General features: G+C 41.1%; 44 protein-coding genes and 1 tRNA gene (1 of these 45 only partly in view). 37 read left to right on the top strand and 8 right to left on the bottom strand.

The features are described 5' to 3' along the window. The 19 genes from QVC79_RS12150 to QVC79_RS12060 all read left to right on the top strand — a co-directional run. Positions 1-492, top strand: the end of a protein-coding gene (locus QVC79_RS12150; protein ID WP_270595033.1) for an alpha/beta hydrolase family protein. It extends 720 nt beyond the left edge of the window; 492 of the gene's 1,212 nt are visible here — the last part of the coding sequence; its start codon lies beyond the left edge, outside the window; it ends in the stop codon at positions 490-492. A gap of 8 nt (positions 493-500) precedes the next feature. Next, complete coding sequence (locus tag QVC79_RS12145) at positions 501-1,124, top strand: radical SAM protein (protein WP_270595031.1); 624 nt, start codon at positions 501-503, stop codon at positions 1,122-1,124. A 4-nt stretch (positions 1,125-1,128) separates the two neighbouring features. Beyond that, a complete protein-coding gene (locus tag QVC79_RS12140; protein ID WP_270595029.1) occupies positions 1,129-2,055 on the top strand; it encodes a carboxypeptidase-like regulatory domain-containing protein in 927 nt (308 codons plus the stop codon). A 517-nt stretch (positions 2,056-2,572) separates the two neighbouring features. Further along, positions 2,573-3,112 (top strand): RNA polymerase sigma factor, encoded by a 540-nt coding sequence (locus QVC79_RS12135; protein WP_270595028.1) that lies wholly within the window; start codon positions 2,573-2,575, stop codon positions 3,110-3,112. Between the two features lie 65 nt (positions 3,113-3,177). Beyond that, positions 3,178-4,380 (top strand): FecR family protein, encoded by a 1,203-nt coding sequence (locus QVC79_RS12130; protein WP_270595027.1) that lies wholly within the window; start codon positions 3,178-3,180, stop codon positions 4,378-4,380. Positions 4,381-4,453: 73 nt separating this feature from the next. Next, entirely contained in the window at positions 4,454-8,029 is a 3,576-nt protein-coding gene (locus QVC79_RS12125; RefSeq protein ID WP_270595026.1) for a SusC/RagA family TonB-linked outer membrane protein, read from the top strand. 19 nt (positions 8,030-8,048) lie between these two features. Further along, positions 8,049-9,503, top strand: a complete 1,455-nt coding sequence (locus tag QVC79_RS12120) for a RagB/SusD family nutrient uptake outer membrane protein (protein ID WP_270595025.1) — start codon at positions 8,049-8,051, stop codon at positions 9,501-9,503. Positions 9,504-9,528: 25 nt separating this feature from the next. Further along, positions 9,529-10,548 carry a hypothetical protein gene (locus QVC79_RS12115; RefSeq protein WP_270595024.1) on the top strand — a complete coding sequence of 340 codons (1,020 nt, stop codon included), beginning with the start codon at positions 9,529-9,531 and terminating at the stop codon, positions 10,546-10,548. Positions 10,549-10,656: 108 nt separating this feature from the next. Then, complete coding sequence (locus QVC79_RS12110) at positions 10,657-11,583, top strand: ABC transporter ATP-binding protein (protein ID WP_270595023.1); 927 nt, start codon at positions 10,657-10,659, stop codon at positions 11,581-11,583. 31 nt (positions 11,584-11,614) lie between these two features. Beyond that, on the top strand, positions 11,615-13,912 hold the full coding sequence (locus tag QVC79_RS12105; protein WP_270595022.1) for a Gldg family protein: 2,298 nt from the start codon (positions 11,615-11,617) through the stop codon (positions 13,910-13,912). A 43-nt stretch (positions 13,913-13,955) separates the two neighbouring features. Next, the gene (locus QVC79_RS12100) at positions 13,956-14,885 is read left to right on the top strand and encodes an ABC transporter ATP-binding protein (RefSeq protein WP_270595021.1); all 930 of its coding nucleotides are present in this window, start codon (positions 13,956-13,958) and stop codon (positions 14,883-14,885) included. A 24-nt stretch (positions 14,886-14,909) separates the two neighbouring features. Next, positions 14,910-17,246 carry a Gldg family protein gene (locus QVC79_RS12095; protein WP_270595020.1) on the top strand — a complete coding sequence of 779 codons (2,337 nt, stop codon included), beginning with the start codon at positions 14,910-14,912 and terminating at the stop codon, positions 17,244-17,246. Between the two features lie 76 nt (positions 17,247-17,322). Further along, on the top strand, positions 17,323-18,660 hold the full coding sequence (locus QVC79_RS12090) for a MutS-related protein (RefSeq protein ID WP_270595019.1): 1,338 nt from the start codon (positions 17,323-17,325) through the stop codon (positions 18,658-18,660). Then, positions 18,657-19,988 carry a MutS-related protein gene (locus QVC79_RS12085; RefSeq protein WP_270595018.1) on the top strand — a complete coding sequence of 444 codons (1,332 nt, stop codon included), beginning with the start codon at positions 18,657-18,659 and terminating at the stop codon, positions 19,986-19,988. Before QVC79_RS12090 ends, QVC79_RS12085 begins: the two co-directional genes overlap by 4 nt. 17 nt (positions 19,989-20,005) lie before the next feature. Beyond that, positions 20,006-21,379: a TolC family protein gene (locus QVC79_RS12080; protein WP_270595017.1), complete on the top strand. Its 1,374-nt coding sequence runs from the start codon at positions 20,006-20,008 to the stop codon at positions 21,377-21,379. A gap of 16 nt (positions 21,380-21,395) precedes the next feature. Next, positions 21,396-22,574, top strand: coding sequence for an efflux RND transporter periplasmic adaptor subunit (locus tag QVC79_RS12075; protein WP_416336085.1), 1,179 nt, complete (start codon positions 21,396-21,398; stop codon positions 22,572-22,574). A gap of 224 nt (positions 22,575-22,798) precedes the next feature. Further along, a complete protein-coding gene (locus QVC79_RS12070) occupies positions 22,799-23,539 on the top strand; it encodes an ABC transporter ATP-binding protein (protein WP_270542844.1) in 741 nt (246 codons plus the stop codon). Between the two features lie 29 nt (positions 23,540-23,568). Continuing rightward, positions 23,569-24,789 (top strand): ABC transporter permease, encoded by a 1,221-nt coding sequence (locus tag QVC79_RS12065; RefSeq protein WP_270595015.1) that lies wholly within the window; start codon positions 23,569-23,571, stop codon positions 24,787-24,789. A gap of 20 nt (positions 24,790-24,809) precedes the next feature. Then, positions 24,810-25,187: an HsmA family protein gene (locus tag QVC79_RS12060; protein ID WP_270595013.1), complete on the top strand. Its 378-nt coding sequence runs from the start codon at positions 24,810-24,812 to the stop codon at positions 25,185-25,187. A 152-nt stretch (positions 25,188-25,339) separates the two neighbouring features. On the opposite strand, the gene QVC79_RS12055 is transcribed toward QVC79_RS12060, so the two are convergent. Then, the gene (locus QVC79_RS12055; RefSeq protein WP_118304889.1) at positions 25,340-26,590 is read right to left on the bottom strand and encodes an aminotransferase class I/II-fold pyridoxal phosphate-dependent enzyme; all 1,251 of its coding nucleotides are present in this window, start codon (positions 26,588-26,590) and stop codon (positions 25,340-25,342) included. 323 nt (positions 26,591-26,913) lie between these two features. Then, the gene (locus QVC79_RS12050) at positions 26,914-29,085 is read right to left on the bottom strand and encodes an alpha-galactosidase (RefSeq protein WP_270595012.1); all 2,172 of its coding nucleotides are present in this window, start codon (positions 29,083-29,085) and stop codon (positions 26,914-26,916) included. Positions 29,086-29,327: 242 nt separating this feature from the next. On the opposite strand from QVC79_RS12050, the gene QVC79_RS12045 reads away from it, so the two are divergent. The 5 genes from QVC79_RS12045 (at position 29,328) to pyrI (ending at position 33,566) form a co-directional block, all read left to right on the top strand. Beyond that, positions 29,328-30,137: an outer membrane protein assembly factor BamD gene (locus tag QVC79_RS12045; protein ID WP_087421734.1), complete on the top strand. Its 810-nt coding sequence runs from the start codon at positions 29,328-29,330 to the stop codon at positions 30,135-30,137. A gap of 30 nt (positions 30,138-30,167) precedes the next feature. Next, a complete protein-coding gene (locus tag QVC79_RS12040) occupies positions 30,168-30,521 on the top strand; it encodes a DNA-directed RNA polymerase subunit omega (protein WP_027203087.1) in 354 nt (117 codons plus the stop codon). A gap of 132 nt (positions 30,522-30,653) precedes the next feature. Further along, entirely contained in the window at positions 30,654-31,853 is a 1,200-nt protein-coding gene (coaBC, locus tag QVC79_RS12035) for a bifunctional phosphopantothenoylcysteine decarboxylase/phosphopantothenate--cysteine ligase CoaBC (RefSeq protein WP_270595011.1), read from the top strand. 325 nt (positions 31,854-32,178) lie between these two features. Next, positions 32,179-33,090 carry an aspartate carbamoyltransferase gene (gene pyrB / locus QVC79_RS12030; RefSeq protein WP_124317226.1) on the top strand — a complete coding sequence of 304 codons (912 nt, stop codon included), beginning with the start codon at positions 32,179-32,181 and terminating at the stop codon, positions 33,088-33,090. Between the two features lie 17 nt (positions 33,091-33,107). After that, on the top strand, positions 33,108-33,566 hold the full coding sequence (pyrI, locus tag QVC79_RS12025; protein ID WP_124317225.1) for an aspartate carbamoyltransferase regulatory subunit: 459 nt from the start codon (positions 33,108-33,110) through the stop codon (positions 33,564-33,566). Between the two features lie 45 nt (positions 33,567-33,611). Here the strand turns inward: pyrI and QVC79_RS12020 are convergent, their stop codons facing one another. Beyond that, the gene (locus tag QVC79_RS12020; protein WP_124317224.1) at positions 33,612-33,908 is read right to left on the bottom strand and encodes an HU family DNA-binding protein; all 297 of its coding nucleotides are present in this window, start codon (positions 33,906-33,908) and stop codon (positions 33,612-33,614) included. A gap of 350 nt (positions 33,909-34,258) precedes the next feature. On the opposite strand from QVC79_RS12020, the gene QVC79_RS12015 reads away from it, so the two are divergent. Beyond that, entirely contained in the window at positions 34,259-34,855 is a 597-nt protein-coding gene (locus QVC79_RS12015; RefSeq protein WP_124317223.1) for a recombinase family protein, read from the top strand. Between the two features lie 53 nt (positions 34,856-34,908). On the opposite strand, the gene pruA is transcribed toward QVC79_RS12015, so the two are convergent. Beyond that, positions 34,909-36,540, bottom strand: coding sequence for an L-glutamate gamma-semialdehyde dehydrogenase (gene pruA / locus QVC79_RS12010; RefSeq protein ID WP_124317222.1), 1,632 nt, complete (start codon positions 36,538-36,540; stop codon positions 34,909-34,911). Between the two features lie 254 nt (positions 36,541-36,794). Here pruA and QVC79_RS12005 point away from each other — a divergent pair, with 254 nt between their 5' ends. Together QVC79_RS12005 and rlmB are read left to right on the top strand one after the other, a co-directional pair. Then, positions 36,795-38,735, top strand: a complete 1,941-nt coding sequence (locus QVC79_RS12005; protein WP_124317221.1) for an ABC-F family ATP-binding cassette domain-containing protein — start codon at positions 36,795-36,797, stop codon at positions 38,733-38,735. Between the two features lie 14 nt (positions 38,736-38,749). Continuing rightward, a complete protein-coding gene (rlmB, locus tag QVC79_RS12000) occupies positions 38,750-39,490 on the top strand; it encodes a 23S rRNA (guanosine(2251)-2'-O)-methyltransferase RlmB (protein ID WP_124317220.1) in 741 nt (246 codons plus the stop codon). 66 nt (positions 39,491-39,556) lie between these two features. Here the strand turns inward: rlmB and QVC79_RS11995 are convergent, their stop codons facing one another. Continuing rightward, positions 39,557-42,127: a putative LPS assembly protein LptD gene (locus tag QVC79_RS11995; protein WP_124317219.1), complete on the bottom strand. Its 2,571-nt coding sequence runs from the start codon at positions 42,125-42,127 to the stop codon at positions 39,557-39,559. Between the two features lie 239 nt (positions 42,128-42,366). Here QVC79_RS11995 and QVC79_RS11990 point away from each other — a divergent pair, with 239 nt between their 5' ends. From QVC79_RS11990 to QVC79_RS11975, 4 genes are all read left to right on the top strand, one after another. Continuing rightward, complete coding sequence (locus tag QVC79_RS11990) at positions 42,367-43,482, top strand: N-acetylmuramoyl-L-alanine amidase family protein (RefSeq protein WP_287642493.1); 1,116 nt, start codon at positions 42,367-42,369, stop codon at positions 43,480-43,482. Positions 43,483-43,504: 22 nt separating this feature from the next. Next, positions 43,505-44,692, top strand: a complete 1,188-nt coding sequence (locus tag QVC79_RS11985; protein WP_270595002.1) for an MlaD family protein — start codon at positions 43,505-43,507, stop codon at positions 44,690-44,692. Between the two features lie 373 nt (positions 44,693-45,065). Beyond that, positions 45,066-46,493, top strand: a complete 1,428-nt coding sequence (gene dnaA, locus QVC79_RS11980; RefSeq protein WP_087421746.1) for a chromosomal replication initiator protein DnaA — start codon at positions 45,066-45,068, stop codon at positions 46,491-46,493. A 15-nt stretch (positions 46,494-46,508) separates the two neighbouring features. Then, positions 46,509-47,108, top strand: coding sequence for an IMPACT family protein (locus tag QVC79_RS11975; protein WP_124317948.1), 600 nt, complete (start codon positions 46,509-46,511; stop codon positions 47,106-47,108). A 96-nt stretch (positions 47,109-47,204) separates the two neighbouring features. Here the strand turns inward: QVC79_RS11975 and QVC79_RS11970 are convergent. Both QVC79_RS11970 and QVC79_RS11965 read right to left on the bottom strand, forming a co-directional pair. Beyond that, positions 47,205-47,277, bottom strand: a tRNA-Lys gene (locus tag QVC79_RS11970). A 490-nt stretch (positions 47,278-47,767) separates the two neighbouring features. Next, a complete protein-coding gene (locus tag QVC79_RS11965) occupies positions 47,768-48,688 on the bottom strand; it encodes an arginase family protein (RefSeq protein WP_373289761.1) in 921 nt (306 codons plus the stop codon). A gap of 262 nt (positions 48,689-48,950) precedes the next feature. Here QVC79_RS11965 and QVC79_RS11960 point away from each other — a divergent pair, with 262 nt between their 5' ends. Continuing rightward, the gene (locus QVC79_RS11960) at positions 48,951-49,241 is read left to right on the top strand and encodes an HU family DNA-binding protein (protein ID WP_124318065.1); all 291 of its coding nucleotides are present in this window, start codon (positions 48,951-48,953) and stop codon (positions 49,239-49,241) included. A gap of 93 nt (positions 49,242-49,334) precedes the next feature. Here the strand turns inward: QVC79_RS11960 and QVC79_RS11955 are convergent, their stop codons facing one another. Continuing rightward, on the bottom strand, positions 49,335-52,151 hold the full coding sequence (locus QVC79_RS11955) for a M16 family metallopeptidase (RefSeq protein WP_287642492.1): 2,817 nt from the start codon (positions 52,149-52,151) through the stop codon (positions 49,335-49,337). Positions 52,152-52,369: 218 nt separating this feature from the next. Between QVC79_RS11955 and QVC79_RS11950 the strand changes: the two genes are divergently transcribed. The 5 genes from QVC79_RS11950 (at position 52,370) to QVC79_RS11930 (ending at position 57,600) form a co-directional block, all read left to right on the top strand. Beyond that, positions 52,370-53,608 (top strand): mechanosensitive ion channel family protein, encoded by a 1,239-nt coding sequence (locus tag QVC79_RS11950; RefSeq protein WP_287642491.1) that lies wholly within the window; start codon positions 52,370-52,372, stop codon positions 53,606-53,608. A gap of 212 nt (positions 53,609-53,820) precedes the next feature. Further along, positions 53,821-54,687, top strand: coding sequence for a M23 family metallopeptidase (locus tag QVC79_RS11945; RefSeq protein WP_087421751.1), 867 nt, complete (start codon positions 53,821-53,823; stop codon positions 54,685-54,687). A 33-nt stretch (positions 54,688-54,720) separates the two neighbouring features. Next, positions 54,721-55,887, top strand: a complete 1,167-nt coding sequence (locus QVC79_RS11940; RefSeq protein ID WP_287642490.1) for a 1-deoxy-D-xylulose-5-phosphate reductoisomerase — start codon at positions 54,721-54,723, stop codon at positions 55,885-55,887. 16 nt (positions 55,888-55,903) lie between these two features. Continuing rightward, positions 55,904-57,238, top strand: coding sequence for an RIP metalloprotease RseP (rseP, locus tag QVC79_RS11935; protein WP_124317925.1), 1,335 nt, complete (start codon positions 55,904-55,906; stop codon positions 57,236-57,238). Positions 57,239-57,255: 17 nt separating this feature from the next. Continuing rightward, positions 57,256-57,600 carry a carboxymuconolactone decarboxylase family protein gene (locus QVC79_RS11930; RefSeq protein ID WP_124317926.1) on the top strand — a complete coding sequence of 115 codons (345 nt, stop codon included), beginning with the start codon at positions 57,256-57,258 and terminating at the stop codon, positions 57,598-57,600. The last annotated feature ends 71 nt before the right edge of the window (positions 57,601-57,671 follow it).

Raw genomic sequence — 57,671 nt, 5'->3', positions numbered from 1 at the left:
AAGTTGGCGGTAGCGAAAGGGAACGTGTTGGATTCTTTACAGCAAGTGGAGCCGGAAGGGTATATACACAAAACGCATATTGTGAAAGGCAAGGGTCATTGGATGGATCGGGCAGATACGGTAGCGATCGCGTGGATGGCTAAATATAAAAGAAATGCTTTGCCGAAAGAGATTGTCTGGCGTCAGGAAGAGGTGGTTCGTCCGTCCATGTACTGGTTGGGAGTAAATCCGGCAGATGCTCGTCCGGGAATGACCGTGGTGGCAGAACTTGCCGGGAATGAAGTGAAAATCGTGAAGAGTGATTATCCGAAATTAAGAGTTTATCTGAATGATAAGATGGTGGATATGGATAAGCCGGTAAAGGTTACTTATCAAGGAAGGACGTTGTTTGAGGGGAAGGTGGAGAGAACGATGGGATGCTTGGCAAAAACTTTGCAGGAAAGGGGAGACCGGGAATTGATGTTTAGCGGGTACGTGGATGTGAAAATATAACCTTGAAGATGAGGTGCGTGGAAGTTTCTCCAAAAGTTATAGGAATAGCTCGTCATCGCTTACAAACAGACGGGCAAGGGGTTTCTACGTTGGTGGCGTTTCATGGTTGTCCGTTGTATTGTAGGTATTGCTTGAATCCACAATCGTTGAACAATGGGAGGTACTGGAAACGATATGATTGCAGGACATTGTACGAGGAGGTTAAGGTGGACGAGCTTTATTTTTTGGCTACCGGAGGTGGGGTGACTTTCGGGGGAGGGGAACCGTGTTTGCAGAGTGAATTTATTGGGAAATTCCGGGAACTTTGTGGGAAAGAATGGTTGCTGACAGTGGAGACATCTTTGAACGTGGGGCAGGAGTATGTTGAGCGATTACTCCCGGTTGTCGATCGTTTTATTATTGATATCAAGGATATGAACCCGGATATTTATAAGCAATATACGGGTAGAGATAACGAGGCCGTTGTTTGCAATCTTCGTTTGTTGGTGGAACGAGGCCGAGGGGAGGATATGCTTGTGCGTGTACCTCTTATTCCCGGTTATAATACCGATAAAGACCGGGGGAAAAGTTGCAGGCAATTGGAGATGATGGGGATAAAGTATTTTGATCTTTTCACGTATAAGATGAATTAGTGTTATGATGCAAGGGAAACAAACTTGTAAAATACTGAAAGAGATTTGCAAGCAAGTTGCCCGGGCGAATGATATCGAGTATGTTGTTTCAGAGTGCCAGTATAAAGGCGATTGTTTGGGAACTTGTCCCAAGTGTGAGGCAGAAGTTCGTTATCTGACACAGGCTTTGGAACACAGGCGTTTGGCAGGAAAGGTTGTTTCGTTGATGGGAATATCGATAGGCTTGATGGGAGTTCCTACTGCGGCATATACTATGGGGGAGGAAGTGGCTGTTGAACAGGATACGGTCTGTTTAGGTGTGGGAGAGATTCTTGTACGAGGAAGAGTGGTGGATAGTGTGGGAAATCCATTGGCGAATGCACATATCGTGGAAAAGGGAATGACAATGGGAACGTGTAGTAATCAAGACGGGCATTTCTCTTTGGGAGTATCTGGTGTGTTACCGTTACGGGTCTCGTTTATCGGGTATGAAAGCAAAGAAGTCTGGGTTCCAAGGGGGGGAGCGTCCAACCTAAGGGTTGTGTTGAGTCAGGGGATTTTTGCACTGGATGAGGTGGGGGTAAATGGTTATTTTAATAGTACGAAACATTCATTCATAGCAGGAATGATGACAACTTTCGCTAAAGGGGATAATATTTTGGTACCCCAAGGTTGGTTTCGAGTTGAAGGTTGTGTCGAGGATGAGAATGGAGAACCTTTATCGGGAGTTGTGATTTATCGTAAACGAAAAGGGAAAAATTTTCCAGAGTGTACTACAATAGATGGAGGAACATTCGAGTTCTGTTTGAAGAGACGTCGGTGGCTTTGGTTCTTCAAGGAGGGGTATCAAGTACAGAAGATGAGAATTAAAAAAAAGAATGCTTTAGGTCTTCGGGTCGTGCTAAAACAAGAAGTGTGTGATACGGGGAATGGTGATGCACTTCTTCAATGAATCCGCCTCAATAGTCACGCATTGAATTTCCGGAGCTGTTAGATATTGAGGCTGTCTAACGAGGTTAAATATTTTAAATACGTACATTTAGCCCGGAATTCATGATGTTTCAAACACGAATAACTAGATCTGTCAAGATGCAATTTCCAGTGAAGTTCCGGAGAAGACCCGTAGAAGATAGGGATCACCTTCGGTTCTCCTTCGCTACACCCTCGCTCACGAGCGTCCAAAGACCGAAAATGAACCGAAAGTGAACCGAGAGTATCCCGGAAGTACTCTCTTCCATCCTTGGGAAAAACTAAAAGATAAAAGGTAAAAGTAGGAAATCAAGAAGCGTTGGCCCCGTGCGGCTGGAATCTAAAATCCCTAAATCTAAAATTAGTAAGGGGGGTAGTTTGTAGATACGAGATAAAGCTTGTTAGACAGCCTCATTATTTTGTAGTACATGAAATTGTTAATAAAGGTGTGAAATTCAGTAATAAATCATATATTTGTTTCCATAAAAGATTTATTATACATGGAAGTAGGTGGTGGACATGATTTTGACTCTTTTTTTAAATCCTTTTTAAATCCGATCTGTTTGTTTATAGAACGGGTTATGAAGGATCGAGAGGACGTGACCGATTTGGCTCAAGATGTTTTCTTGAAGGTGTTCGAGCGGTGGAAGGAGTTTGAGACGGAGGAAAATGCGAAAGCTTTTTTGTATATATCTGCCCGTAATCTTTGTTTTGATCGTCTGAGGCGTAAACAAGCCGAAGATAATTATCAGTCTCAATATTCCCGGGAGGAAGAATCGAATTCTTCTACCTTTTTGCAGGAAGTGATGCGTCAAGAGACCTCCCGTATCCTTTATTCTGCCATAGATCGGTTGCCGGAACAGACGCGGCAGGTGATTATATTGGGGATGGAGGGAAATTCTAATGTGGAAGTGGGAGAGTTGTTAGGTGTGTCGATAAATACCGTTAAAACGTTGAAAAAGAATGGATATTCAGCTCTTCGAGAGATGTTGTCTAAGGAGTATTTGATCTTGTTGTTGATTTTATTAGAAGAATTCTGATATTTTTTAGTGTCCCATTCACCCGTTTTTTGAGGGGTTGCGTCTTTACTAGTAAAATGTATTACATGAAAAAGGTAGAACAAGATAAAGCGCAAAAGTTTGAGTCGTCTGAACAAGAGGCTTTATTCAACACATTCAAGATTTCTCGTCGTGTGGCGGAAGATATTGCCGGGTGTATGGATGAAACCGGGAGACAGGAACTGGAAGCTTGGCTACAGGAATCGGACGAACATAAGACTATATTCAAGGATATAAAAGACGAATTAATAACCCAGCCGAGAACATGGCCCTATTCCGGGGAACAGGTGGAGCGTCAATTGATGATGTTCCATCAACGTAGAGCAAAAGTATCCCGGCGCTCCATAAGTTGGTGGCGTTATGTTGCCGTATTTATTTTATTACTCGGTATTGCGGGGGTCATTCATTGGCAGGTTGCCAAACAAGATGTGATGAACACGCCGATCCAGATGGCCCAAGGCTATGCCGTGTTGGTTTTGTCGAACGGGGAGAAGGTGATGTTGCAGGATTCATTGGGTTCTGTTTCAGAGGAACCTTCCGTGGATATTCAAGTTTCTGATCAAATGATTTCGTATAAAAACGAACGGGAACGTGTTCGGGAACAAACGTATAACCGTCTTGTTGTTCCCCGTGGGGGAGAGTTTAAGGTGGAGCTGGCAGATGGTACGCGTGTCTGGTTAAATGCTCAAAGCGAGTTACGCTATCCGGTTCAGTTTATAGGGAATCAACGAGTGGTCTATTTAAAGGGCGAAGGATATTTTGAGGTGACCTCGAATGAAGAAAAACCTTTTATTGTGAGAACTCTTTCGGACGTAGAGGTGAAGGTACTGGGTACGAGATTTAACGTGTCAGCATACGAGGACGATGCAGATGTGACAACGACGCTGGCCGAGGGGAGTGTGGAGGTGACCGTGGGGGGAGAATCGATTCGGATAGTACCGAATGAACAATTGGTGTTTGACAAAAAAAGACATACCTCCCTTCTTCGGGAAGTGAATGCCTCTGTTTATTCGGCTTGGAAAGACGGTAATTTTTGTTTTGAAAATCAACGATTGGAGCAGATCATGGAGCAGTTGAAACGGTGGTACGAGATCGAGGTCTTTTATGCAAGGGAAGAGGTGAAAAATTGCCGATTCACGGGTGATTTGAAAAAGTATGATAATTTTGAGAAAATCGTGAAGATGATTGAAGAAGTCGCAGGTGTGAAAATAAATATAAATGGTAACAGCATAATTATTGGGGCTAAATAAAAACGGAAAGGCTCCTACCCCTTTCCGTTTCATATGAACATGGTCCATATTATAAATTTAATTCTACAAATCTATGAAAAAAAAGCGAATGTATGCATTCCTTTGGGGAAAGCATGTGTTAAAATTTTTGAAGGTTATGAGATTGGGGATCTATTTATTACTATTGACGACATTTGGTGTGAATGCCAATGTTTTTTCTCAACAAACAAGGGTAACGTTGGATATAAAACAGCGTTCGGTATCAGAGATTATCTCAGAGTTACGTCAAGTTTTTGATTATCGTTTCTTGTTTAAAGGTGAAGATCTGGAGAAATGTGGAAAGAAGGATTTGAAAGTGAAAAATGCCGGGGTTGAAGAGGTGATGAATCAATTACTTCAGGGAACTGGACTGACTTGGCGGTTAGAAGATGATGTAATCTTGATCAAGGCAGCTCCTCAGCAGGAAATGGTAAAAGTAAAAGACGAAGACAAGGTTAAGGTTATCAAAGGATGGGTGCATGATACCAAAAAACAGGCCTTGCCGGGTGTAACGGTTAAAGTGGTAGGGACTTCTGTGGGAACAGCTACAAACGTTAACGGTTGGTTTACTATGCCGATGACCTTAAAAAAGGGTACCTTGGAGTTTTCTTTCGTGGGCTTTAAGAATAAACAGGTTCATTTCTCTGAAAGTTCGGATACGTTACGTGTTGTACTGGAAGAGGATGTTGAGGCTTTGGAAGAGGTTGTGGTGACCGGTTATCAAGTGTTAAAAGAAAAATCGATGGCTGGAGCTTACAGTAAGGTGGATATGGATGACTTGGAGTTTGGTGGTGGTGCAACCTTGGAACAGGCATTACAGGGAAAGGTCCCGGGAATGATGGTGTTAAATACGAGTGGTTTGACTGGAAAGCGTCAACGGGTGCGTGTTCGGGGTACCTCTACTCTGTTAGGAAATGCCGAGCCAGTATGGGTGGTTGACGGTATCATCCAAGAAGATCCGTTACCTTTCTCAACGAATGATTTCAACAATTTGAATCAAGATAATATGGATATGATTCGGGATTTCGTTGGTGGGGCGATTTCTTGGTTGAACCCGAATGACATTGAATCAATCACCGTGTTGAAAGATGCCGTTTCGACTGCAATCTACGGTGTAAAGGCTGCCAATGGTGTGATTGTGATCACGACGAAAAAAGGTAAAACGGGACGTATGGCGGTAAGTTATTCGGGTAATATTTCTTACTCTCCCCGGTTGAATTATAATAAGATGGAGTTGATGAATTCTAAGCAACGTGTGGAGGTTTCTCGTGAAGCGTATGAAACTAACATTCCGTTGTTGGGAACTCAAAATATCGGTTATGCAGCCTTGGCAAAAGCGTATCGTAACCGGGAAATCAGTTTGGAAACTTTTACTGCAGAAGCAAAACAGTTGGAGAAAAACAATACAGACTGGTTTAAAATTCTGTTTAGAGATGCAATCAGCCACAACCATAATGTTAGTATTTCCGGTGGAAATGAATCAGCGACCTATCATGCCAGTTTGGGGGTAAACCAAACGAATAATACGGCAAAAGGAAATGATCAGACGCAATATACGGGTAATATCAGTGTGGGTACGCATTTGTGGGAAAATATTACTTTAGGAATCTCTTTGGCCGGTAGCATATCCGAGACTAATGCTTTTTTGGGAGCTGACCCATTCACGTATGCTTCAACAATGAACAGGGCAATTCCTAATACGACAGAGGATGGTGAGTTGTTCTTTTATCAGCATGCTGATAACGGTTACTTGTTTAACGTGGTAAACGAATTACAGAATAGTAGTAACAAGAATACTTTGTCGAATATTAATGCTAGTATGAATTTACGTTGGCAGATTATAGATCATTTGTCATTCACAACTACTATGGGGTATGCTTTTTCTTCATCAGAAGGAGAAAGTTATTATACAGAGCAATCCAATTATATTGCCAACATAAGGAAATTTAATTTTGAAGAATTTGTTCCCGGAGATATTGAATATCAAAGATCGGTCTTGCCTCATGGTGGTGAGTTGAATGTCTCTAATAGTAAATCAACCAGTTTCACTTGGAGGAATCAATTGGATTTTGTTAAAGTATTTAATGGGTTACATGCCGTTTCTTTAGCCATCGGACAGGAAATGCGTTCGGCTAGATCTACCGGGTATTCTAATAAGGCTTACGGGTATATGCCGGATCGAGGGAAAGTGGTGGTAAATGTTCCTCCATTTTGGTTAGATGACGAGGGGGATATAAAAAGTGTGAGTGATTTGTACCGTGTCGCCCCTTCGATTAGGGACGCTCAAGATAATAATTTGTCTTACTATGTGGCTACTTCATATATGTTTGACAATCGTTATGCATTCAATATGAGTGTTCGCGGGGATGCTTCCAACCGTTTTGGTCAGGACAGACGTGCGCGTTTTAAACCGGTTTGGGCGTTGGGATTCCGTTGGAACATGGCCGAAGAACATTGGCTGGCCGACCAGAATATAGTGAATGACATGAACTTTACTTTCTCTTATGGATTCCAAGGAAATGTGGTAACCAATGTGAGTCCTGAATTGATCGCTGTCATTGGTGTAGATGATAAAAATTATGACTATACGTTGACATTGAAGGATTTGCCTGCACCTCGACTGAAATGGGAAAAGGTACAAAACATGGACTATGGTATTAGCGGAATGTTGTTCAATCGGAAAATATCATTCTCTTTTAATGGGTATTATAAAAAGACAAAAGACATGGTCATAAATAATGAAGTGCCTTATGAAAATGGTGTTTCTTCTCGTCCGATTAATGGTGGGCAGATGTCGAACTCCGGATGGGATTGTAGTTTTGGTTTTACTCCGGTAAGAGGGAAGGATTTTATCCTCTCTATGGGAGTAAACATGGGTAAAGTGTATAATGAGATTGAAACGGAATTGGAACCGAAAGGAAATTGGCAGGAAGCGGTAAGTGGTAATGCGAATAAGGAGGGGTATGCCGTATCTAGTTTCTGGGCATTCCGTTTTGACGGATTGAATCCGGAAAATGGGGGGCCGATGTTTGATTTGAATGGTTCGGAGCTGGAAGCGGCTAAAAGTGATGCAACGCTTTATATGGATTATGCCGGTAAATTGGAACCGGATTTTACTTGCGGACTTTCTTTCTCTATTCGTTACAAAACGCTTTCTTTCTCCAGTGGATTTTATTTGAGTGTGGGTAACCAACAATTCTTAGCTCCTTTGGATCGTATTATCACGAACTCAGTACCGAGTGAGTACCAAAATATGTCCACGGAATGGGTGGATCGTTGGAGAAAACCGGGAGACGAAAAATTTACGAACGTACCTTCGTTACCGAATAAAATCACGAGTGCAAGAGAAATTGAATTGCTGGGAGAGAGTGTTAATCCGTATAAGTTGTATGCCAATTCAACTATTCGTGTAGTGGATGCTTGGTATTTACGTTGTGGTACTCTCAGCTTATCTTATACGTTACCGGAAAAGAATTTGCCTCATTTCATTAAAAATATGGGTTTCTCTTTCTTTATGTCAAATCCATTCCAGATTCGAAGTAAGGATTTTAAGGGACGTGACCCGGAGGTCGCTCTAGGAGGTCAACCGATGACGAGAAACATGGGGGTTGGTATAAATGTTAGTTTTTAATTCATAAGGAGATAATAATATGAAATCAAGATTATTTATACTCTTTTTGGCGTTGAGTTTTGTACGTTGTAATGATTTTTTGGAAGAGAAAAGTCAAGATGAAATTCGCCCTTCTACGGTGACGGATATGTCAAAAATAATGGAGAGTGAAGCCTATTTTTCGATAGGCGAGGGGGCTTTGTTTAATCGTAAAACCGATATTTTCACGGATGATATCACTTGTGCTGTAGTAGAGGATGTTAGTTATCAAATCCAGAAAGAGCAGGATCATTGGCGTTATAGATGGGATGCAAAGATGTTTGATGAAGGCGGTGGTGGAGAGGATCTTTCTTTCTGGAAAATTCCCTATGAACGTATCAAAGGATGTAATGTCGTGTTGGAATATGTTGATGGTATGCAAGGGGATGAGATGAGAAGAGAGCATTTGAAGGGGGAAGCTTACGCTTTGCGAGGATTTTATTACTATATGTTGGTCAATTTCTTTGGGTTACCTTATAACTATGGGGATCCGACTCAGAATTTAGGAGTTCCTTTGAAATTGGTGAGTGGGGTTACCGCTGAGCTATTTGTGCGAAATACGGTGGCTGAATGTTATGCTCAAATTGTGAAGGACCTTGAATTAGGAGCGGAGTTGATGGAGAAGAACAAAGAGGTTCACCAAACGAAATTGCATCTCACTTATTTGGCTGCCCATGCGTTACTGTCGAGAGTGTATTTGCACATGGAGGATTGGAATAAGGTGATCGAATCGGCAGATGCAGTGTTGAATGAGTATCCGGAATTATTGGATATGAAAACCACGCCTTCAAGTAGTGGCGTGTACGACGAGAGAAGTAATGTTGAAGTGTTGTGGGCAGGACCGGAAAAAGCATTGGATCAACCGGATCAATTAGCAGCTTATCCGAATTCAATGGATTTGTCTTCTGTTTATGACATAGATAATGACGGTTCGACGGATAAAAGAAGAGAGTCAGGTAAAACATCTTCTTTCTTGCATAATTCTTGGATGGCACCCGAGTTAGGATACTTCTATGTGTATAAAGGTTGGGGAAATTTGTATTATACTAATGGAGGTGTTCGGACTGCAGAAGCATATATAAACCGGGCAGAAGCGTATATTCGGAAATACATAGAGTCTAAAAATAGAGAGGAAGCACAGAGGGGATTGGATGATTTGAATACTTTGCGTAATCATCGTATTGTGGGTAATGTAGATAAAGTTTTGGAAGATTTTGCCACTCCGGAAGAATTGTTGAATTTCTGTTTGCGGGAAAGACGTCGTGAGTTATGTGGAGAGGCCAACCATCGTTGGTTTGATTTACGTCGTTTGGGTATGCCGGAAATCAAACACATTTATGTAGATGATCAGAATGGACATCAAACAGTGCATACTTTACAGAAAGAGGATCCTCGCTACGTGTTACCGATACCGGAACGTGTGATTGAAAAAAATCCCAATTTGCGGGAAAAATAAAGAAAATAATTTAATCGTATAGATGATGAAATTTGTATATTTATTATTTGCGATAGCAATGCTTTGTAGTTGCTATAATGAGAAGGACATTGTTCCTACGGAAGGGGCGGAAAAAATGTATACTTTGCCGCAAGGGGGAAATGCTGACTATGATCCGGATATTGTCGGATGGTTTGAAAAATATGGTTTTTATGTGGTGTATGATTTTGACCCGGAGGATGTATATTGGGCAGATAGAAACTGGGAAGGTTTCACGGGAGTCCCAGGGCTGAGTGATGGTTCTTTGGAGGTGACGAAAGGCGATCCGAAGTACATCGGTCCTTTATTGGAGATGTTTAAAACGTTTTTCTTGAAATATTATACGGAGGATCAGTTGGCTTGTATGCCTTTGAAGGTGTTCTTGTGTTCGAAATTGGATAGTCGGGGATGGGATGGTAATGTACCTGCCGAAGAGACTACTCGTTTATGGTTTTATCAAGGGTATGATTATTTTGCATTGAATGGAGCAAGCAAAGAGGAATCCGAAAATTTTGATGATGGAGACAAAACGGAATTTATGCGGAATATTAATCGGGCATTCATCCGTATTTTGTTAGGGCAGGAAAAATTGGTTGTGCCGGAAGAGTTTAGTAAGGTGTCTAATTATACAGTTTATACCGGTAATGGTATATTTCCTTGTTATCCAGATGAGTATCCAAAACCTTGGTATAATAGTGACTGTTTTACTCAAGGCTATTTAAATATTCAAACGGCTAAAGCAGGATTGACAAAAGAGCAAATGCAATATTACGATTTCATATATTATGTGGATCTTGTAATGAGTTATTCTTTGGCAGAGTTAGAAGAAGGTGAGGGCCAATGGGCTGAAAATTGGGGAGAAAAATTTAATCAGCCTTACATGAATTACCTGGGATTGTTGAATCCGGTTTACGAGCTTACGAAGATTCGGCAAAAATATGACATTGTGGTGGATTACATCCGGGATATCTTGGGTGACGATTATGATCGTATCCAGTATCCGGAGCGTTTCGTAGAAGTAGAATAAATCGTAGTTAGTTATAATTTTCGTGATTGATTTATGAGGTATCGCCCTGTCTCCTTGAGAGACAGAGCGGTACTTAAGGGAGTATTGTTTGTAAATATGTAAGAAATTATGGAAGAATCTATTGTAAGAGTAGAGCATTTGTCACATCGTTACAGCGTTCAGTGGGCTGTTCGGGATGTTAGTTTTGAGATTCCCAGACGAGGAATTTATGGATTATTGGGATCGAACGGGGCGGGGAAATCGACCGTGATGAATATCATGTGCGGGGTGTTGAAACAGACCGAAGGAGATGTGATTATTGCGGATATAAATACGAAGCAAGATACGATTGCAGCGAAACGGCATATTGGTTTCTTGCCTCAAAAACCACCATTGTATGGCGATTTGACGGTAGAGGAGTATTTGACTCATGCGGCAGATTTACGTTGGGTCGCACCCCGAGAAGTGAAGAAAGCCGTGGATGAGGTATTGGAACGTTGTGCGATCTCTCATTTCCGTAAACGTTTATTGAAAAACCTGTCCGGGGGATACCAGCAACGGGTGGGGATAGCTCAGGCTATTGTACACAAGCCGGATTTGGTGGTGTTTGACGAACCGACAAACGGGTTGGACCCGAATCAAATCGTGGAAATTCGGCATTTAATCAAGAGTATTGCCGAGGAACGCACGGTTATTCTTTCGACACATATTCTTCCGGAGGTACAGGCTACCTGTGACCATATCTTGATGATGGATCATGGGAAGTTAGTTTTTGCCGGAACAGTAGATGAATTTGATAATTATATTGTGCCTAATACGATATTTGTCCATTTGGCAAATGCACCTTCAACGGATGTCCTTGCACGGATAGAGGGTGTTTGTGGAATTGAAGAGCTGGGTGGACAACAGTTCCGTGTACGTTTCACGGATGCCCAAGAGGTGATCGAGCGAATCGTGGATCAAAGTATCGAAAATCATTGGAGATTACTGGAGATTCGACAGGAAAAGAATTCCTTGGATACGATATTCGCTAAATTGACGGAAAAGGGTCAGTAATGTATTACAAATTAAAAGTTAGATATTTATTATGAGAGCAATATATAAAATAGCGAAAACCGAATTGCAGATGCTTTTTTATTCGCCTATCGCTTGGTTATTGTTATTGTGTTTTGTTATCCAGACGGCCGTTTTCTTCACGGGGATGTATGGGGATTTCGTGCTTAATATGGAAAAATACGGTCGGGCGTTTGATTGTTCAAACCGTCTTTTCGTGCTTGGATATGGGGGAGGTAATCCGGGATTGTGGTACCAAGTAACCAATTTTTTGTATATGTATATCCCGTTGTTGACGATGGGAGTTATCACGAAGGAGTTAAGTAGTGGTTCCATTAAGTTATTGTACTCTTCACCGATTAGTAATGTACATATTATTTTGGGTAAGTTCTGTGCGATGGCAACTTACGCTTTTATTTTATGTGCGGTGTTGTTCCTTTACGTGTTGCTTGCCGGGTGTACGATTGAAGGTTTTGAGTGGGCATGGATTTTGACCGGATTGTTTGGGCTGTTCTTGCTGACTTGTACCTATATGGCTGTCGGTATTTTTGTTTCCAGTTTGACTTCTTATCAAGTGATTTCAGCTGTCGGTACATTTATCGTTTTGATGTTATTGAGTATGGTGAGTGGCTGGGGACAACAATATGATCTAGTACGTGAGATTACGTTTTGGTTGGGGATCAGCGGAAGAGCGGCAACCTTTATTCAAGGTATGATTTGTAGTGAGGATTTAATTTATTTCCCTGTGGTAACAGGAATGTTTCTTGCCTTGACAATTATTCGTTTACATGCAATCCGCCAAAAACAGAAATTTTCTATTACGCTGTATAAAAATACAATCGTGATTGCTATCGTATGTGTGATTGCATTTGTCTCTTCCCGTCCTTCATTATTGGCTTATGTAGACACGACTTCCACGAAACAAAACACACTGACAGAAGTCAGTCAGGATATTGTTTCTCAATTGGATGGAGGTTTGACGATCACTTCTTACGTGAACTTGCTTGACCCAAGATATAACAATTACGCTTATCCTTATTTTATCATCAATAACCGGAATGAATTCAGACAATATACTCGTTTCAAACCGGAAATTGACTTGAAAGTGGTTTATTATTATGCAGATCCTGCCGGAAGAGATTTGGGAGATTATGCTTGGCAGCAGGCCCGGAGAGTGTGTGAGATGTATGATTTGGATAGTATGATGTTTTTGAGTAAGGCAGAGGTAGATCAGTTGGTTGATTTGTCGGAAGAGGGATACACGTTTATTCGTCAGGCAGTGCGGGAGAATGGACAGAAAGAGTGGTTACGGGATTTTACCAGAGGTAAGGTGAAAGAAGCAGAAACGTCTGTGGCTTTGAAACGGATGGTGGTGGCCCAGGTGCCGAAGATCGGATTTTTGACCGGACATCGTGAAAGAAATTTGTATGGAGATTTCCCGACAGCGATGGGGTTCATCATGTCCCACAAAGGTTTCTCGACATCTATGTTCAATTCAGGATTTGATATTGAAGAAATAACGTTAGAAAAAAGGATTCCTGCGGAGATCAATATATTATGGATTGCAGATTTACGTATCCAGTTGACGCCGGAGGAGGAAGCCGTATTAGCTGAATATATCGAACGGGGAGGTAATTTGGTATTCATGGGAGAACCGCGTCATCGTGAAGTACAAAATGCCTTATTGGCTAAATATTTCGGTTTGGAATTGACTCCGTTGGTAGTAGGACCGGATGTGCGTTTCAAAGGTACGTTACCCACGGCGAATATTTTGGCCGCTCGTCCGACGAAGGAGGGAATTGCTCAAGGGTATCAGTTGGGAAATACGTTTACCGTGGTGCATGAGAATTGTTCGGGAATTGAGCAGATCGAAGATAAAGGTTGGAATGTGACAGAGTGGGTGAAATGTGATACGGTGGGACAATTCTGGACGGAGTTGGAGACCTCTGATTTCTTGGATGATACGGTAAAATTTAACCCATCAGTTGGAGAGGTGATGAAAGAATTTACGACCGTGGTCGGATTGAACCGAACTGTGGGAGATAAAGAGCAACGCGTGATCGTAACCGGGGATGTCGATTGTTTGGCAAACAGTGAGTTTACGATTGTTCGCGGGGTGTCCAGCAGCAATGCTTTCCTTGGACAGGCGATTGCTAATTGGCTGACTTATGGTGAAATTCCGTTGGATACCCGTCGTCCGCAAAGGGATGATAAGTATGTTTCGTTACGGACTGCCGGATTCGGAATTGTGAAGAACGGATTCTTGTTCGGACTACCAATCTTGTTGTTAGGTTGTGGCCTGTATATTTGGATCAGGAGAAGAGGAAGATAAGGTTGAGATTAAATAGATTAAGTGATTATTTTAAGATATTTATATGAAAGAAGCTATTGTAAAAGTATGCCATCTATCTCATAGATATAGTGTACAATGGGCTGTCAAAGATATTAGTTTCGACATCCCGGCACAGGGTATATACGGATTATTGGGTTCCAATGGTGCGGGGAAATCCACCGTGATGAATATCATGTGCGGGGTGCTGAAACAAACTGAAGGAGAAGTTTTTATTGATAGAGCGGATACCCGCAAAGATCCGTTGGTAGCAAAACGGTGTATCGGATTTTTACCGCAACAACCTCCCTTGTATGGAGATTTAACGGTAGAGGAGTATTTGACTCATGCCGCTTATTTGCGCCGCATGCCGGATAAAGAGGTCAAGGCTGCGGTGGATGAGGTGCTGGAACGTTGTTCTATCGCACATTTCCGTTCTCGTTTGATTAAGAATCTTTCCGGGGGCTACCAGCAACGGGTGGGCATTGCCCAGGCCATTGTTCACAAGCCGGCATTGGTGGTGTTTGATGAGCCTACAAACGGATTGGATCCGAATCAAATTTTAGAGATTCGTCATTTGATCCAAAGCATTGCAAAGGAACGTACCGTGATTCTTTCCACGCATATCTTGACAGAGGTTCATGCCATGTGCGATCATATATTCATGATCGAACAAGGACAATTGGTGTTTAATGGCAAGGTGGAAGAGTTTGATAATTGCTTGACTTCGAATTCTATTTTATTGCAATTGGCTGATGCTCCGGCAACAGAAGAATTGATGAGAATCAAGGGGGTAACGGATGTAGAGGAGTTAGGGGGACAACGTTATCGTATTCGTTTCTTAGAAGCAGAAGGTGTAGTGGAACGTTTGGTGGAAGCCAGCTCGCGTAATCGTTGGCGATTGATGGAAATCCAACAGGAGAAAAGTTCGTTAGACGATATTTTTGCCGCCTTGTCTAAAAAAGCAAAGAAGTAAAATGCTAATTTTAAAATAGATCGTATGAAATTAATATATAGAATTGCGAAGGCTGAATTGCAGATGTTGTTTTATTCACCGGTTGCGTGGTTTTTGCTCGTGATATTTGCCGTGCAGACGGGTATGTTCTTCACAGCACAGTACGAGTGGTTCATGAAAGGTAACGAGCTGGGCAACGGGAATACGTTTATGGTTTCCATGAGACTTTTCCCGCAAGGAATTTGGGGAATTGTACAGAATTACCTCTATTATTATATCCCGTTATTGACGATGGGATTGATCAGTAAGGAGTTGAGTAGCGGGTCAATCAAGTTGTTATATTCTTCTCCGGTTCGAAACTCACAGATCATTTTGGGTAAGTTCTTTTCTATGGTGTTATATGCAGCCGTAATGTGCGGAATCTTGTTATTGTACGTTATTTATGCGGAGTGTACGGTGAAGGACTTCGAATTGCCGGTGGTGTTGGTCGGTTTGTTGGGATTGTTCCTGATGACGTGTACGTATGTGGCCGTGGGGATTTTCATGTCCAGTTTGACTTCTTACCAGTTCGTTGCGGCCATTGGAACCTTTATTATTTTGATGTTGCTGAGTATGGTCGGAAGATGGTGGCAAGAGTATGATATTATTCGCGATATTACTTATTGGTTCAGTATCAATGGGCGAGCCTCCACGTTTATCATGGGTATGATTTGCTCTGAGGACTTGTTGTATTTCCCGATCGTGACGGCTTTGTTCTTGTTCTTGACGGTGATTCGTTTGAATGCAGTGCGTCAGAAAGTAAGATGGCAGGTTTCTTTCGGTAGATATATGGCGGTGATTTTGATTGCTTGTACATTAGGATATTTTTCTTCTCGTCCGAAATTGATGGCTTATTATGATGCGTCTTCTACAAAATGGAACACTTTGACCCCGCAAAGTCAGGAGATTGTATCGAAATTGGATGGGGATATGTCGATCACGGCTTATGTGAATGTATTGTCACCCAATTATTCATTGTTCTCATTCCCGCACTTCATTCAATCTAACCGGGAGTTGTTTAAACAGTACGAACGCTTTAAGCCGGAAACGAAATTGAAAGTGGTTTATTACTATGATACAATTACGGAAGGAGATTCACCTGCCTATGCCGAGACTTTTGCCAATAAGTTGAAGAAAGATGGAATGACGTTGTGGGAAGCGGCTAAAAAAGGGTGTGAAATCTATCGTATTGATAGTAATCGTCTGAAAACACCGGAAGAGGTGCGTAAGATGACGGATTTGACCGGAGAGCGTACTTTTGCATGGGAATTGGTGCGGGAAAACGGACGTAGAGCTTGGTTGCGTACATACGATGATCCGATGAATCCTTTCCCTACCGAGGCAGAGATCTCTGCCGCGATGAAACGGATGGTGATGGAATTACCGAAAATCGGTTTTGTGGAAGGATATGGTATGCGTTCTATCCATGATAACAGGAGCCGTGGCTATGGTTTTTTTGCTTATAAGAAAGACTTCCGTCAAGCTTTGATCAATCAGGGATTTGATGTCGTGGAGATTGATTTGGAAAAGGGTATTCCTGAAGATGTAAATATTTTGACCTTAGCGGATATGCGTGAACCGCTTTCCGAGAAAGAGGAACAGGTTTTGGAAGAATATATAGCTAACGGAGGAAACATGTACTTGTTGGGAGAACCGAGAAGACGGGACGTGATGAATCCATTGATGAATAAATTGTTCGGGGTGGAATTAATGAAAGGTACGTTGGTGCAATACCGCTTGGAGTGGTTGCAACCGGACATCTTGTGTAGTTTGATCACTCCCGAAGCGAGAAATTTGAGTTTCTACTATGGATTGGCTTATAGTGTATTATTGCCAACGGCTGCCGGTTTGGAGGTTGTTGCTGATCGTGGGTTTCAGACGGTTCCCGTGTTGAGAAGTGACACCTTGAGTATTGCTAACAAGAAAAATCGTTCCTATGCTGTTTGGAATGAAATAGAATCTTTGGACTATACAGAAGATGAGATGATTCCAAACCCGGAGAAAGGTGAAGTTGTGGGGGATTACTGTACGGCATTGGCTTTGATGCGTAAAGTCGGAGATCGGGAGCAACGGATCATGATCATGGGAGATGCAGACTGTATTTCAAATGGAGAAATTACTGAATCTCGTTCTCAGACCAATTTCGTGATGGACTTGGGAACTTACCATTGGTTATCCAATAATGAAATGCCCGTGGATATAAGGAGAGCGCAACCAACGGATAATCGGGTAGATATCAGGAGAACCGGATTCAACATGATGAACTGGGGTTTCATGGGTGTATTACCTCTGTTGCTGGCTGGTGCCGGGGTGATTTTATGGATTCGTAGAAGATCAAAATAATTTGATGGTTTATGATTGACGTTCCCTATTGGCATAGGGACGTCAGTCGTGGATCTGACTTGTAAATGGTAAAGAGATGAGTTTTAAGATAGATAAACAGACACTGAATGATTTAGCCGTGTTTGGTACGGGTAGAAACCAGTCGGTGTATGAGATTTTCAATCGGATGCATACGCGGGGAGGTGCCCGGCAGTTGGAGGAGATGTTTCAGTTCCCTCTTTCTGAAATGGAGGCGATTGAAAACCGGAGTAAGATTATTGCTTACTATATGAATAGCCGGGTGGCTTTTCCATTCCGAGGTGCGATATTTGATGCAATGGAGTTTTACCTGAATAACACGGACCGTCGAACGCAATTGATGGTACAGGATAACACGCTGGGTAGGAAGATGAAGAATATGATGGGCTCCGATACAGACTATACCTGGATTCATAACGGGATAATGGGATGTTTGGAGATGTTGAACGTGTTGGATGATTTTCTGAGTTCCGGGGCAGAGGCGACAGATCCGAACGTGAAGAAGTCTAATGAAGAGTTGAAGGCATTACTTGCCAATGAAAATTGGAACTGGTTCCGGCAGGAAAAAGGGAAGAAAAAGGTGACTTACGAGCAGGCGGTGACATATGATCGGGTATTCCGATTTGAAGAGCGGGATAAGTTGTTCAAGATGATGTATAATATATATTTGATGGACGTGTATATCACCGTGGGACAGGTTGCCGTAGAACGAGGATTCGTGTTTGCAAAAGTGTTACCTGCAGAAGAAAATGTATTGAAAATGAGAGGTGTTTTCCACCCGTTTTTAAAAAATCCCGTGGGAAACTCGATAGATGTGGATAAGGATAGTAATCTTATATTTCTTACTGGGGCGAACATGGCGGGAAAGTCAACATTTATGAAGTCTTTCACGATTGCTTTGTTCTTGGCTCACGTGGGGTTTCCGGTTCCGGCGAAAGAGATGGAATTTTCTGTGCGCAACGGAATGTTTACAACGATTAATCTACCGGATAATCTGAGTATGGGTTATAGTCATTTTTATGCTGAAGTGTTGAGAGTAAAGAAAGTAGCTCAACAATTGTGTCAGACAAAGAATCTGGTCATCGTGTTTGATGAACTTTTCAGGGGGACGAACGTGAAAGATGCGTATGATGCAACGTTGGCCGTGGCAGAGGCGTTTGCTGAAATTCAGGATTGTTTGTTCATGGTTTCGACACATATCATAGAGGTGGGGCAGGCTTTGAAAGAGCGTTGTAAAAATATCCGTTTTGTCTATTTACCTACAAAGATGGAGGGCAGCACTCCTGTTTATACTTATCAGTTGACGGAAGGTATCACGAATGATAGACATGGAATGATTATTATTAATAACGAGAGAATTATAGAAATTATCAATGGAGAAGGAGGTACACGATGAGTTTCGAGACAGATAAACAGACCTTGGAGGACTTGAATATTCTTGGTAAGTTTAAGAATAATTCAATTTACAGTATCTTTTCCGGAATGGTGACTCGTGGAGGAGAACGTTTATTGGAAAAAATGTTCTTGAATCCATTGACGAATGCCGAAGAAATCAATCAACGCACACGGGTTTTTCGGTACTTTAAAGAACATGATGTTGCATTCCCCGGAGACACGAAAGAGTGCGACGTGGTGGAACAGTATTTGGCGGGAGCAAGCGGAAAACATTGGGTGTTCAATTTGGCTCTTTTGTTCAGAGCAAAGATGTTGGAATTGATTGGTAATAATACAGTTATCAATCAATGGCATGAACAAGTTATTACCACGGTGTTTTTCTTGCAAAAGGCCAAACGTTATTTAGATGAAGTCGGTAAGACGATTGCCGGGAATCCGATGGAAGAGGGCATCAAGAAAGGAGAGGCTTTGTTACAGAATAAAACATTAGCTTGTGTGCTGAATTTCCAAGGTAAAAACTTAAGCTTGACAGAGATGTTCAAGTTTGACAAGCTTTTGCGTTGTGACATGAATAAACAATTTGCCGAATTGGTAAAATTGTTTCATGAAATAGATGTGAATACTGTGGTGGGACGGGTGGCCCGGGAACGAGATTTCAGTTTTCCTGTGGCCTTGACGGATGATGAAATGTCAATAGGAATTAAAGGACTATTTCATCCGGCTCTTCCCGGTGCAGTTTCGAATGATTTGGAAATCACGAAGAGTAAAAATATCTTTTTCTTGACAGGGGCGAATATGGCAGGAAAGTCCACGCTGATGAAATCTTTCGGTATTGCCGTTTACATGGCACACATGGGATTCCCTGTGGCTGCGAAAAGTATGACGTTTTCCATTCAAGACGGGTTATATACCTCAATCAACGTACCTGATAATATTAACATGGGATACAGTCACTTTTACGCTGAAGTGCTTCGGGTGAAGAAAGTGGCGGAAGAGGTCAGTTTGTCAAAACGCTTGGTGGTGATCTTTGACGAGTTATTTAAAGGAACAAACGTGAAGGATGCTTTTGATGCTACTTTGGCGGTAACAAAAGCGTTGGCAAATAGAAAAGCTTGTTCATTTATGATTTCGACACATATTATTGAAGTGGGGCAGGAATTGGGAAAAGCATATGATAATGTGACATTTGCGTACCTTCCTACCGTGATGAGAGATAAGGTGCCGACTTACACGTATAAATTGGAAAATGGAATCACGAGTGATAAGCACGGTATGATCATTATTAATAATGAACATATTGTAGATATTATTCGCTCAAGGACAATATAGACTTCAAAGATTGAATTATGAGATGTTTAGGTGATATTAGTTCACGTTTTAGAAGCGTGAATAAGGGATTTATAGTGTTTTTCGGAAGTGTATGTATCTTTTTTTCCGGAGTTCATGACGGGGTTGCTCAAGAGAAAAAAGAAGGTTGGTCTCTGCGTGCTTGTATCGAACATGCCCGGGAGCATAACCTTCAGGTGGGATACGCCCGAGTGGCATTGGAAAATACGTCTGTTGAATTATCCCGGGGGAAGGCACAACGTTTACCCTCGTTGAGTTTTTCCAGTACTCAAGGGTGGGCACATCAGAAAAAGACAGGAACAAACGGGGATTTGAAATCATCGAGTGCTTACACGGGTAGCTATTCTTTAAATGGTAATCTTTCGATTTACGAGGGAAGAAAGCTTTCCCGTTCCATTCTGCAACAAGAGTTAACGGAGAAGGCCATGAAACTGAACGTGCTTGTGGCGCAGAATGATATAGAGATAGCTGTAACAGAGGCGTACTTGCAAATTTTGTATGCCAATGAAACGTTAAAGACGGATCGACAGACATTAGAGAGCTCGGAAGTACAATTAGCCCGTTCTAGGGAGTTGTGCCAAGCGGGTTCTATCAGTCAAAGTGATTTGGCTCAGATGGAATCTCAGTATAGTAGCGATCAGTACCGGGTGATACAATCCGAAAATAATTTGGCTTTTTCTAAATTGCAATTGAAACAACTTTTGGAGTTGGAACCGGAAGAAGATTTTGAAGTGATGTTTCCGGAGCTGGATGAAAAGAGCGTGTTGGTTACTATTCCTAGATTGGAAGATGTTTATCGGGAAGCATTGTTGGTAATGCCGGAGATGAAAAGTAGACAAATAAGCGTGGAAGCATCTGTCTTAGGAGAGAAGATTGCCAAGGCTGGATATTTACCGATGGTTGCGCTCTCGGCTTCCGTTTCTACAAATCACGATTCCAAGAGTTCCGGTTCTTATTTTTCCCAGATGGATGATCGGTTGGTGGAAAACGTAGGGGTTAATATCAGTATCCCGATCTGGAACCGGAAACAAGCCCGTTTGAATGTGTCAAAAGCAAAATTGCAAACGGAGCAAGTCCGGTTAGATGAACAAAATACCCGAAAAGATTTGTTGCAGACGGTTGAATCTTTGCATCAGGATGTTGTTGCCGCTCAAAGTCGGTATTCTGCAGCCATACAGCGAGTGAAATCTGCTTACGAGAGTTATCGACAAGTACAAGAAAAATTTGATGCCGGAATGAAGAATGCTGTGGAGCTACTGGTCGAAAAGAATAATTATCTATCGGCTTTACAAGAACGGATTCAAGCTAAGTATCAGGCAGTGCTTACATATAAGCTGTTGAATTTTTATAGAAATGAATCGATTAATATCTAATGTTTGATAAAAGAGATTGAAAATGAAAAAGATTGCTATTTTAATAATCGTTGTCGTGGGAGCTATTTTCTTGTTTTTTTCTTTTCGCACGGAAGAAAAAGCGAAGATAGATTACGAGGTGTTTAAAGTGAGGAGAGGTAATATCCGTAACACGATAACAGCTACCGGTACGATAGAGCCTATTACGCAGGTGGAAGTGGGAACGCAGGTATCCGGTACGATAGCTCGCATTCTCGTGGACTATAATTCAGAGGTGAAGAAGGGACAACTTATTGCAGAATTGGATAAGACCGTGTTGGAGTCAGAATATGAAGCGCAACAGTCAACGCTTTATGCCAATCAAAACGAGTTTGACTATCAGAAAAAGAATTACGAACGTGTGTCTGGTTTGTATGCTAAAAAATTAGTGAGTGATTCTGAGTTTGAGACTGCCGAATATCAATATGAGAATGCTCGTAGGGCTTTGGACAGATCACGTTCTGATTTGATCAAAGCGAAAACAAATTTGAATTATTGTATGATTTATTCTCCGATTGACGGGGTGGTTATTTCTCGGGCAGTAGATGAGGGTCAGACGGTTGCCGCAATGTTTAATACTCCGAAGTTATTCGTGATTGCAAATGATTTGCGGAAGATGAGAGTGATTGCAGACGTGGACGAGGCCGATATAGGTCAGGTACAGGAAGGACAAAAAGTGATATTTACCGTGGATGCTTTCCCGGATGAGCATTTTGAAGGATCGGTGACTCAAGTGCGTTTAGAACCTATCGTGACTTCAAACGTGGTTACTTACGAGGTGGTTATCGATGCTCCGAATCCGGATTTAAAACTGAAACCCGGATTAACGGCTAGTATTACCGTATTGATACATGAGAAGAAGAATGTGTTGGTAATGCCTTTACGTGCCCTACGTTTCCAACCGGAGAATGAAGATGGAATGCCCATGATGGCCGAAGAGGTAAAAACGCAAACAGGTAAATTAGTTTGGTTACAAACGCTTGAAGGATTGAAGTCTAAAGAGGTGCGTACTGGAATTTCTGATGGTATTTATACGGAAGTGTTGGAGGGAGTTCAAGAAGGAGAAAGCGTGGTGACCGGAATACGTTTACCAGAAAAGGCTGCCAACGTGAAGAAAACGAAACCGGGGGGAAATCCTTTGATGCCTAATATGACCGGGGCACGGCCACAGCATTAAAGTAATGACTAATTGGAGAGGAACTGTTCCAAAAGTCATTTTATTTCCAAAATTCCTCCATCACTTCGTGTCATCTCCTTTATAAATAGAGGAGGAACTGGTGACTCTTCCTGAAGGCATGGAGTATTTCAATTTTCCCTCTGTTTATAGAGGAAGTACCCCGAAGGGGGGAGGGAGTTTGAAGAATGACTTTTTGGACAGCTCTACCTAAATGAAACGGATAAATGAAAGATATTATAAAAATAGAAAATCTCTGTCGGGATTTTGTGGTAGGTTCGGAAACGGTACATGCTTTAAGAGATGTCTCTTTTGCCATTCAGCCGGGAGAGTTCGTGACGATTATGGGAACGAGTGGTTCCGGTAAGTCGACCTTGTTGAATGTGTTAGGGTGTTTGGACATACCGACATCCGGGGAGTATTATTTGGATGGGATGTCGGTTCGAAATATGGGAAAGAATGAACGGGCTTCTTTTCGAAATTTAAAGATAGGCTTTATTTTTCAGTCCTATAATCTGTTACCCAAAACAACGGCATTGGAAAACGTGGAATTACCTTTATTGTATAATCCTTCTTATTCGAAACGAGCGAGAAGGGAGAGGGCTTTGGATGCGTTGAAGGCGGTTGGGTTGGAAAACAGGATTCACCATCGTTCCAATCAAATGTCAGGAGGTCAACAACAACGGGTGGCCATTGCTCGTGCCATGGTGAATGATCCCGTTATTTTGCTGGCTGATGAGGCGACCGGTAATTTGGATACCCGTACTTCATACGAGATTTTGGCCTTATTTCAACGTTTACATGCAGAGGGAAGGACAATTATTTTTGTTACTCACAACCCGGAGATCGCAGAATTTAGTAGCCGTAATATATTACTGCGGGACGGGCAGATTATCGAAGATAAGGTAAATCTACAGATCGGTTCGGCACAACAGGCATTGGAGGCGTTACCGAAAGAGAACGATTAGACAATTGAAAATCAATTAATTTTTGATTTATGAATTACGGAAATTTGATAATTATAGCCCTTCGGGCATTAAGTAATAATAAATTACGCGGATTCCTGACGATGTTGGGAATTATCATCGGAGTGAGTTCGGTGATCTCGATGCTGGCCATCGGTGAAGGCTCCAAGCGTAGTATTGAGAAACAGATAGAGGAGCTTGGGGCTAATATGATCGTGGTCAACCCGACCAACGCGATGGTGGGAGGTATCCGGCAAAATGGAGTGATCGTGCAGACTTTAGAGTTGAAAGATTATCAAGCCATCATGTCGGAAGTTCCCTACTTGGAAAGTTGCTCCCCTTACGTGACCAAATCGGGACAGGCTATTTATGGACCTAATAATACTCCTACTTCTATTTATGGGATTAACGAAGATTATATGGAAATTCGTCGTTTATCTGTTGCCAAAGGAGAAATGTTTAGTGATCAGGATATGAAAATGGCGGCCAAGGTGTGTGTGGTAGGGCAGACTATCGTGGATAATTTGTTCAAGAATGGGGAGGATCCTCTTGGGCAGGTTATTCGTTTTGATAAAGTGCCGTTCCGTATTGTCGGGGTATTGGCTCCTAAAGGGTACAACTCTATGGGACGAGATCAAGATGATATTATAGTGGCTCCTTTCACGACGATACAAAAAAGATTGTTAGCAATTCCTTACATGCACGGGATATATGTTTCCGTTGCGGATAAAAAGTACACGAATAAAGTGATCCGGGAGATAACCGGAGTATTGAGACAAACGCATGGTATATCCGGAACGCAGGAGGAGGACTTTACGGTTCGTTCTTTGGAAGAAATGAGTTCGGTGTTGACGATGGCAACGAAAGTTTTGACTATACTTTTGGCTTGTATCGGGGGGATTTCTCTATTGGTTGGGGGTATCGGGATCATGAATATCATGTATGTTTCCGTGACGGAACGTACGCGGGAGATCGGTTTGCGAATGTCCATCGGGGCCAAGGGGAGACATATATTGTTCCAATTTTTGATCGAATCAATCATCATCAGTGTTTCCGGTGGAATTATAGGTGTGGCCTTGGGAGTCGGGGCGGCATTAGCACTGCGTTCGCTTTTGGGATGGCCGGTATCTGTTTTATTGTATTCCGTCATCATTTCATTCTTGGTTTGTACGTTTACCGGGATATTCTTCGGTTGGTATCCAGCCCGCAAAGCTTCCCGGTTAAACCCGATAGATGCTATTCGTTACGAGTAATAATTTAAGATTTTGAAGATATGTTTTTTTTAGGAGCAGCAATAACAAGTATCACGTTAGCCCTTGTTTTTTACACGATAGGGACTTGGGCTGAGAAGGTACAGGGCAGGCTGAAATTGTGGCACATCGTGTTTTTTCTTTTGGGTTTGGTTGCCGATTCTTTGGGGACGGCGATTATGTCCGATATTGCAGGACAAAAAGGAGATGTAGATCCTTTACATGGGATAACCGGAATACTTGCGATTGTTTTGATGGCAATTCATGCGGTTTGGGCCATAGTAACTTACCGGAAAGGGAATGAGAAGGCGATGCGTAATTTTAGCAAATTCAGTGTGATTGTCTGGGCCTTTTGGCTCATTCCATACGGATTGGGTCTTGTTTTAGGTATGTCTCATTAGATTAGCTTTTCCATAAATCATCTTGATTGAACACAAGCAAGATGGACCTATCTGTTTCGGCAGGTAGGTTTTTTATTTGTTATTAGGGCTTTAGGGTACTAAAAAAGAGGGAAATTTCCCTCTTTTTTACTTGTATTTATGTAACGCTTCAATTATAGAGCGTTTGCATCAACAACTACGTCTTTGTTGTATTCTCCGTTAGCTAACTTTTGGGCAACATTCTTGAATGCTTTTACCGTGTATTCCACGTCTTCCAAGGTGTGCATAGCCGTCGGGATCAAGCGGAGTAATAATTGGCCTTTCGGGATAACCGGATAAACCACGATAGAACAGAACAAGTTATAGTTCTCTCTTAAATCCATGGCAACCTGTGTTCCTTCGGCCACACTACCGGACAAATAGACAGGAGTAACCGGAGAATTGGTTCTTCCGATATTCAATCCGTCAGCCTTCAATCCGGCTTGGAGAGCTCTTACGATCGTCCATAATTTTTCACGCAATTCCGGTTTGGTTCTCAATAGTTCCAAGCGTTTGATCGCACCTTCAACCATAGGCATCGGGAGTGATTTTGCGAAGGTCTGAGAACGCATGTTATATCTCAAATACATACAAATATCTTCATCACAAGCGATGAATGCACCGATACCTGCCATTGCTTTAGCAAAAGTTGCAAAGTAAAGGTCGATACCGTCCATTACACCGAAATGATCTCCTGTTCCGGCTCCGTGGGGTCCCATGGTTCCGAATCCGTGAGCGTCATCCACGAGTAAACGGAAATTGAAGTCTTTCTTTAAAGCTACAATCTCGTCCAATTTACCAAGGTCACCTGCCATACCGAATAAACCTTCCGTAATCACCAAGATGCCACCACCGGTGTTTTCCACCCATTTGGTTGCTCTTTCCAGTTGTTTACGCAAGCTTTCCATGTCATTATGCTGGTACACATATCTTTTTGCCGGAGACAAACGAAGACCGTCCATGATACAAGCATGGTCTTCAGCATCGTACACGATACAATCGTGACGGCTGGTCATGGCATCAATGATAGAAACCATTCCCTGGTAACCGAAGTTTAATAAGAAAGCGTCCGGTTTTCCCACAAATTCTGCCAATTGAGATTCCAAGTACTCGTGACGAGAAGTTTGCCCACTCATCATACGCGCCCCCATTGGGTAAGCCATACCGTATTTTGCAGCAGCCTCGGCGTCAGCTTTACGTACTTCCGGGTCGTTTGCAAGACCGATATAATTATTTAAACTCCAGTTTAAAACTTCCTTACCGCGGAATTTCATGCGGGGACCAATTTCGCCCTCTAATTTCGGGAAAGAGAAATAGCCATGAGCTTGTTTGGCATATTGACCAATGTTTCCCTTCTGTTGTCTTACTCTTTCAAAAATGTCCACTTCGATAAATATTTTGAAATTCTTAATCTTATTATTTACAATGTGGAAACAAAGGTAACTAAAAAAATGTATTCCAAATAAGTTCTTTTGAAAAGTTGCGGTCAGGAAGGAAGAAATACGTTTAAATACTTAGTCCCTATTTTTATTCATGCAATGTTTGGTACACTCTCGTTAGGTTTCTCTCTACTTAAGGCCTTGTTTTGGGCCAAACTCACCCCCTTTTTGAACAAGCATTTTACGAGGGGCGCTCGCTAGTGGCACGGAGAAAGCAGGGAGAAAACCTAGCCGAATGGTTAATCAACAGCATAGTACGAACGGATATGTTATAATGCTGTTATTTCTAAAATCCTGCTGTGCGTTTTATTCGTGGTAAACACTTCTATCCCTACTTTCATCAAGTAATCACCGGAATACGTTTTACCTTGTGCTTTCAATGAAGACCGACGTCTCGGCATGAGATTGATTTCTTCAATTTTATAGTTTTTGGTCGGATCAAGTCCTTGTAGTTTGACTGGAATAAGGCTTTCTCCGAATCGGGGATACAAGTCGTAGGCATACAGAATGGCTTGCTGTTGATCTTTCCCAACATACATTACTGCAGCATGGTTGGTCTTGTAAGGAGAAACCAAGCGATAAAGATCCCCTTGTAAAATAATAGGGGATAGGCGTTTAAAGTTTTTTACGGCTTCCTGACAAAAGGTTTGTTCATCCGGTGTTAGGTTTGAAATGCTAATGTCAAATCCCAATTTGCACATCATGGCAACGTCTGTACGGAATTTGATGGATTGTTTACCCCAACTGGTTACATGGGCACAAAGAACTTGTGATGGGAATATTTGCGAGAATCCCCATTGGATAAAGATTCGTTCCACGGGTTCCGTGTCATCACTTGGCCAGAATTCCGTGAAATATTTTAGAGCCTCGTAATCGCAACGCCCGCCACCGCCGGCACAAAGCATCATGGATAGGTCTGGATATTTTTCTTTTATTCGTTCCCAAACGGTATACACTCCTCGTGCATGGTCTATGTATAATTGGGATTGTTTGTTCTTTAGATACGGGGAGTAGATGTTGGTAATAGGACTATTGCAGTCCCATTTGAAAAAAGCAATTCCCGGGTGTCGGGTCATTAAATGATCGACGATATTATATACGTAATCTTGTACTTTGGGATTGCTCATATCTAGCACTAGTTGGTTACGATAATAGTAAGGTTTCCGGTTGGATTGGTGTATCGCCCATTCTGGGTGTTTCTTGAAGAGGTCGCTTTTGGGATTGATCATTTCTGGTTCAATCCAGATTCCGAATTTAATACCGCTCTTTTCGGCCCCGTCAATTAGGGGGGCAATGCCGTTAGGTAATTTACGGGTCATGGGTTCCCAATCTCCTAAGCCAGCACGGTCGTTATTCCGAGGATGATTGTTCCCGAACCAGCCGTCATCTAATAAAAACATATCAACTCCAAGATGTTGAGCTTCTTTTATCAGGTTAAGTAATATTTTTTCATCGAAGTTAAAACCGGTATTTTCCCAATTATTTAATAGCGTGAGACGTTCTCCCAGTCCGTTTTTCACTTGATAACGACGGGCCCAATCGTGTAATTGGCGACTGGCACGGCCGACTCCATTTTCACTAAGGGTAAAAATGAATTCGGGTGTTTTGAATATTTTGCCCGGCAGAAGTTCATAATGCGACGCATAAGGATTTATACTAGGGACTACACGTAGATTTCCGATATTGTCGACTTCAAAGGTAAACCGGAAATTTCCGGTCCATCCGATGGTTCCTACTAAAACTAATCCTTCATTTTCTGTAACTGGTTGTCCTATACCTAGTTGAAAGAAAGGCTGGGTATGCATGGCGGATCGGCTTCCCAATTTGGTGTCAAGAATTTTTTTTCCAAACTGTAATTCTTGAGAGGTCATGTTAACCTCATTAGCCCAATCTCCACTGAATTCTGTTAAAAAGTAGTGGAGATTTTGAAAATACAACATGGTTGATGCATACCGGAATAAGGTTATTGATTTTTTTTCTTGATGGCTTATTTCTGACCATGATTTTATGACATTTTCTTTGGCAAAAGCCATATAGTGTAGTTTTACTTCGATTGGGTAGACTTCATCTTGCAATACAATGATCGTTTCTGTCGTGTTACTATCTATTTGGTGAATCTCCTGTGATATGTATTTTAGCAAAGTAGTCATGTTCCCATCGCTATGAGTAATGCCTAACGCTGGTTCAAAATAATCTTCCATCCCGGACCCCGGGTATGCTTCCCATTTGCAGGCAGATATGGTCTCGTCATTTAAAAAGTGATTTATATCGGTTTCATTAATAAGTCGGGGGCCCAAGTATGACTGGTACAGACGCCCGTTTGTTCCTATTTGAAGAATTAAATCCGTGGAAGCAGTGGAAATCCGAATAATCCGCCTGTCTAGAGCTTGTAGTTGGAGCGTAATTAGACATAATAGGAATATAATTAATTGTTTTTTCATGCAAAATGATTTAAATGTTAATTGAATGACCATTACTAGGCTTTTGATGATCATTATTCAACAAATATATGACATAAATTACTTGAATGAAAATTTTAGAATGTTTTATAAATAAAAATTATTTTCTCTTCACTGGTTTGAGAGGGAATTCATGATTTGAATCCATATTCAGAATTTTCATTCATTATCTTTGTAATTTGATATTTATAATTTATCTTTGCGTGATGCAAAAAAGGCACTTTATGATGAAGAATTTTATAGGATTTCTGCTTGTGATAATTTTGATGAGTTCATGTAGTGAGTATCAGAAACTCTTGAAAAGTGGTGATTCTCAGGCCATGTATAAGAAAGCGGTGGAGTATTATAATAATGGAGATTACACGAAAGCTTCCAATTTGTTTGATGGGATTCGGATGGTTTTCCAGGGAACATCCAAGGCTCAGAGTGTGGCTTATTACCGGGCTTTCTGTAGTTATAACCAAAAAGATTACGAAGTTGCGGCAGAATTGTTCAAGCAGTTTGTTTCAATATATCCAGAAAGTTCCTACGTGGAAGAATGTTTATACATGATCGGGTATTGTAATTTCTTGGCTTCTCCGAAAGCGAGATTGGATCAGACCGTGACAGAGAAAGCAATGGAAAGTTTTCAACTTTATTTGAGCCGTTACCCGAACAGTTCTCGTAAAGAACAAATTCATGAATACATGGATGAGATGAGGGACAAGTTGTCTTACAAGGATTACTTGAGCGCAAGAAATTACTATTTGAGAGAAAAATATAAATCAGCCGTGGTGAGTCTTGAGAATTGTTTAAAGGATTACCCGGGATCTAAATATCGGGAAGAAATCATGTATATGTTGTTCAATTCCAAGTACGAGATGGCTGTAAATAGTGTTGAAGATAAACAATACGAACGTTATAATGCGGCTAAAGAGGAGTATTATTATTTCCTTGATGAATACCCGGAAAGTCGTTATGCCAAGGAAATGGCTCGAAAATATGAAATTATCAACGAGTTCTTGAAACCGTATGATGTTGATGAAGAAGAATAACCAGATAAAACAATAATATTCAAATTAACCATGGTAGATTTTAAGAAAGTTAAAGCGCCGAATAATACTATTACCCGGAATCCGGCATCATTGGCCAGTAAAGCGGATAACATCTACGAGGCAGTAGCCGTGATCGGTAAAAGGGCTAATCAGATTTCGGTTGAAATGAAAGAGGAGTTAAGTAGGAAACTTCAAGAGTTTGCCTCTTATGCGGATAATTTGGAAGAGATATTTGAAAATCGGGAACAGATCGAGATTTCCAAGTATTACGAGCGTTTGCCGAAACCCGTGTTGATTGCTACCCAGGAATTTGAGGACGGGGATATTTATTTCCGTGTTTCCTCGAAAGAGAAAGGTGATGCAAATAATGCAGACGAGGAATAGTCCCTGTCTTTAAGGAAAAGAATATACCTGAGAGTGCTATACTTTCAGGTTTTTTGTTTTAAATTTGCCAAGCAAGTTCTCTTTCCTTGATATTTGAGTTCGAGGAGCGTGAATTTATAACGTTATAAATAAGTGATGTTAAAAGGAAAACATATTATATTGGGAGTGACAGGCAGTATTGCCGCATACAAGGCCGCAACATTAACTCGTCTGCTTGTGAAAGAAGGGGCGAGCGTGAAAGTGGTTATGACCCCTTTGGCAAAGGAATTTATTACCCCCTTGACGATGGCAACTCTTTCCAAGAGTCCGATTATGGTTGATTTTTATAATCCGGAAAATGGAGATTGGAACTCACATGTCGATCTGGGATTGTGGGCTGATTTGTATTTGATTGCTCCGGCCTCAGCGAACACGATCGGAAAGATGGCGGGAGGTATTGCAGATAATCTATTGTTGACAACTTATTTGTCTGCCAAGTGTCCGGTGATGGTGGCTCCGGCAATGGATTTGGATATGTATAAACATCCGGCAACGCAACGAAATTTGAAGGTGTTGCAATCTTTTGGTAATATTATTATCGAACCGGAAAGTGGGGAGCTGGCTAGTGGCTTGATTGGGAAAGGACGGATGGAAGAACCGGAAAAGATTGTTTCCTTTATCACGGATTATTTTGCCCGACAAGCAGATTTTAAAGGTAAGAAGGTGGTAGTAACAGCGGGACCTACTTATGAAAAAATAGATCCCGTACGTTTCATCGGGAATTATTCATCCGGGAAAATGGGCTTGGCTATTGCGGAGGAACTTGCTGGACGGGGAGCAGAAGTAGTGCTTGTGTGTGGTCCTGTAAACTTGAAAACGTGTCATCCGGCGATTCGTCGGGTAGATGTGGAGTCTGCAGCTCAGATGTACGAAGTAACGTCAAAAGAGTTTGTCAACAGTGATGTTGCGGTTTTGAGTGCTGCTGTGGCTGATTTTACCCCGAAGGAAAAAGCCGATTACAAAATTAAACGGGGTAAGGATGATCTGTTGCTGGAATTACTGCCGACAAAAGATATTGCTGCTGAATTAGGAAGAATAAAAACTGCGTCGCAATTATTAATCGGGTTTGCCTTGGAAACGAATGATGAAGAGATAAATGCTCTTTCTAAGATGCAGCGAAAGAATTTGGATATGATCGTCTTGAATAGTTTGAATGATAAGGGAGCGGGCTTTAGCGTAGATACGAATAAGGTGACAATTCTGGATAAAGCGGGAGATAAGACTGTCTATGAGTTGAAAACAAAGGTGGAGGTTGCTAAAGATATAGTCGACCAGATCGCTTCCCGGTTGTAGTTTATATATGGAATTTTTGGGGTGAATTTTTTTTCTTGTAACTGGTTCGTTTGCAGGAATTCTTGTTTTCGTGCGAACTATTTTGGAAAATAAATTGGAAAATCGTTTTGTTCGGATGGAAATTATGCATAATTTTGTATTCCGATATGAAGATAGAACATCAAAATATTCGGCGAAGATTGTTTTTATGCCTGCAGTTTAGGCAGAGACATAATCGTTGTTTTAACAAGATACAGAAAACCAACATTGTCGTTAGTTGACATTGTTGGTTTTTTTTTATATGGGAGAGTATGAACGAACATAAACATTTTTAATATATAGAATTATGAATAAACGTAGCTTAGTATCCATTACCGACTACTCGAAAGAGGACATTTTGGAAGTATTGAAAATAGCTTCTGAATTTGAGAAAAACCCAAATCGTAATTTATTAGAGGGTAAGGTGGTTGCTTCCCTGTTTTTCGAGCCATCTACTCGTACGCGATTGAGTTTCGAAACAGCTATTAGTAGAATGGGAGGTCGTATTGTCGGATTTTCCGATGCTTCATCCTCTAGTACGACAAAAGGGGAATCATTGAAAGATACGACCAAGATGGTGGATAACTACTGCGACTTGATTGTGATGCGTCATCCTTTGGAGGGGGCAGCCCGTTTTGCCAGTGAGGTTGCTGATGTGCCGGTAATTAATGCGGGAGATGGTGCCAATCAACACCCGACTCAAACCATGTTGGATTTGTATTCTATCTATAAAACGCAGGGGACCCTTGAAAATCTGAATATTTTCATGGTCGGGGACTTGAAATACGGAAGAACAGTCCATTCTTTATTACAGGCGATGAGCCATTTTAACCCGACGTTCCACTTTATTTCCCCGAAAGAATTGGAGATGCCGAAAGCTTACAAGTTGTTCTTGGACGAATTGCATATTCCTTATTACGAGCATACCGAGTTGGATGATGTGATCAATGATGCGGACATCCTTTATATGACACGCGTACAACGGGAGCGTTTTGCAGATCCGTTGGAGTACGAGAAAGTGAAGAATGTATATATCTTGAAAAACTCCATGCTGGCAGGGACAAAGGATAACATGAAGATTCTTCACCCACTACCTCGCGTGAATGAGATCAGTGAAGATGTGGACGATAACAAGAAAGCATATTACTTCCAGCAGGCTTTGAACGGGGTATACACTCGTCAGGCAATTATTTTCAAAGCATTAGATTTAAAATGGTAATTAAAGAATAAAGAGATATGGCAGCAAAGAAAGAATTACAGGTTAGTGCCGTGGAGAACGGAACGGTAATAGATCATATTCCTGCAGAGAAATTATTTGACGTGATTAACGTGTTGGGAATCCAGAATTTGGAGAATACGGTAACTTTTGGTTACAATTTAATTAGTAGCAAGCTGGGTAAAAAAGGGATTATCAAGATTTGGGATAAATTCTTGAAAGATGATGAGATAAACAAGTTGGCTTTGGTTGCTCCGACGGCAAAAATCAATATTATAAAAGATTTCGAAGTTGCGGAGAAAAAAGCGGTTATGGTGCCAGAGCACGTGGAGGGAATTGCTAAATGCGTGAACCCGAAATGTATTACCAACAACCAGAATGTTCGTACAAAATTTGATGTTGTCGGGAGTTCTCCTATCGTGTTGAAGTGTCACTATTGTGAGAAATTAACTGATCAAGAACACATCGTAATCATTTAATGATACAAAGCTAATTATAAAAAGAATAGAGATACTTATGTATCTCTATTCTTTTGTTGCTAAACTTCTTGCTTTTTGTTTGTTCTTTAACGATTTACTGGTTATAAACTTGATGTAATCGTAAGAGGAATATTTTTCCACTTTTTTGGTGATCAAATTGAATCTTTCTCTTGTTTTTTGTTGCTTTACAGCTAAAGTTCCGAAGTCTTGAATCGTAACTTTTTCACCTGCTTCAAGAGATTCCAGTATACAACTGATAAATGTGTTAATGATTAATGCAGAAGTTGCTTGGGTGTGTCCACTTCTTTCTGCTACTTTTTTAGTGAGTTCTCTTTTGTTCATAATCAATTTGTTATATAATCCTACATCCTGAATGTGAATTCGATTTTCATATGATTTAACGCCTTGTTTAAAACTATTTGTCAGACTAAACGTTCATTTTACTAGACAAATATACCAAATTTTAGGAGAAACATGATGAATTCTTGCAAAAATATTACTAACAAGACCCTTACACGAAAGAAAAGGTATATAAAAAAATCTAATCTTTCATGTAAAAAGCAGTGTCAACTTTAATGAACGTTTTACTTGACACCTGTGTGATTTGTTTGTTTATATTTGTAGGTCTAGTATTTTTTATAAAATGACTATTAATGTCTTTGTTTTAATTTATTTTGTAAAACGGAAGGGTTATGACAATAGCATATTTAAGGGTAAGCACAGGGAAACAACATCTTGAGAATCAAAAAGAAGAAATTGAAAAATTTGCTGCACGGAAAAACTTGACCGTAAATCGTTGGGTGACGGAAGTGGTAAGTGGCAAAAAGAAGGAGCATGACCGGAAATTAGGGCGATTGTTGAAAAGTTTGAAAAGGGGAGATGTATTAATCGTTACGGAATTATCCCGATTAAGTCGAACATTGCTAGACATAATGTCAATTCTTCATCGTTGTCTTGAAATGAATATAACGGTATATAGCACGAAAGATGGTTATGCTTTTGACAATAGCATTAATAGTAAAGTTTTAGCTTTTGCTTTTGCCTTGGTGGCAGAAATTGAGCATAATCTCATTTCGATGAGGACTAAAGAGGCTTTGGCTCACCGGAAGTCGGAAGGAGTACGTTTGGGACGTCCGCCGGGAAAAGGAAAGCAAAACGTGTTGCTGGATAACCGGGAAGAGATTAGCCATTTGCTTGAAGAGGGGATGTCCGTGTCGGCAGTTTGCCGAATTTATCATGTTTCTCGAGAAACTTTTTATGCCGTAAACCGGAAGTATCAGCTTTTCTAAAAAGAAAAAGCTGAACGTACATGACGTTCAGCTTGTATGGAGAATTAAAAGTTCTATTCTTCCAAGAAATTAGGATACATATAGTTCGTTGCCGGAACAAACGTTTCTTTAATGGCTTGTGGAGAAACCCAGCGTAGTAGATTAAAGATCGTTCCTGCTTTATCATTAGTACCGGATGCACGACCACCACCGAAAGGTTGTTGATCAACAACAGCTCCTGTTGGTTTATCGTTGATGTAGAAATTACCGGCCGTGTGAGTTAAACGCTCTGTCATTTCCTCGATGTTGGCACGATTTTTAGAGAAAATAGCTCCGGTAAGAGCGTATGCCGATGATTTGTCCAGAATATCTAATGTTTCATCTACTTTTTCCGGATCATAAACGTAAACGGTTAAGATCGGACCGAATAATTCTTCCCGCATGGTAATGTAATCCGGTTTGAAAGCTTGGATAATGGTCGGTTGGATAAAATATCCAGCACTCATATCGTAATGCCCGCCGATAATCACTTCTGCATCTTCCGATTTGTTTGCAGCATCAATTGCGTTAGACAATTTAACGAAAGATGCCTCGTCAATAACGGCGTTTACAAAGTTCGTGAAATCTTCAACTCCACCGACTTTTATGCTAGCCATGTCCTTTTGCACGTAGTTTTCTACTTCGGGCCAGATATTGGCAGGAATGTAAGCGCGTGAGGCGGCAGAACATTTTTGTCCTTGATACTCGAACGCCCCGCGTACGATAGCTGTTGCCACTTCTTTAGGACATGCTGTCGGGTCGGCGAAAATATAGTCCTTGCCTCCGGTTTCCCCAACAATTCTCGGATAACTTCTGTATTTATCAATATTTTTCACGATAGTAGCCCAAATATCATTGAATACTTGAGTTGATCCCGTGAAATGTATACCTGCAAAATCTTTATGAGAGAAAATAACATCGGCAGCCGTCGGGCCTGAACAGTAAACCAAGTTGATAACACCGTCAGGTAATCCGGCTTCTTTTAGAATTTCCATAATCAGATGTGCCGAGTAAACGGCAGTCTTGGATGGTTTCCAAACGCAAACATTACCCATTAATGCCGGGGCTCCCGGTAAGTTACCTGCGATAGAGGTAAAGTTGAATGGAGTAAGGGCGAAAACAAATCCTTCCAAAGGACGCCATACAGTACGATTCCAGATCCCCGGAGCGGAATTCGGTTGCATATGGTATATTTCGTACATATTTTTTACGTTGAAACGGAAGAAGTCAGCTAATTCTGCCACACAATCGATTTCTGCCTGGAAAGCATTTTTGGATTGTCCTAACATGGTCACGGCATTCATCCGTTGACGATAAGGTCCGGCTAAAAGATCAGCCGCTTTTAAGAAAATGGCAGCCCGACTTTCCCAGCTCATTTTTTCCCAAGCCGGTTTAGCTTTTAATGCAGCATCAATTGCCATTTGCACGTGGCTGGCATCCCCTTGGTGATAATGTCCGAGCAGATGATGATGATCATGTGGTGGACGAATATCTACCAGTTTCCCCGTGCGAACTTCTTTCCCGTCAATGATCATTGGAACATCGGCAACGATAGAACGCAATTGATTGATTTGTGACTTCAATTCTTTTCTTTCCGGAGAACCCGGTGCATAGCTTTTGATGGGTTCATTGGTAATGTTTGGTAGTTTAAATACTCCTTTGGGCATATTTTATTCTTTTATGTAGTTAGTATTCTTTCTAAATTTCCCAAATATAAAAAATATTTGATGGATAAAACAAGATATTTGTCATTTTTTATATGATTTCGTCGGGTTGCAGATTATTTTTGTGTATAAATTTTGAATTTGCAACTTGTAACTTGTAACTTGTAACACACGGGTAAACTCGTTTGCCCGTGTCTATAAGTTTCGTATATTTGCACTCGTTAAAATATAGAAGGTTTTATTTTGCATGATGATATATGATTTCAATTAATAATGTAAGTGTTTTATTTGGAGATTACGCGTTGCTTGACTCTATCTCTTTTCTGGTGAACAAAAGAGATCGGATTGGTCTGACTGGGCGTAACGGGGCCGGAAAGTCTACATTATTGAAGATATTGGCCGGGGTACAAGAGCCTTCCGAGGGAAGTGTATCTGTTCCTTCCGGATTGAAAATCGGGTATTTGCCACAGACGAAAGTGTATGCAGAAGGTAAGACCGTACGGAAAGAGGCGGAAACAGCGTTTAATGATGTGCTGGATTTACAGGCAGAATTGGAGCGTTTGCATCGGGAATTGGGCGAGCGTACAGACTACGAGTCGGATAGTTACATGGCGCTGATTGATAAATTGAACGTGAAGACCGAGATGTTGCATATGCGAGGGGCGGATAATATGGATGGTGAAGTTGAGGTCGTGTTAAAAGGATTGGGATTTCGGCAAGAAGATTTGGAACGGCGGTGCGAGGAATTTAGTGGGGGATGGCGTATGCGGATCGAGTTGGCTAAAATATTATTGGCACGTCCCGATGTTTTTTTATTGGACGAGCCGACAAATCATTTGGATATAGAGTCTATATCTTGGTTGGAGTCATTCTTGCAAGGTTATCCCGGGGCTGTGGTTCTTGTTTCACATGACCGTGCATTTTTGGATAATATTACGACCCGGACGGTAGAGATCTCACTGGGAAAGATATATGATTATAAGGTATCGTATACACGTTTTACTGAATTACGTAAGGAACGTATCGAACAACAGCAACGTGCTTACGAGAACCAGCAAAAGCAGATTAAGGATACGGAGGATTTTATCGAGCGTTTCCGTTATAAGGCGACGAAAGCGGTACAGGTACAATCCCGGATCAAACAACTGGAAAAAATAGAACGAATCGAGATTGAACAGGAAGATTCTGCACGAATCAATGTGCGATTTCAACCGGCAGTACGTTCGGGGGATATTGTCGTGAGTGGGCGGGATTTGAGTAAAGCGTATGGTGATCATGTGGTACTGCATGAAGTGAATCTTGATGTGCTGAGAGGAGAGAAAGTTGCTTTTGTCGGAAGGAATGGAGAAGGTAAAACAACTTTGGTGAAGATGATTATGGATCAGATTCCCTATGAGGGAAACCTGAAGATCGGGCATAACGTGAATATCGGGTATTTTGCGCAGAATCAAGCTGATTTGCTTGACCCTTCGTTGAGTGTTCTGGATACGGTAGATCAAGTGGCAGTAGGTGAAATCCGGAAGAAAATCCGGGATATATTAGGGGCTTTTCTGTTTTCCGGTGAGGATGTCGACAAGAAGGTGAAGGTACTTTCCGGGGGAGAGCGTACCCGCTTGGCAATGGTACGTTTGTTATTAGAACCTTATAACGTGTTAATCTTGGATGAGCCGACGAATCATCTGGATATGCGTACGAAAGATATATTGAAAGATGCGTTGAAGAAGTTCGAAGGTACCGTGATTGTCGTTTCCCATGACAGGGATTTTTTGCTTGGGTTGGCAGATAAGGTGTATGAATTCGCCAACAAGGGGATAAAGGAATACCTAGGGGGTGTTGCGCATTTCCTAGAGGCTAAGAAACTGGAATGTTTCCGGGAATATGAACAGATGCACCCTCGAAAATTGCAACAGGAAGATGTCGCGGAAGAGGAGATTGTTTCTGAAAATAAAATTGCTTTTGAGGAACGGAAACAATGGAATAAAGAGATCAAAAAGTCAGAAGTGAAGATCGAGAAGTTAGAAGTGGAAATTGCTGATTTGGAACAAAAGATAGGGGAGGCAGAGGGAAAAATGGCAGAAGGCGTGATTAATGATGAGTTATTAAAAACTTATGACGAGATGAAAAAACGCTTGGAAGTCTGTATGGAAGAATGGGAAGAGGAGAACGGGCATTTGGAAGAATTGAAAGCTAGAAATTAATAATAACGAATAAGATGGCAAAGTTTAAGCAAGAGTGTATTTTCGGAATTCGGGCCGTGATGGAGGCTATACAGGATGAGAAGGAAATTGACAAGGTGATGTTCCGTCAGGGAATAAAGGGGGAGTTGTTCCAACAATTATTTTCGCTGGTGCGTGAACGTCAGATTCAGTTCCAGTACGTACCCGAAGAGGTGTTTAAACCGTTTGCCGGGAAAAATCATCAAGGAGTTTTGGCAGAGGTTTCTCCAATTCCTTACCAAGATATAAACACGGTCGTGGATGCTGTGGTGGCGGAAGGGGAAATGCCATTAATACTTATCTTGGATCGGATTACTGATGTCCGAAATCTGGGTGGAATTGCCCGTACGGCAGAGTGTGCCGGGGTGAGTGCCATTTTAATTCCGAATAAGAATTCTGCAAAAATATCTTCTGATGCGATTAAAACATCTGCCGGGGCTTTATACCATTTGCCTGTTTGTCGGGAGAAGAATCTCAAAAAGACGATAAAAGAATTGAAACGAAGAGGGTTAACTTTATTTGCAGCCACGGAGAAAGCGGATAAATTTTATACCGAAGTGGATATGAAAGAGGGATGTATGATTATTATGGGAGCGGAGGATACTGGTATTGATGAAGAGTTGTTAGTATTGGCTGATCAACAAATTAAAATTCCCCAGTATGGGAAAATAGAATCTCTGAATGTTTCTGCTGCTGCCGCAATCCTTGTGTATGAGGCGGTGAGACAACGAAAATAGAAATCTTACTTGGTATCAACGAAATAAAGCAGACAAGTGTCTGCTTTATTTCGTTGATTTATTTGATTAAAGTCTTCGATCATACCAAGAATCTCGTTTGGTCAACTTCAAATCCCTCAATAAAGAGGATCGGACGTGAATTTCAAAGTTGTAAGACTGGTGCTGTCCAAACGGCATACAGTTGAATGTCATTTCCCAACAATGCAAGTCTCTCGTGACACTAAAGCTGGTTGAAGTTACTTCTTTGTTTTTAATGTCATATCCCGATTGGAACGTGAGTTTCCATTTAGGGGTTAACGAGAGGTCACCCGAAAAGTTGATGATCTGAGAGATTGTCGGACTTTTGTAAGGGCTAGGTTTGGAATAAGTAAGGTTGTAACTAATGCTGATATTCCAAGGTACGTCAAAGTCGACGTAGTCATCATAGAATCCGCCTACTAGGTCATTCTTTTTTTCTTTATTTTGTCCGTTATCTGCGGAAAAACTAAAATTAGTAGAGATCGTTGCATTGGTTAAACGTCCTAGTTTTCCGTGATATTTATTATATCTTACATTATTTGTATCTATCGCGTAAGGGTCAATGGTACCACTGAAATTCAAATCTACTTTGTTATTCAATATTTTGGTACGTGCGCTTATGGAGATATTTGAAAAGTTCATACTGTCGGCAAAAGGATTATAAGATGTTGAAAGTCTGAAACTTTCCAAAAGTTTTACTTTTTTGAATTCTTCGTCTCCGGTTGTATCCTTGTCATTTCGGACTTTCATTTCGACATTGTTATCCAAACTGAAACTAATACTCCCGGATTGTTTGCCGCCGGTAGTGTTCGGACGATAGGTTAAACCTTCGTGAATGTCATATTCAACCTCTTTCTCTCCATCGAAGTAGCTCTTTTTGTAGTTACCTAAGGGTTTGATGGCGGGGGTATAGGATGCCGATATGGAAGGACGTATCATGTGCCGGATGGCAACGACTTTACATCCCGGTTTGAACATGAACATACCATATATGGTTGGGGTATACCCGATTGATCCACTGGCTGAGTAATCATGCGAGTAATTCAACCCGGGGACATCCCGTGTGATAAATTGCCCACCGTTAGCACTCGTGTCCGGGATCCATATTTTTTCAATGGTTTTGAGGTTCAAGTAGCCGTTATAATTTAAAGAAGGAGTGAAGGTCACGTCCTTGGCAATCTTAAATTGTAAACTGATCGGAATATTGTGTTTAAATCCATTACTCCAGTCTCTTTCAAAAGAAGATTTGAACAACTTGTCTTCTTTGGTTTGGATACTATTTCTTAATTCGGCAGAATAAGATACACCAATATTATCATACCATTTCATTTCACCGCTTTTCCCTTTTTTACGGAAAGGATAGATTTGTGTCATTCGGAGACTCAAATTCGGTAATGTTATAGCAATAGAGGTGTCCCGGCTATTCTGGCTATGATTGAACGAACCACTCAAACTGAACGGGCTTTCCGGCCATTTTTTACTCCACGAAATACTGGATTGCTTTCTTTGGTTGGCAATCCCGTCCACCGTGTTGGCATTATAGTAGTTGTTATTGGCGGATGACATATCCACGGAAGCAGAGAATGAACTGTACGGGTTTGCTTTTCCATCTTGCGTGTGGGTCCAGCGTACAGACCAGTCTGATGATTCCTGATAATCAGGTAACCCCTTTTCACTGACATAGTTTTTACTGATCGTGAAGTTCAGATTACCGTTAAATTTGTATCTTTTACGGTATTGGGTTGCGTATTGTAACCCCCAAGAACCGTTGGTGTAAATATCCCCGGTGATATTCATATCAATATAGTCATTGATATAAATATAGTACCCACCACCCCTCAAGTTAAATCCTCTCATTCGTTCCTCTCCGTAAGTGGGCATGATAATTCCCGACGTGGCTTTTTTTGTGATCGGGAAAAAGCCGAAAGGAATAAAGATCGGTAAAGGAATTCCTTCCAGTTCCAAATTGGTGAAACCGACGAATATCTTTTTGTCTTTGATCATCTTCGCCTTGCTCATGTTTAGCCCAAAGTGAGGATGGTCGTGTTCGTCGCAGGTTGTGTACATACCGTGTTTCACGCAATAGACGGAGTCACTCATCTTTTTGGTTGTTTTTCCTTGAATATAACCTTCTCCTTCCTGGGTGATAATCTCGGTTACGTAACCCTTTTTCGTGTCAAAATTATAATGTAATTCAGTACTTTCAAATTCCTGACCACCGTCTTTAAATTTAGGTGTCCCTTTTAATTTCCCGACAGAATCGGGTACTCCGGTTGCCATGGCAAGTTTTTTATCCATGTCGAGTTCGATGTAATCGGCTCTTAACTCTGTCGTAAGGTATTTCACGAAACCATTTCCGTATAGATATACTTTTTTCTCTTGTATTGAAAATCTGACCGAATCGTCCGCGTCGTATTTAACAAGGTCATCAAATAGAGGTTTGGATTGAGCGGAGTCATTGCGAATAGTATCAATCGGGATTCCTGCAGAATCATAAACGATACGAATGCTATCACCGGGTTGTCCCGTTGTGTCAATGGCTGTGATAAAGAGATTTTGTCCGAAAATAATCTCGGACGCCAAGCCATTCGATGAGAGTATTATGGGCAGGGCGATCATTGTTAAAATGATACATTTCTTAATAAAAAGCCCTGTATATAATCTAACTTGCAATTTTATAATTATTTTTGTGACTAATTATTGCATCACGCATATTGCATTTTTGCTTTGCAAATGTAAGAAATAATGGTTGTTAATGCTCATGATTCTTTTTAAAAAGTTTTAAATACATGATAAATCAGTGCAGGTTCATATGTTTCTTGTTGGTAATCTTTTTATTAGAAGGTTCAAATTCTTTGATGGCACAAGAGGCTTTGGGTAAAATTAATTGTATTTGTATTGATGCCGGACATGGAGGAAAAGATCCGGGAGCTATCAGTGGAAAGCTGAGAGAAAAAGATATAACGTTGGCCATCGCTCTGAAATTGGGGAAAATGGTGAAGAGTGCCTATCCTGATTTGAAAGTCGTGTACACGAGAACAAAAGATGTTGCCGTGGATTTGAGAGAACGGGGACGGATTGCGAATAAGGCCAAAGCGCAATTGTTTATATCCATTCATGTGAATAAGTTTTCTAAATCAAGCGTGAGAGGCGTGGAAACATACGTGCTGGGGTTGCATAAGTCGGAGGCCAGTTTTCAGGTTGCCATGAAAGAGAACGAGGCTATTCATTACGAAGAGGATTATTCTGTGAAATATGATGGTTTTGATCCGAAAAAGGCAGAGTCATATATCATGTTTAATTTTTTGAAAAATAGTCATTTGAAGAATAGTATGGAATTTGCCGCACCTATACAAAAGGAGTTAATCGCGAGAACTCGTATGCCGGATCGGGAAGTAAGGCAAGCGGGATTTATCGTGTTGATGGACGTGGGGATGCCGGCTGTTCTGATTGAGACCGGTTTTATTTCGAATCCGAGTGATCAAAAGATTTTAACGTCTGAATCGGGACAAACGAATATTGCCCGGGCTATATTTACGGCTTTTCAGGCCTATAAGAATAACGTGGAACGTAACAGTGTCGTGTTGACCGGTGGACAGGATGAACAAAAAGTGATATCAAAACAGACTCCGCAGGTGCAAAAGCAAAACCAGAAAACTTCCACGGTAGAAAAGAAAGAAGTAGAGAAGAATATTACGACTTCTGGTAAGAATGATTTGTTTTATGCTATACAAGTTGCCTCTTCCAAGACACAAATAAAAGATCTTCGGTATCTGAAACTGAAAGATAAGGTGGAGGTGCTGAAGGGAACAGACCGTTACCGGTATTACGTGAAGAAAACTTCGAGTTACGAGAAAGCGTTAGAGTTTCAACAAGAAGTTCGGAAAACTGTAAAGGATTGCTTTGTTATTGCTGTCTATAAGGGAAAACAAATTACCGTGGCAGAGGCAAGAAAGTTAGAACGGAAAAAATAAATGAAGAAATAAAATAATACTCATGAAAATAAGAAGAGAAGCGAAATTAGCCCTGACTGCGTTGGCTGCGGTTTTTATCTTGATTTGGGGAATAAATTTCTTGAAAGGTTCGTCCTTGTTTGAATCCAAAAGTACATTTTACGGCGTGTATGATAGTGTAGAAGGGTTGAAAGTGTCTAGTGGCGTTATTTACCGGGGCTATCAGGTAGGACAGGTAATTTCGATTCAATTTACGGGAGAACGGTTCGATCGGGTACTCGTGAAGTTCTCGGTGGATAAAGGGTTGGAGCTGCCATCAAACACGTTGGCCATGATTCAGAGTGCTGATTTAATGGGTTCAAAAGTTGTTGCTCTAGTGCCGGGAGATTCTCACGTGACTGCGGTAAGTGGAGACACCCTGCGGTCCCAAGTGGAGCGTGGACTTATGGAACAGGTGAGCCAGCAAATGTTGCCATTGAAACAGAAGGCCGAGCGTTTGCTGGGATCGTTGGATTCCGTGATGTTAATTGTTCAAGGGTTGTTTAATGAGGAAACAAAAAAGAATCTAAGTAATAGTTTCGGAAGTATTGATCGAACATTACGTAATTTGGAGGGAGCCTCGGGAAATTTGGATACCTTAATACAAGGGGAGTCTGCGAGAATCAGTTCTATCTTGCAGGATGTAAATAGCATCACGGGTAATTTGAGAAATAATAACGAAGAGATTTCTACTATTTTGGGTAATGTATCCGCGATAAGCGATTCTTTACGGCAGGCAAGTTTACACCAGACATTAATGAGCTTGGATTATATTTTGGCTACAACCGATTCGATAATGAATAAAATAAATAGAGGAGAGGGAACGATAGGGGCTCTTTTAAATGATAATGATCTCTATTATAATTTGAATCAAGTGAGTGAAAATTTGAATCGTTTATTAGTTGAGTTCAGGTATAATCCGAAACGCTTTATAAATCTTTCTCTGATTGATTTTTCTTCAGGAAAAAATGCTCTTGAAGAATATGGCGTGGTGATTTTCGAGTCTTCAGAACGATTGGATGTTAATTCTGAATTGTATGTGCAAAATCATGGATTGAAGGAGATTAAGTATAAGGATAAATATCTTTACATCATTGATAGCTACAAGAAATTGAAACCTGCCCAGAGGAAATTAGATGATGTTATAAAGCGTTATAATGATGCTTATATTGTTAAAATTGACTTTATTTGAAAATTAGAATTATTCTAAATAATGACTTTTGAAGTCTGAATTTTGTTAACATAAAAGACAAGGCTTAAGAATCAAAAAAATATAGCGTAGTTCATTTTTTCCCCTTAGGTGCTAAAGCTTTATCCCTAGGGTAGGTTAATTAGAAAGTTACGTTTATGTTAAGAATTTGTTGCAAAAAAGGAACGCTTGGAAATAGATTGATTTGGGATTAAGGTGTTGATTTTCATGATTGTATGTCTAAAGAATTGATATCTAAAACGTAAGCAAGAATCGATAAAAAACAAGTGAAAGTATCATTTTTTTTCCAAGATTTTTTTTTCGAATTTAGCATTCCATTTCCTAGAAATGAGATAGGGATATAAATAATAGATAAATGAAAAGGGATTGTAAAAGTGTTTGGTCGGAATGTCTAGACTTAATCAAGGAGCAGGTGTTGCCAAGAACGTTTAAAACTTGGTTTGCACCGATTCGTGCATTGAGTTTCAAAGATGATGTGTTGACAATTCAGGTGCCGAGTCAATATGTTTATGAATGTTTGGAAGAGCATTTTGTGGATATATTGAGAAAGGCTGTTCGTACCGCTATTGGTCCGAATGCAAAACTTGAATATTCGGTTGTAGTAGAAGAGAGCCATCCTCGTGACCCTCTCTCCGTAACGATGCCTTCCAATAACATGAAAAAGGTGGAACCAAACACGGTATACGTGAATGGTAAACCGGATAGTGTTGCCCCTAAAAATCCTTTTGAGCGTAATAATAATCGTTTGCAGATAGACCCTCAATTGAATCCTTCTTACACGTTGGACAGTTATATCGAGGGAAGTTGTAATCGTTTGGCAAAGTCTGCTGCCGTGGCTATTGCACAAAATCCGGGAGGTACGGCTTTTAATCCCTTGTTAATATATGGTGGATCCGGATTGGGGAAAACTCATTTGGCTCAAGCTATCGGTATGGAGGTAAAACAAAATTATCCCAACAAGGTCGTGTTGTACGTGACCACGAATGTTTTCCAGACTCAATTTACGGAAGCCGTACGCAAAAATGAGATAAATGATTTCTTACATTTCTATCAGTTAATTGACGTGTTGATTCTGGATGATATTCATGAGTTGGCCGGAAAGACTGCCACGCAGAATACATTCTTCCATATATTTAATCACTTGCATCAATCGGGAAAACAATTGATCTTGACATCTGATCGTTCACCGGCTGAATTGAGTGGTTTGGAAGAACGTTTACTTTCCCGTTTCCGTTGGGGATTGTCTGCCGAGATAAAAGCTCCTGATTTTGAGACTCGTATGGAAATTGCTCGTTTTAAGGCGCATAAAGATGGTATTGACTTCTCGGATGAGGTATTGGAATATATCTGTAAATATGTAAGTAATAACGTGCGGGAATTGGAAGGAGCAATGATTTCTTTGCTGGCCCAGGCTACATTTAACCATAAAGATCTGACGGTTGATGTGGTAAAGGATATTTTGGGTAAAATGGTGAAGAATCAGAAAGTCGAGTTGACCGTGGAACATATTCAGCAGGTTGTTTGTAATCATTTTAACATGGCTCCCGAAATGTTACAAGAGAAGACGAGAAAACGGGAAGTTGTTCAGGCTCGTCAGCTGGCCATGTATTTCAGCAAGACTTACACGAATGCATCGTTGGCATACATTGGTAAACAAATTGGTAAGAAGGATCACACAACCGTGTTGTATGCTTGTAAGGCTGTTACCGATTTGATGGAGACCGATCGTGCTTTTAAGGCTCAAGTGGAGGAACTCCAAAAGAAACTTTATTGCCGTAACTAATTATCACGTTCCTTTATGGAGGAGGATAAATATAGAACCGTAAATGCGATTGCCGAAGGCCTGTACAAGGAAAAAGGTAGTCGCTTTATTTCTTTTATTTATCCCGTAAAATCCGAAGAAGAGATTAAAGATATTGTTACCGGGCTTAAGACGAAGTATTATGATGCCCGACACCATTGTTATGCTTATTGCCTAGGGGCAAACCGGGAGCGTTTCCGGGCGAATGATGACGGGGAGCCTTCTTCTACGGCGGGTAAACCCATCCTCGGACAGATTATTTCCAATGACTTGTCCAACGTGCTTATCGTGGTGATCCGGTATTTCGGGGGAATTAAGTTAGGGGTATCCGGTTTGATTCAAGCCTATAAAGAAGCTGCCGCCGATGCGATCAATCATGCAGAGATCGTGGAGCGTACGGTAGATGAAGTTATTCACGTGCGTTTTACTTATGTCGTGATGAATGACGTGATGAAAGTATTGAAAGAAGAAGAACCGGACATTTTATCCCGAAATTTTGAGATGGAATGTGAGATGACTTTGTCTATCAGACAGAAAGATATGCCTCGTCTTAGAGAACGTTTGTTGAAGATCGAGTCTTTGAGTATCGAAGAATAGCGAATTTCATTTGCCCCTCCCTTTGGGAGTATACATTGGTGTATAAAAAAGGATCCGCTATAATTCGTTTATTATAGCGGATTGTCATTCAGATTGTGATCCAGCTGGGACTCGAACCCAGGACCCCAACATTAAAAGTGTTGTGCTCTACCGGCTGAGCTACTGAATCCTTCAATTGTGTTTCTCAATTGCGGTTGCAAAGATAGGTATTCTATTCGAATTTCCAAAGGACAAAAGGATTTTTTACAAAAAAAGACAAGATAAAAAGAATACTTTAGCCCCCATGGATGCTCTTTTTATCGTGATATACCCGGAATGCCCCGTTAAGACTTTTGATATATTTCTTTTGAATTCGGAGCATCTATCATTTGGCCGCTTATGGTTATCTTGCGGGCTACACTTTGTCCGCCGATGGGTTGGGACAAGAACACGTTATTTTCACTGTAGGTACATAGCAAGTACACTGGAGATTGTTCTTGCTATGTTCTTGCTATGTTCCTGCTTGGTATTTGTCATAGCCCATCGCTAGCCTAACCCCGGTGTATTATGGACGAATGTTCGCCTTCGGCGAGTTACAGGCTACAAGTTACAGATTCATTTTTTAGCTTCTCCCGACAGGGATGGTCGTTATTTTGAAATGAAATTTTGTGGTTTATCCTTTATTGTAATAGGGGTAATTGATGTAACATATTTTTGATCCTGATTGCCGTGCGAGGCATAGGTTCCGCAATTGTCAAGCCTACTAATTCTTTTTCTGCAGCAATGTCCTTTATTACCCGAATGACTTCTTCCATTTTCATCCCATCGGGGTCTGTACCAACAGCAGCGATGATTTCGGCAGGATCAAGTACATCCATATCAAAATGGATAACGACTTTCGACGCTCCGCATGATTTCAACCAAGTTTTGATCGCATCACTGTTTTGTGCAACATCTTTGGGCGTGAGATGTTTTATTCCGTATTGCTTTTGTCGTTCTTTGATTTCTTCACGTTCCCAGTTGCGTAACCCCACAAATAATATGTTTGATGGGGTAAATCGGGTGGGTAATTCCGCTAGGATTTTGGCATCTCCATGCCCCATGCAGGCGGTTACGGCCATGGCGTGAAATCCGGGATAGATGTCTCCGGGGAGCGTGATGTCCGGATGTGCATCAATCCAAACTAGGGCAACATCATTCTTGTATTTTTGCGCCAGATAGGTAAAGGGAACGACACTGGCCGAGCATTCTCCGCCAAGTGTTACGATTTTATCGGGATTACTGACTTGTAGTATGCTTAATGCAGCTCTTGTTTGACGGACTATAATATCCCGGTCGAGGACTCCGTCTGTTACCTTCCGATCTGTGATTTCAGTCGAAACGGGAACCGTTAATGTTTCTTGACCATTGCTCGGGGCAAGGAAATTTAAGAGTTGTGCCCCCAAGACATATCCCCTTGAGGCATCATCGGGATTTTCGACCTCTGTAATCAATTTCACGATATTGGCACCTTGCCATTGGGGATAGATCAAACGAATTGTTTTTGTTTCCTTTTTCATATTCTGGAGATTTATTCTATTTTTCCCTTTCATTGTTTTCATACAAAGTTACATAGTCTTCTTCCCTTAAACAAGTATTGGTAAATGATTCAGTATAGATTATTTAAGTGATTCCCCAAAAGCTGAATTGTCGGTTAAATAGGTGTGATGGAAGCGTGTTTTGTAATAATATTTGCTATATTGTTGTATTTTGGATGAAAAATGTTGTGTTTTATCTTTTAATCTCTAACTTTGTTAGGCATAAATGTTGAATTGACGTTAGTCAGTATTTATCATGTGAGGAAAAATCATATTATAATTAGATATGGACAAGAGAAAAATAGTTAAAATTGTGGCCAAAAAAAATGGCATGTCACAAAAAGATGTGACGATGGTATTTGATGAAATTTTCAATACGATGTTAGAAGGGCTAAAAGAAGAGGGGCATGTGGGGTTAGCGGGTTTTGGATCTTTCAACGTGAAAAAATGTGCTGTTCGTCATCGATATGTTCTTTCAACCCAAAAAGTTGTTTTATACCCGGAAACTCAAAAAGTTATTTTTAGGGTGGCTAAGCAATTTAAATTTAAGGGAGATGGAGTAGTGGGAGAAGAGTAATTCGAACTTATCACTTGATGAAATTTTGTATGAATGAAAAACGCCCGGGAATTACTCCCGGACGTTTCCTTTTATATAAATTGCAACCTAATTTTATTTTGATTTCGGTTGGAAGATCATATCAACAACATCGGCTCCCTTGAATAATTTCTGGGTGAATTTCTTCACGTCTTTTGTTGTGATCTTGTCAATAATGTTATCGAAGTTTTTCGGGTCTGTTACATCAATTCCACGAAGATAATAAGTTTGAATTGCATTCATCCAATATGCATTATGAGGTTTGCTTTGTTCATTATTTTTCTTCAGGATAGTAGTTACCTTGTCGATCTCTTCTTGGGTCGGGCCTTCCTTCATTAATTTGTCGATTTCAGCATAGATTAATGATTTCAAGTGTTCTGCTTTATCTGGATCGCAATCAAAGCTCATGCTCATGCTGTAGCTTTCGTACGGTTCTTTAGAAGAACTCGGTTGAACGGCTACACCATAGGTACCACCTTCTTTTTCACGGATATTGGTCATGTATCTTTGATCCAGTACGCCTCTCAAGATATTCAAGCAAAGATTGTCGTGAATGCTTGTTTTCATCTCTTTAGAGAAACTGGTGATTACAGTTGCCTTCGGAGTAGTCAGATCCAGTTCAATAACTTTTTCAGTTCTTCCTTTCGGTCCTCTCACTTTGTTATCCACCCAATTTTCTTTCCGGTTGTAAGATTTTACAGATCCCAAGTATTTTTCAACCAACGGTTTTACGGTTTCTGCATCGATGTTACCCACGATGAAGAATGTAAAGTCGCTGATGTCTTTGATACGGTCGCGGTAGATCTCCTCGATTTGTTCAATGCTAACTTTATCTAAAAATTCTTTACCGAATAACAATGTTCTCGGGCTATAATTGCTCATGATCATGCTAACAGAGTCTTGCATAATCTTTTGAGGATTGTTGGCTGAGTTCTCGATGGCAGCGTAGTTACGTTGCATCAAGGTATTGTGTACTTCTTTGTCGAAACGAGGTTTCTCGAAACGCAAGTAGATTAGCTGCATCAAGGTTTCGAAATCATTCGGAGTAGATGCACCACCAACTGATTCTGAAAGACCGCCAATGTTAACACCGGCTTGGGCTTGTTTCCCGGTTAATAATTTTCTCAAGGTTATTGCGTCATAGTCTCCTAATCCGTAAGCCCCGATAAATTGATCTGTGACTTGGGCAGATGCTAATTTGTCGATACCATATAATGAAGTACCTCCCTTACTGTAAGAACTTACTTGTACTTGGTCTTTTTCGTAGTCTGCTTTGCGGAATACCACTTTTGCTCCATTTTCCAAAGTCCACTCTTCGGCATCGAATTGCGGTAATTTTTTGGTAGCGATGATCTTGGAACCTTTCAAGTCCTCGTTGATTAAAGATGCCTCTGTTACTTGGTCTTTATAAGGCTCTAAGTTAGAGCTTTCAACTTTGTCCAACACGGCGATGGCTTCTTCTTTCGTGATGTGTTTAACTCCTTCAGACGGGCCTTGTGCCACGATCACCATGTTTTTCCGGTTAAGGTGTTTTTTAGCTAAAGCTGAAACTTCATCCACGGTGATGGTCGGGATAATAGCTTTGGCAAAATTGTAATAGTAATCGAAATCTACGATAGGTTCTCCATCAAGGAAGTTAGATTGCATTTCACCGATATAATCTTCGGAGGTAGTTTTGTCTTTTTGTTTGTAAGCAGATTCCAAGCCTACTAGCATGTTGGTTTTTGCTCTTTCAAGCTCGCCTTCCGTGAAACCGAATTTCTTTATTCTTTCGTTTTCACGATAGATAGCTTCCAGTGCTGCTGCTTCTTCATTCGGTTTTGCTGTAGCAGAGATCATATAGGTACTCCATCCTCTTACGATACCGCCGCCGAATCCGGCTTGTGCGTTAATGAAAGGAGGATTGCCTTTTTGAAGTAATTCAGAAACACGTTGTCCCAACATGGTGTTGTAGAAGGATTGAAGAATTCCATTTTTCAGGTATTCATGATTCTTTTCTTCTTTCGGGGTAGAGGGGTATTTGATATACACGCTGACAGACGATTGAGTTACTTCTTTGTCCGTTGCGCATACGAAGTAAATATCGTCGTGAGGGTTAACCGTGAACTCTTCTCTCACGGCCGGATTCACCGGAGTCGGGATTTTGGAGAATAATTCTTTTACTTTTTTCTCCATCTGGTCTACATCGAAATCACCGACAACAGCGATAGCTTGCAGGTCCGGACGATACCATTTATGATAATAATCACGAAGAGTCTGGTATTTGAAATTCTTGATAATGTCCAAGTTCCCGATAACATCTCTTTTTGCGTATTTAGAGTCTTTTAGTAATACCGGCATGATTTGGGCACGGATACGGAAACTCGGGGTTCTTCTGGTTCTCCATTCTTCCGAGATAACTCCTCTTTCGCCATCGATTTCGTCATCGACTAATAAAAGATAATGTGACCAGTCGTGAAGTACGAGTAAACAAGTATCTAATAAATCAGGATTGGTTGTAGGAACCTCGCTGATATTGTAAACAGTCTCGTCTTGTGCCGTGTAAGCATTCACGTTTCTTCCGAATTCAACACCATGTTTTTCCAACATGTTGGTAATACCTTTTCTTCCCGGGAAATGCTTGGTCCCGTTGAATGCCATGTGTTCCAAAAAGTGAGCTAAACCGTCCTGATCATCATTTTCTAGGATAGCTCCCACGTTTTGGATGATGTAAAAACTGGCTCGTTCTTTGGGTTCCGCGTTATGGCGGATGTAATAAGTCAATCCATTAGCTAGTTTCCCGATGCGAACGTTCGGATCCATGGGAAGTGGTGCCTTCATGTCATATTGGGCGAACAGGCTAGTGCTGATCAATGCCAATAAAGCACACACGATTAATAATTTTTTTGCCATACGAATTATTTTAATGTTTTAATGTTTGTGTCTGCAAATATAGCAAAGTGTAAGTAATTTTGTTCTGATACGTTAATTCTTTAACGTTAATTTAGGGGTTAAGTGTGAAAATAGGGAAAAATAGAAGGGTTTTTAGATTATTTAGAACGATTCGTTGTTAATGGGGTTTAACTTATCCGGTGGTTTATCGTATACGCCTGTAAAAGTTTGGGAAAGATATGATGCTGTTGAAAATAGATATTAACAAATGGTTTTCTTGGTTGAATTTGGGTATTAAAGACCCTTCCGCGGCCTCGGCTGTCGAGGTCCTTTTGCAGATCGTGGTCATTTGTCTGATCGCTTTTTTATTTACCTTCTTTTTACGCAAGGGAATAACCCGGGTGATCGGGGGAATGGTGCGTCGTACGAAAACCAAATGGGATGATATTTTTTTCGAGGAGCGTGTTTTTCAAAAAATATTTAATCTGATACCACCGATATTTATAGATTTTGCTTTTAAAATCGTGTACGGGAAGTGGCAGCATGTAGAACTTTTTCATCGGTTTATCGTGGCTTGGATACTTGTGGTTGCCGGTTTCGTGATTGTTGCCGTGCTGGATGCAATAAACCGAATCTACGATTCGTACCCGATCGCAAAAGATCGTCCGATAAAAGTTTTCGTGCAGGTGATTAAAATTTTCGTGATTTCAGCTATTATCATTACAATCGTCAGCGAGTTTATCGGGGAGTCCCCCCGTAATTTACTGGTCGGGTTGGGGGCGTTTGCTGCGGTTTTAATGTTGATATTCAAAGATGCGATATTAGGTTTTGTGGCCGGAGTTCAACTACTGGCCAATCAGATGGTGCGTATCGGGGACTGGATCGTGATGCCGAGCAATAATGCCAACGGGACGGTGTTGGAGATCAACTTGTATACCGTGAAAGTACAAAATTGGGATATGACAATCACGACGATTCCCACCTATCAGTTAGTGTCCGCTTCTTTCACGAACTGGCGGGGAATGCAGGAGTCTGCCGGTCGTCGGATTATGCGCTATATTAATATAGATATGCTTTCCGTTCATTTCCTTTCGGATGAGGAAATCGATACTTTACGGAAATCGAATGTGTTGAAAGGGTATATTGAAGATATGTTACCGAAGTTGGACGAACAAAATAAAGGGACATCTGCCGTGTTGGATGAACGGAAGTTGACGAATTTAGGTGTATTTAGACAGTATGCGGTACGCAGGCTGGAAGCCAATCCCGATTTGAATATGGATATGACATACATGGTCCGGCAATTACAACCGACGGCAACAGGTATTCCTCTGGAGGTGTATTGTTTTTCCCGGATTCAAGAATGGGTAGCCTACGAGAAGGTTCAATCCGATATATTCGATCATCTGTTAGCCGTGATTCCTTATTTTAACTTGCGAATCTATCAATACCCGGAGATTATCAAAACCACGAATTGATTCAAGAACTGATCCATTTTTTGATTTATGATTTCCGACTCAGTGATTCCTGCCCTCAATTCAACGCTCTTTTCAATCACTTAATCGTTCAATCGACAATTATAAAATCTTTTTCATTCTAAACTCTTTTCAATTGCCCCGATAAAGTTTATGAATTCTCTGGCTGGGAAAGTTGGATTTTTATACTATTTTTGAAGGCTAAAAATAATTGGATGAGCAGTAAAAAACGAAAATATTGGAATAAGCTGAGGAACCGCTATAAGTTGACGATATTTAACGAGTCTACTTACGAGGAGGTGATGCACCTTCGGCTCTCTCCGTTACACGTTCTCACGGCATTAAGTACATTGGCCGTCGTCTTGATTATATTGACTATCATGTTGATTGCATTCACGAATTTGCGGGAATTCATCCCGGGTTACCCGAGCCAACAGTTGAGACGTCAGATTACACAAAACGCTCTACGGGTTGATTCCCTATTAAATGAAGTGCAGAAGAAGGATCGTTTTCTTCATTCCATACAAACTATTTTGAGAGACGAAAACTTGGACACGACGAGTTTCGTGTCGATGCAGCAGAATGTAAAGGTAACCTATGATACTTCGATGTTAGGTATGTCGGAAGAAGAGGCTGGTTTTCGGGAAATCGTGGAAAAAGAAGAAAAATACAATTTAACCCTTGGGCATGTCAGTTCTTCCGATGATGATTTTTATCATTTCTTCTCACCATTGGATGGAGTGGTAACCAATCATTTTGATGAAACGACTCGTCATTACGGGGTGGATTTGGTGGCTAAGCAAAATTCAAATGTTTTGTCCGTGTTGGATGGCGTGGTCATTTTCACGGATTGGACAATTAAGACGGGTTACGTGATTCAAGTACAGCATAATGGAAATCTGGTTTCAGTATATAAGCATAATTCGGTATTGTTGAAAAAGCAGGGAGATTTTGTCCGTGCGGGAGAGGCGATTGCAGTGGTAGGGAACACGGGCGAAGAAACAACCGGACCGCATTTACATTTCGAGTTGTGGCAAGCGGGAAAAGCATTGAATCCGGAAACCTTCATTAAGTTTAAATGATTCGTAAATAGTGGTTTTGGAGATTGTTTTGAAATGAAAAATATAGCAATATTGGGAGCTACCGGGTCAATTGGAACGCAGACATTGCAGGTGATTGACGCTAATCCGGAACGGTTTAATGTAGAGGTTCTCACGGCAAATAATCAGGTGGAATTACTGGCACGACAAGCCAGAAAGTTCAAGCCTAACATGGTTGTGATCGGAAATGAATCAAAATATTCCGAGTTAACCGAGTTATTGAAGGACGAGGATATAAAGGTATATGCCGGGAGCGAAGCTATTGCTCAAGTCGTGCAAACATCCACGATTGATGTGGTCGTTACTGCCATGGTTGGGTATAGCGGGTTGTTACCCACGATCAACGCGATCAAGGCGGGTAAGACGATCGCTCTGGCCAATAAGGAAACCTTAGTTGTTGCCGGAGATTTAATTAACCGGTTGGTTGAGGAATACAAGGTGGCGATATTACCCGTGGATTCCGAACACTCGGCTATATTCCAGTGTTTGGTGGGCGAACACAACAATCCGGTGGAGAAGATATTATTAACAGCGTCCGGGGGACCTTTCCGGGGACGGGATTATGAATATTTGAAGTCCGTAACGGTAGCGCAGGCATTAAAACACCCGAATTGGAACATGGGGGCAAAGGTTACCATTGACTCCGCGTCCATGATGAACAAAGGTTTCGAGGCGATCGAGGCAAAATGGTTGTTTGGAGTAAAGCCTTCACAAATAGAGGTGTTAGTACACCCGCAATCCGTTGTTCACTCGATGGTTCAGTTTCAGGATGGAAATATAAAAGCACAGTTGGGAGTTCCGGATATGCGTTTGCCGATCCAGTATGCACTGACTTACCCGGAACGGGTACATTCGGAGATACCGCGTTTGGATTTTGGTATTTATTCCGATCTTACGTTTGAAAAACCGGATATAACGACCTTCCGAAATCTGGGATTGGCTTACGAGGCCATGAATCGTGGAGGGAATGCCCCCTGCGTGTTAAATGCGGCCAATGAAATTATGGTGGCTGCCTTTCTGAAGGATGAAATTTCTTTCACGGCCATGTCTGACGTGATTGAACGAACGATGGAAAAAGTGAGTTATATTGTCCAACCTACCTTGGAAGATTATATCGTTTCTGACCAAGAGGGCCGACGAATAGCAAAAGAGGAATTTCTCAATCTAAAATCTAAAATTTAAAATCTAAAATAGGTATATGGATGTATTAGTAAAGATATTACAGTTTTTGTTGAGCCTTTCGATTCTGGTTATGTTGCATGAGTTGGGGCATTTCGTGGCGGCAAAAATATTTAAGGTACGAGTGGAGAAGTTTTTTATTTTTTTCAACCCGTGGTTTTCCCTGTTTCGTTTTAAAAGGGGAGAAACTGAATACGGGATGGGATGGTTGCCTCTTGGCGGATACGTGAAGATTGCAGGAATGATTGACGAGTCCATGGATCTGGAGCAAATGAAAGAACCGGCAAAACCTTACGAGTTCCGCTCCAAGCCGGCTTGGCAAAGATTGATCATCATGATCGGCGGGGTACTTGTTAATTTTATCTTGGCGTTCTTCATTTACATCATGATTCTTTACGCGTGGGGAGAGCAGTACTTGCCTACCGAGAATGCGAAATATGGAGTTGTATGCGACTCTTTATTGCTTAATGCCGGGTTGCGAAATGGGGATATGATCTTATCCTTGGATAATAAAAAAGTAGAGAATTTCTTCGAAATTCCGGGGTATATCTTAATGGAGAATCCGAAGACGATACAGGTTATGCGGGATGGTCAGGTGATGAATATAAATCTCCCTCCTACATTGATAGGGGAGATGTTGTCCTATTCCTCGAAAGGGTTTAAGCGGATAGCTTTACTGACACCCCGTTATAAATATGATGGTTCGATACAAGGGTTTGCTGATGAATCACCTGCTCGGAATGCCGGAATGTTGGAAGAAGACCGGGTGTTGGAATTAGACGGACATTCATTTACTTTCTATGACGAGTACCTTGATTTGATCCGTTCTCACCAAGATAGTGTGTTGAATGCTAAAGTTTTGCGGGGAAGTGATACTCTTTCTATCCCTATTGCTCTCGGAAGTGGTAAAGTGATCGGGGTGTATCCGAAAGTGATAAACGATTTCGAGTACGCCGTGAAAGAATATTCCTTTTTTGGGGCTATTCCCGCGGGAATTAACATGGGGTTTGACTGGATCAAGTCCTATCTGAAACAATTCAAATTATTTAAAAACCCGGAAGCTTTCAGGTCCGTGGGAGGATTTATTTCTATCGGGAACATATTCCCCAGCGTGTGGGATTGGCGGGCTTTCTGGGAATTAACGGCCATGTTGTCCATTATCTTGGGAGTAATGAACCTCTTGCCTATCCCGGCATTGGATGGAGGTCACGTGATGTTCCTGCTCTACGAGGTGATAACACGTCGCAAGCCGAATGAGAAATTTATGGAGAACGCCCAGATCGTGGGAATGTTCTTCCTGTTGTTCCTGCTGTTGTTTGCGAACATTAATGATATATTGAAATTATTTGTTTAGCTATAAAATGTACAATTATGAGTGAAATGGTTGAACAGTTCCGGGCATACCGGGCTAAAATGAACGAGAAAATACTGGCTGCCGATAATAAAGTGATCAAACGGATCTATAATCTGGATACCAATACATATATGGACGGTGCTTTATCCTCAAAAGTAAAAGAAATGCTGGGGTTAGCGACATCTATGGTATTGCGTTGCGATGATTGTATCAAATATCATTTGGAAAAATGTCACCAGTACGGGGTAACCACGGAAGAGTTGTTCGAAATATTCTCTGTTGCCAATCTGGTGGGAGGAACCATCGTGATCCCTCATACCCGGCGGGCTTTGGAATATTGGGAAGAGTTGCAGGGAATGTAAACAGGGAAATATATTTGATTATTCCAAAATAACCCAATATTGATAAATTCTTTAATATATTTTATACCTTT

It is taken from the genome of Butyricimonas sp. (assembly GCF_019423355.1).
GTDB classification, from domain to species: Bacteria; Bacteroidota; Bacteroidia; order Bacteroidales; family Marinifilaceae; genus Butyricimonas; species Butyricimonas faecihominis.
The sequence above is the reverse complement of the archived record's forward strand: the minus strand, read 5'-3'. Positions and strand labels throughout refer to the sequence as shown.

What these genes read in the sequence shown, in the direction of transcription:
- QVC79_RS12145 (WP_270595031.1), top strand. Translation starts at nt 501, where the DNA reads ATGAGGTGCGTGGAAGTTTCTCCAAAAGTTATAGGAATAGCTCGTCAT.
- QVC79_RS12140 (WP_270595029.1), top strand. Translation starts at nt 1,129, where the DNA reads ATGATGCAAGGGAAACAAACTTGTAAAATACTGAAAGAGATTTGCAAG.
- QVC79_RS12135 (WP_270595028.1), top strand. Translation starts at nt 2,573, where the DNA reads ATGGAAGTAGGTGGTGGACATGATTTTGACTCTTTTTTTAAATCCTTT.
- QVC79_RS12130 (WP_270595027.1), top strand. Translation starts at nt 3,178, where the DNA reads ATGAAAAAGGTAGAACAAGATAAAGCGCAAAAGTTTGAGTCGTCTGAA.
- QVC79_RS12125 (WP_270595026.1), top strand. Translation starts at nt 4,454, where the DNA reads ATGAAAAAAAAGCGAATGTATGCATTCCTTTGGGGAAAGCATGTGTTA.
- QVC79_RS12120 (WP_270595025.1), top strand. Translation starts at nt 8,049, where the DNA reads ATGAAATCAAGATTATTTATACTCTTTTTGGCGTTGAGTTTTGTACGT.
- QVC79_RS12115 (WP_270595024.1), top strand. Translation starts at nt 9,529, where the DNA reads ATGAAATTTGTATATTTATTATTTGCGATAGCAATGCTTTGTAGTTGC.
- QVC79_RS12110 (WP_270595023.1), top strand. Translation starts at nt 10,657, where the DNA reads ATGGAAGAATCTATTGTAAGAGTAGAGCATTTGTCACATCGTTACAGC.
- QVC79_RS12105 (WP_270595022.1), top strand. Translation starts at nt 11,615, where the DNA reads ATGAGAGCAATATATAAAATAGCGAAAACCGAATTGCAGATGCTTTTT.
- QVC79_RS12100 (WP_270595021.1), top strand. Translation starts at nt 13,956, where the DNA reads ATGAAAGAAGCTATTGTAAAAGTATGCCATCTATCTCATAGATATAGT.
- QVC79_RS12095 (WP_270595020.1), top strand. Translation starts at nt 14,910, where the DNA reads ATGAAATTAATATATAGAATTGCGAAGGCTGAATTGCAGATGTTGTTT.
- QVC79_RS12090 (WP_270595019.1), top strand. Translation starts at nt 17,323, where the DNA reads ATGAGTTTTAAGATAGATAAACAGACACTGAATGATTTAGCCGTGTTT.
- QVC79_RS12085 (WP_270595018.1), top strand. Translation starts at nt 18,657, where the DNA reads ATGAGTTTCGAGACAGATAAACAGACCTTGGAGGACTTGAATATTCTT.
- QVC79_RS12080 (WP_270595017.1), top strand. Translation starts at nt 20,006, where the DNA reads ATGAGATGTTTAGGTGATATTAGTTCACGTTTTAGAAGCGTGAATAAG.
- QVC79_RS12070 (WP_270542844.1), top strand. Translation starts at nt 22,799, where the DNA reads ATGAAAGATATTATAAAAATAGAAAATCTCTGTCGGGATTTTGTGGTA.
- QVC79_RS12065 (WP_270595015.1), top strand. Translation starts at nt 23,569, where the DNA reads ATGAATTACGGAAATTTGATAATTATAGCCCTTCGGGCATTAAGTAAT.
- QVC79_RS12060 (WP_270595013.1), top strand. Translation starts at nt 24,810, where the DNA reads ATGTTTTTTTTAGGAGCAGCAATAACAAGTATCACGTTAGCCCTTGTT.
- QVC79_RS12050 (WP_270595012.1), bottom strand. Translation starts at nt 29,085, where the DNA reads ATGAAAAAACAATTAATTATATTCCTATTATGTCTAATTACGCTCCAA.
- QVC79_RS12045 (WP_087421734.1), top strand. Translation starts at nt 29,328, where the DNA reads ATGATGAAGAATTTTATAGGATTTCTGCTTGTGATAATTTTGATGAGT.
- QVC79_RS12040 (WP_027203087.1), top strand. Translation starts at nt 30,168, where the DNA reads ATGGTAGATTTTAAGAAAGTTAAAGCGCCGAATAATACTATTACCCGG.
- pyrB (WP_124317226.1), top strand. Translation starts at nt 32,179, where the DNA reads ATGAATAAACGTAGCTTAGTATCCATTACCGACTACTCGAAAGAGGAC.
- pyrI (WP_124317225.1), top strand. Translation starts at nt 33,108, where the DNA reads ATGGCAGCAAAGAAAGAATTACAGGTTAGTGCCGTGGAGAACGGAACG.
- QVC79_RS12020 (WP_124317224.1), bottom strand. Translation starts at nt 33,908, where the DNA reads ATGAACAAAAGAGAACTCACTAAAAAAGTAGCAGAAAGAAGTGGACAC.
- QVC79_RS12015 (WP_124317223.1), top strand. Translation starts at nt 34,259, where the DNA reads ATGACAATAGCATATTTAAGGGTAAGCACAGGGAAACAACATCTTGAG.
- pruA (WP_124317222.1), bottom strand. Translation starts at nt 36,540, where the DNA reads ATGCCCAAAGGAGTATTTAAACTACCAAACATTACCAATGAACCCATC.
- QVC79_RS12005 (WP_124317221.1), top strand. Translation starts at nt 36,795, where the DNA reads ATGATTTCAATTAATAATGTAAGTGTTTTATTTGGAGATTACGCGTTG.
- rlmB (WP_124317220.1), top strand. Translation starts at nt 38,750, where the DNA reads ATGGCAAAGTTTAAGCAAGAGTGTATTTTCGGAATTCGGGCCGTGATG.
- QVC79_RS11995 (WP_124317219.1), bottom strand. Translation starts at nt 42,127, where the DNA reads ATGATCGCCCTGCCCATAATACTCTCATCGAATGGCTTGGCGTCCGAG.
- QVC79_RS11990 (WP_287642493.1), top strand. Translation starts at nt 42,367, where the DNA reads ATGGCACAAGAGGCTTTGGGTAAAATTAATTGTATTTGTATTGATGCC.
- QVC79_RS11985 (WP_270595002.1), top strand. Translation starts at nt 43,505, where the DNA reads ATGAAAATAAGAAGAGAAGCGAAATTAGCCCTGACTGCGTTGGCTGCG.
- dnaA (WP_087421746.1), top strand. Translation starts at nt 45,066, where the DNA reads ATGAAAAGGGATTGTAAAAGTGTTTGGTCGGAATGTCTAGACTTAATC.
- QVC79_RS11975 (WP_124317948.1), top strand. Translation starts at nt 46,509, where the DNA reads ATGGAGGAGGATAAATATAGAACCGTAAATGCGATTGCCGAAGGCCTG.
- QVC79_RS11965 (WP_373289761.1), bottom strand. Translation starts at nt 48,688, where the DNA reads ATGAAAACAATGAAAGGGAAAAATAGAATAAATCTCCAGAATATGAAA.
- QVC79_RS11960 (WP_124318065.1), top strand. Translation starts at nt 48,951, where the DNA reads ATGGACAAGAGAAAAATAGTTAAAATTGTGGCCAAAAAAAATGGCATG.
- QVC79_RS11955 (WP_287642492.1), bottom strand. Translation starts at nt 52,151, where the DNA reads ATGGCAAAAAAATTATTAATCGTGTGTGCTTTATTGGCATTGATCAGC.
- QVC79_RS11950 (WP_287642491.1), top strand. Translation starts at nt 52,370, where the DNA reads ATGATGCTGTTGAAAATAGATATTAACAAATGGTTTTCTTGGTTGAAT.
- QVC79_RS11945 (WP_087421751.1), top strand. Translation starts at nt 53,821, where the DNA reads ATGAGCAGTAAAAAACGAAAATATTGGAATAAGCTGAGGAACCGCTAT.
- QVC79_RS11940 (WP_287642490.1), top strand. Translation starts at nt 54,721, where the DNA reads ATGAAAAATATAGCAATATTGGGAGCTACCGGGTCAATTGGAACGCAG.
- rseP (WP_124317925.1), top strand. Translation starts at nt 55,904, where the DNA reads ATGGATGTATTAGTAAAGATATTACAGTTTTTGTTGAGCCTTTCGATT.
- QVC79_RS11930 (WP_124317926.1), top strand. Translation starts at nt 57,256, where the DNA reads ATGAGTGAAATGGTTGAACAGTTCCGGGCATACCGGGCTAAAATGAAC.